Here is a 52218-nt window from a genome sequence, read left to right on the forward strand (position 1 = left end):
TTTATTTAGATAAAGAATGATTGACTTTGGGTACTAATCTTTTATATCCTTCCAAATATGACAGGCCACAGAATGTCCAGGGTTAACCTCTAATAATTCTGGTCTCTTAGTTTTGCAGATTTCTTCTGCATAACTGCATCTATCTACAAATTTACAACCGTCTGGTGGGTTAATGGGACTAGGTACATCTCCCTCTAAGATAATTCTTTGTCTTCCCTTCTGTATATCTGGGTCTGGAATGGGAATTGCTGATAACAATGCCTTAGTATAGGGGTGAAGGGGTTTTTCATATAGGTCATTACTATCTGCCAACTCCATAACAGCCCCCAAATACATAACTGCCACACGATCTGAAATATATCGAACCATCGAAAGATCATGGGCAATAAATAAATAAGTTAATCCATATTGTTTCTGTAGTTCTTGTAATAAGTTGACCACTTGAGCTTGAACAGAAACATCCAGCGCTGAAATAGGCTCATCACAAACAATAAATTCAGGATTAACTGCCAATGCTCTAGCAATTCCAATACGTTGTCTTTGTCCTCCACTAAATTCATGGGGGAATCTATTGGCATGTTCTTTATTTAACCCCACCAGTTCTAAAAGTTCATAAATACGATCTGTCCTTTCTTTACCCTTTAATAACTGGTGAATGTCTATCCCTTCTGCTATAATATTTGACACCAACATTCTGGGATTTAGAGAGGCATAGGGATCTTGAAAAATCATCTGAGCCTTGCGTTTAAATTCTTTAGTGCTACTTGCCTTCATTCCAAAAACCTTTACTCCATTAAATTCCACACTTCCCCCTGTTGCTTCATACATTCCTAATATGGTTCTGCCAATTGTGGACTTACCACAACCAGATTCTCCAACTAATCCTAATGTCTCCCCCTTATAAATTTCTAAGGAAACATCATCTACTGCCTTTAGGTAGGTATTTTTGTTTATTTGAAAGTATTTTTTTAGATTATTGATCCTTACTAGATAATCCTTTTCCTTCACTTTTTCTTTCATCTTTGCTTTCATTTTTTCCTTCATTTTTTCCTTCATGTCTATACCTCCTCTTTAACCTTCGTGGGAGCTTGGGGATGGTTAATCCAACAGGCTGCTCCATGAAGTTGATAAATTTCAAACATAGGAGGCATTTCTATTCGACAGATCTTCATTGCATATTGACATCGATCTGCAAAGGGACAACCAGGTGGTGGAGCCAATAGGTCTGGAGGAGTACCTTCAATCGAACTAAGGCGGCCAGCATTTCTTTTTATATCTAATCGGGGTACAGATTTTAATAGGCCCCACGTATAGGGATGCTTAGAACGATAGAATATATCCTCTGATCGTCCCTTTTCAACTACTTTTCCTCCATACATCACCACTATTCTTTCAGCTATATGGGCTACCACCCCTAAATCATGGGTTATTAGTATGATTGATGTATCTATTTTATTTTGCAACTCCTTCATTAACTCTAATATTTGTGCTTGTATGGTAACATCTAGGGCGGTTGTGGGTTCATCGGCAATTAATATCTTAGGATTACAAACTAATGCCATTGCGATCATTACCCTTTGCCGCATCCCCCCAGAAAATTGATGGGGATATTCTTTAAATCGACTTTCTGCATTGGGGATCTGAACTAACTTTAACATTTGAATAGCCACCTTCTGGGCCTCTACTTCCGTAAGTTTTTGATGTTTCTTTAGTCCTTCAGTTATTTGACGTCCTACTGTCATTGTTGGATTTAATGAAGTCATAGGATCTTGAAAAATCATACTAATTTGACTACCCCTAATCCGTTGCATCTCCTTTTCCTTTAAATTTGTTATATCTCTATTTTCAAAAATAATCTCTCCACCTTTAATTACGGCAGGTGGTTCTGGGTTAAGCCTCATAAGGGATTTTGCTGTAACGGATTTACCACATCCCGATTCCCCTACAATTGCTAATGTTTCTCCTTTATATAAATCAAAGGTCACATCTCTAACGGCCTGCACTTCTCCAGCGTAGGTGTTGAAGGACACTTGGAGCTTATTGACCGCTAATATTCTTTCCCTCATTTTTTATCCCCCCTTTATCTATTTTCTTAGCCTTGGATCTAGCGCATCCCTTAAGCCATCCCCTAATAGGTTAAAGGCCAACATCGTTAAACTTATGGTGATACCTGGAATAAGCAGCTGGTGAGGGAACTGTCTAAAGATTTGTGCCCCTTGATTTGCTAATACTCCCCATGAAGCATAGGGCACTGGTATTCCTAGTCCAATAAAACTTAAAAAGGCTTCCGCAAAAATCATTCTAGGAATCATCATCGTCATGTTTACGATAATTGGTCCCATTGTATTAGGAATTAAATGTTTGAATATGATTCTTTTACTATCTGCCCCTAGTCCCTTAGATGCAAGAACATATTCAGAATGCTTTAACCTCATCACTTCACCTCGAACGATCCTAGCTGTACCCATCCAACTTGTTACTGTTAACACAATAATGATTGGTAAAAAACCAGGTTTCATTACTGTTAATAAAAGGATAATATATAGCATATCTGGTACTGTCATTAATACTTCAACAAACCGCATCAGTAGATCATCTAGCCTTCCTCCGAAGTAACCAGATATCCCTCCATAGATAATTCCAAATATAGAGGTGATAAAAACTGATAAAAAGGCTATTGCGAAGGATACCCTACCACCCTCCCACAGCCGTGTGAATAGGTCTCGACCAAATTCATCAGTCCCAAACCAGTAGGTTTTATTAATCCATCTTTCTCCAGGGGTAGAGACCACTAGTTTTGATCCCTTTATTTCAAAGTTAACTCCTCTAAAACTAGGATCTTCCTTTAGAATAGCATCTGATTCATTATTGAGCTTTTGAAGGATACTACTCCATGTATCTGATTTTACTACCTCAATGGCAATATGGTATTCCTTTCTATCCCCCTGCCAGGCTTCGTCGGTTTGGTTACCCACCTTTAATGCTATTTTCCCTGCAGATTTTAATTGTACATTCGTAAAGATTAATTTTGTTTTTCTAAAATTATAGCGATATTTTTTATAGGAAAAAACATCATTTGCCGTCATCATAATGCTTCTAGCGTTACTCATAATAGGGGTTTGATTTTGCTGACTTAAATCTTGCCGACGATATGTATGTCCATTTATACTTGCAGACAATATTGGTCCTATTATTGACATGATAATTAGAATGCTTAAAATGACTAATGAGAATATGGCTACTTTATTTTTTTTCAGTCGACGGGATGCATCTTGAAAGTAGGTTAGACTTGGTCTTTTAATTGCTTCAGCTGCCTCAAGATTTTTACCTACATGGGCAAATAATTCTTCATTAATTTCTCTGTATTTAACAGTATCCATAATTATCTCCCTCTCCTTCCCGTCACTCGGAGTTTTGGATCAATAAAGCCGTATATAATATCTATCATTAAAATTGAAGCAATAATTAGGGCGGCATAAAATATTGTGATCCCCATAATCATTGGATAATCTTTCAAGAAAATAGTACTTACAAAATACTCTCCTAACCCAGCTACTGCAAAAATCTTCTCTATTACGATAGACCCCGTAATTAACGCTGCAAATAAGGGCCCTAGGACAGTCACTACGGGCATAATGGCATTTCTAATCACATGGCTCCATACAATTTTTCTTTTCGTTATCCCTTTAGATTTTGCTGTTACAATGTAGTCCTGATTTAATACTTCTAGAGTGGTAGTTCTCATTAATCTCGATATGAATGCTACTGAACCTAAAGCCAGAGTAAGGGATGGTAAGAGGTATGAAATTTGTGTACCATCTACCGTTACTGGTAGCCAACCTAGATTGACTCCAAAGGTATACACCAAAATAGGTCCCATTACAATACTGGGAACTGAGATACCAATAATTGCGATAAAAATTGTAAAATAATCAAAAACCTTCTGATGGTTTAAAGCTGCAATGATTCCAAAGGTCAATCCAAAAGCCACAGCTATAACCATAGCCCGCCATCCTAAAGCAAAGGATTTTGGAAAGCTTTCTTGAATCATTTTGGTTACAGATCTCCCTGGAAATTTTAGAGATGTTCCTAGATCTCCCCTCATTAAATTTTTCATGTATAGGGCATATTGTTCTGGTATTGATTTATCTAAACCATATTGTTTGATTAGGGTAGCTTTAACATCGGGCTTTAACTTAGGATCATTAAAGGGATCCCCGGGCAATATTTTCATTAGTCCAAATGTAATTGTTGCAATCACCCAAAGGGTGATTAGTGCATAAAGGCAACGCTTAAGAATGTATCGCAACACATGCAGGCCCTCCTTTTCATTTTCATTTACACCGACTGATTTAAATATAATATATAGGAAAGGCATACTAATATAGTCATATGCCTTTCCATAACTTAAATATATTACTTGGCTAACTTTGCATTCATATCTATATCAGCCCAATAGAAGTCAGTTGTTGCCCCAATACCTTTATTAACAACACCTGTTAGGTATTTTTTAAAGGTCCAGTGGGCGATTCTATAATATTGGGGTGCCAATGCTGCATCTTCAAATAGTAACTTTTCTACTTGATACATATACTCCATACGTTCCTTAGCATTGCTTTCTGTTTTAGCAGCTCTAATTAATCGATCTACTTCTGGATTGCTGTACTTACCGCTATTATTGGGGTTAGTAGATTCAAATAACTCTAAGAAAGTCATTGGATCTGGGTAGTCTGGTCCCCATCCAGATGAAGCAAGGTGGAAATCTCCTTTTTGAAGCCTTGTTAACTGCTCACTCCAAGGTAATGGCATTAGGTTGACTGTTATGCCTATCTCTGCCCAATCTTCTTGGAACTTTTCAGCAATTTTTCTTGCAATGTCACTTTCTCCGATCATCATATCAATTGGCGGTAATTTGTCTAAACCCAGTTCCTTTAATCCCTGTGCTAGGTATTCCTTAGCCTTTTCTTTTTGGTTATCTTCAAAAAGTCTCATTCCAGATTCTTCTCTGAAGGATTTTTGGTAGCCAGGGAACATTGTTGGGACAAAGCCTAAGGCTGGTTCGTCTCCTAAATTGATTTTTGTTACAAAGGATTCTCTGTCCATAGCATACATAATGGCCTTTCTAATATTAGTGTTCTTCATAGGTGTATCCTCTACATGATTAAACTCTATATAGAAGGATGCGAAATCTGGCATATCCACCATTGTTTGAAGTCCATATTCTTCTAGTACTGCTATATCAGTAAATTCAGGTATATCCTTTGCCTGTATGGCAGATCCATCAAGTTGACCTGTCTTCAATAAGTTAGTTCTTGTTTGTACGTCATTTACGATTCTCAAGTTAAGAATGTCTAAATTAATGTTATCTCGATTCCAATAATGAGGATTTTTTTCAAGCTTGAAATTCTCATTATGCCTCCACTCTACTATCTTCCAAGGTCCATTTGAATTTAACCCTGAGGCCTCTAGTGAATAGTCTCCCTTAGCTTTTCTTTCATTGTAGAAGGTTTCTTTAACTGGTGCAAAAACTGGCATTGTTGTTAAGAAAGGAAAATATGGAGTAGCAGAAATAAGTTCTACTGTTATTTCAGAACCACTTGCCGATACCTTCACTTCTTCCCATAACTCATCTCGTTTGGCTTGGTATTGAGTTAATTCCTCTTCTGTCATATTTTCTACTCGTTCATCTTTTTGTTCTTCGCTTAAGTTTTTAAATGTACTGTCTATTTCTGCTAAAAAAGTAGCTTGATCATAATTTTCATATTCACTTGCTCCAATAATATATTCTGATAAAAGAAAACTATAGGGAGTATGTTCTAATGCTAATCTCCAGCCAAAGAAAAAATCTTCTGCTGTTACGGGTGAGCCATCCATCCATTTAGCATCCGACCGCAATTTAAATGTATAAACCCTTCCATCATCGCTAACCTTAAAACTTTCAGCAACACCAGGTACTGTCTCTCCATTGGCTTTACCCGAGCGTAATAAACCTTCACTAAACATGTTAGCCAAGATCATATCTGGCGAGCCATACATCTGTTGAGTATCTAAGGTCTGGGGTTCTGCAGCTGAATAATAGTCTAAAATTTTAGGGCCGTCATAAATGTCTGTCACCCCATCTTTAGGGTCATCACCTATTTTTTGGTCATCTGTATTTCCTCTACATCCTACTAATGCCAAGTTTAATACCATCATTACTGCCAACAATAGAATCCATCTTTTTTTACTTCCCACGATAAATCCCCCTTTTATTTAATTTTGGGTACCCCGAAACTTATAAGCTATTTAAATTATATTTTCTGAAAATTCATTGTAGTACAGGGGTTGTATATATTTTTTGTAACATTTATAAATAAGCTTCAATAGGCACTATTCTAAGCCAAAAAAAAGATACCTCCCTATTGAAGAAAGTATCTTTTGGGTTCATGCTAATTTTAGTTTTAGTCTCATTTGCAAATACAGGATAATCAAGTAATTACATAGTACATAGTACATAGTACATAATTATTAATTTATATAGAATGTATGCAAATATAAAAGGACCTATTATTATAACTTTAAAAGCTTATGCAACTTCTCCGTTAACAAAATTCTAATACTGATATTATTTTATTATTCTATATTTATACTTAGCAAACGATAGTGACATATTTGAGGTTTATTTTCATCCCAGTCCCATAGATGAAGACTAGAGCCTTGGCAATTACTCCAGACATGGCATCCTTTACAATGCTCTTTTTTCATCCAGTCTCTGTTTCTCATATTAGCATATTTAGTCTCCCACACATCTGAAAATAGGCTATCGTTAATGCTTCCTTGTATCCAATTTCTTGATAAAGAGGGACAAGCACTATAGGCCCCATCCCATAGGAGCCCTGCAATGTTGATTCCTGCACCACAATAATAAAAATCATCCCTTACTTCCTTTTCCCAATCACAACCTAAGTATCCTTCTTCGGAATAATTAATGTGGAGTTTTGAATCCTGCTGCCTTTTTTCTTTAATAAAACTAAATAATTCCTTAAACTCATCTGCTTTTAAAGATAAAGCCTTCGATGATACTGCTCTCCCCTTGGGAAAAATGGTTAGTATTCGCCAACTATTAATACCCAAATTTTTTATTTCACGATAAAGTTCATCTAATTGTTTTAGGTTTACAGGGTTAACACAAGTTATTGCTTCTACTGTATCAAATTTATTGGCTTTAGAAAATAATCTAAGGGCCCCTATGGCACGATCGTAGGATGTAGCTTCGTTTCGTAACCAATTATGAGATTCTCTAACTCCATCTAGACTTACTGAAACAGTCTTCATTCCTGTTTCTGCGCACTTTTTTACTACATTTTCATTTACTAACATCCCATTGGTTACCATGCCCCATGAAAAACCTAACTGATTAACCTTATTAAGTACATCAAATAAGTCCCTCCTCATTAGTGGTTCGCCCCCTGTAACTGCAACCATAACATCTTGGGCTGAATAATTTTCTGCTATATTAGAAAATACCTGTAGAACTTTCTCTGCTGGTAATTCTGTACAGTTATTATCTTTACTACAGTCGGACCCACAGTGGAGACAATTAAGATTACATTTTAATGTAGCTTCCCAAAAGAAATAATTTAGGTCATGGATATTGGCTCTTAGTTTCTTTCCCTGATTCCATCCCCATTGTTGGATTCTTTTTTTATAGCTATTCCGCTTATTAAAGTTCATCTTTATTCTCCATCTCAATACTTATTTCTTGGTCTCGAAAGTTATTAAGCTTAATCCTTTGAGATTTGAATTCTCCACCATTCTCTTCACCATCAAGATCCTCTACTTCTAAGGTTATGTTATCTCTACCCATTAGGTCTTTATTTACAATTGAAAAGCTTCCATCTTTCGAAGTATACACACTATCTTTGGTTTCACTAATAGTTACCTTAATATTGGATATACCTTCTCCATTTTCTTGTATCACCCTGCCATTCATTGTATAGTAAGACCGGGGAGGGGGGCCATACATTCCACAACCTGCTAAAGACCCGCCAGCAACAACTGTTGCAAAGAACGACAAAATAAAGCGATATGTTTTTTTAATCTTTCTTGCCATTTGATCTCCCCCAATCCTTAACCTAATATTATTCTCCTTGAAAAGTGCTTCAAAATTATCTTTCTATTATTTTACAACAATTCTCAATAACCTAACCATCTGAATTAGGATTAGAACTTGAATTAGCATTTTAATTAATATTGAAATGTATTAGGGCTTTTAAACCAATCTAAGTACTTTGCCACGTCTTCTTCTATTAATTTTCCTGCTAGTTTATATAGCTCTAAAGCAAATTCTAAGTAGGCTTCTGGTTTTGCAGAAACAATACCTCTATCGCTTTCATAGGTTGCCCCTGTCATGGTTCCCCTTTTGGGTAAAAAATCATAGCTTTCTCCAAGTGCATAATAACTTGTATACCTTCGGTTCTCTAATACACCTGCATAGGCTAAATAATCCACCCCTCCACAAATGCCGCCAATTATTTTTCCTTGTTCTTCACAGTTCCTAATTAATTGAAAGATATCATCCTTTGGAATCGGTTTTCCACCAGGAATAATTAATAGGTCGATTTCTTCCGCCTTTACTTCTTTAACCTGTCGATCCACTAAAAGACGGCGTCCATCCATACAAGTAACAACCTCTTGGTCGCTGGCAATGGTAAACATATTTTCCTTAGAAAATAACATTGCAGGAATACATAATTCTGTTTCATAATAACCGTCGTACAAATAAATTGCTATATTCATTTTCAACACCTCCAAAATGATTATAGCTTACAAACATTGCCATAAGATTGTCAGTGTTCTAAATATTATTTAAAAAGTTGCATAATTAAGATTAAATTTATATTATTTTATATTTTAATGATTAGGTTATTGGTTTTGGATAAATTTTCAACAATATTTTTAGCTATATTTTTTCATTGCTTCGATAAACTTATCTTTTATCAGCTCAACAAAAAATTCTGGACTTTTTATTGTAACTTCAGATACATTTCTAATAGCTAGTGTCTCAAAATAAACCCTCTTATTAGTCTCAATACGAATGTAATAATGTCTATCGTCACTTCCATAAATTATTGCCTCCTTCATTGCTCCATCGTCCTTTATTAGAGAATATAAATCTTTGTCTATTTGAAATTCAAGTAAAAAGGATGGATCATCTAAATCCTTCTCTTTATACTTTTTATGTAGGTCCTTGTCTACCTTTTCACTAGTAAGACTAATTGAGCGAATACGGTCTAGTCTAAAGGTCCTTTTGTGTAATCTTAGGTGACAGAAAGCATCTAAATACCAACAGCCCTCGCTATAAAATAAATGTAGGGGAGAAATTTTTCGATCAACCATCTGATTTTTCAGAGGTACAAAATACTGAATGGCTAACTTCTCGTTATTTTTAAAAGCCATTAATATCTTTTCAAATGTCCCCTCTAAGTAAGATTCGGCATATATGTATTGCATGTCAAAGGTAATTCTATCTAAAACATCTTTATAATCTTCTACTTCACCATAACAAGCATTCCTAAGTTTTATATCTAATGCACTTATATTCTCTGTAAAGTCTGGTAAGCTAAGTTTTTTTGACACTTTTAACAATAGCATTAAGATTAAAATTTCCTTCTCCCATAATCTAATGGTTGGAATAAAATACTTATGGTCAATTTCGTATCCCCCATGTAGTCCTTCATATGCAATTATTGGGACATTCATTTGACTTAAGGCATCAATATCACGATAAATTGTCCTCATACTTACTTCTAGATAATCCGACAAGTCTTTAGCTGTCATACGTTTGTTTTGCTTTATAAGCATGAGGATCATTTGTATTCTTTCTGACTTTTTCATGTGTAATTATCTCCTGTTACATATGCTAACTATGTAATTTATGTAATTTGTGTCATTTAATACTACTGATTATTTCTACAAATAAAACCTAAACCCTCTAAAATGTTAAAATTTTCTATATATTTGTTAAGCCTTTTTTCTTTCTCCTTAAACTTATGTCCAAAATAAAAGCCTGATAGAAGGTGGGGTTTACCTTTTCAGACTTTTATCGATCACTAAACTAGTATCTTAACACTACACTAGATTTTTTTCCTATAGTTGTTGTAGCTGATTAATGTGAAAAGTTTTCATTATCCACATAGATAAAATTAAAGTTTATTGCTAATGATGCATGCAACATCTCTCATTTAAGTTACATCTTTTCTATATTGTAGAGGTGTTTTACTTGTAAGTTTTTTAAATGACATACTAAAATAATTAGCATTATTAAAACCCACTTGCAGGGCAATATCTAAAATAGATTGTTTCGTTTCAATTAGCAGTTTCTTACTCTTTTCAATTCTTATTTCGTTAAGAAATTGTGTAAAAGTCTTGTTGGTCTCTTTTTTAAATATGGTGCAAAAATAACAACGATTAATATTTAAGTACTCTGTAATTTCATCCAAAGTTATTGGATTATGATAATTTTCTTCAATGTAATCGATTGTTCTTCTAACATATGGACTAAAATAAAGGCCGTCATAACCAGCTTTTTTAAATTTCAAACAAACTTGATCTTTCCTGAAATTGTGCAATAGGGTAACTAAATGGGGAATACAGTTAGAGGGTTTATATAATATTTCTTTAGTACTTCTGCAACGGCAAGAAGTATAGGGACCCATAATAAAAATTCCTCCATTGATGTCCTTACAACAGATAGGTGTAATGGTAAAAGATAATTTTCCTCTTGTCTGTAGGGTTGTAAAAGTACTATTTAAATTACTTAGCAATTGTTTTTTACCTTCCTCATAGACATGATTTATTTCAAAAATTTTTTCTAACTGGTCTTCATATCCTATGGAACCTAAACACCCTCCATTAAGATCAAAGGCTTTAATAGGAATATGGGTGCTTAAGAAAAAGTTGTCCATTGTTTCAAGTGTAGAATTATATACAGGATAAATTTTATTCACTCCCTTTTAAAGAAATCTAAATATGCTTAATAAAACTAAATATAGTTAAGAATCAATTTAAATTAAATGTTAATATGTTTCAAGTGAGAAAGATAATCATACTCAAAATCCCCTTTGATTATATCAAGTCATTAAAGGAAGTGTCAAATTAACTAGACTAACTACAGTAAGGAGAAATTATGAAAAATAAATATTTACTTTTATTCTTAGTGATTTTATCTATTATTTCTATATTCATCGGAGTAAAGGAAGTTACTTTTGCCGACATATTATCTTTGCAGGATCAAGCAGTACTAATTATCTTACAAAGCCGTATTCCCCGTCTAATTAGTATTATTGTAGCAGGAATGAGCATGAGTATTTGTGGCTTAATTATGCAACAAATTACTAGAAATAAATTTGTATCACCCACAACAGCAGCCACAATTGACTCTGCCCGACTGGGGATGGTTGTATCTCTAATTTTTTTCTCATCAGCTAGTACATTTCATAAGATGGCTTTCTCCTTCTCATTCGCATTGGCAGGAACCTTCTTATTTATGACTATTTTAAAAAGAATTAAGCAGAAGGGTACTATTTTGATTCCTCTTTTAGGTATTATGTTGGGTAATGTCATTGACTCAACCGCTACATTTTTTGCCTATCGATATGACTTGATTCAAAGCGCTAATTCATGGTTGCAGGGTAACTTCGCTATGATTATTAAGGGGAGATATGAATTATTATATCTTAGCATTCCACTAGTAATTTTAGCTTTTCTCTACAGTAATAAATTTACTGTAGCAGGCATGGGAGAAGATTTTTCAATTAATTTGGGGCTAAATTATAAACAGGTGGTCAACATCGGTATTATTATCGTCTCTATTATTTCCTCTGTGGTGGTTATTACCGTTGGAAGAATACCATTTTTAGGTCTGATTGTACCAAATATCGTAAGTATATATCAGGGAGATCATTTAAAAAAGAGTATTTGGGCTACAGCCCTGTTAGGTGCAAATTTTCTTTTAGCCTGTGATATTTTATCCCGCATTATTATCTTTCCCTACGAAATACCCATTGGCTTAGTGGTGGGTGTTATTGGAAGTTTTATATTCCTTTATTTATTAATAAGGAGGAGAACAGCATGACAAATAAACGAAAACTAATCCTTCTTACTATTATTTTAGCCATTGTAACGGTGTTATTCTTAACATTGGGATTAAACAGCAGGAACTGGAACTATGGTCTAAGCAGACGCCTACCTATGGTGGCAGCTATCCTATTAACAGGTAGTTCCATTGCTTTTTCATCAATTATCTTTCAAACGATTACTAATAACCGTATCTTAACCCCTAGTGTATTGGGTTTAGATTCACTATATATGTTTATTCAGACCTTTGTCATCTTTGTATTTGGTTCTTTATCTATTGCCGCATCGAATCGTCATATAAACTTTGTTTTATCTGTTGGATTAATGATCTGTTTTTCAATTTTACTTTTTAATTTTCTTTTTAAGCGGGAAGGAAATAGTGTTTTCTTTTTACTATTAGTTGGGATGGTCTTTGGTACCTTTTTTCAAAGCTTATCCTCCTTCATGCAAATGGTTATCGATCCCAATGAATTTTTAATCGTACAAAATAGATCTTTTGCTAGTTTTAGCAGTATTAATACCAACCTATTAACGATTTCTTTTATTAGTATTATTGGCGTATTCCTTCTTACTTTTAAGGATTTAAAAATGTTAGACGTTATCTCCTTAGGAAAAGACGAAGCCATCAGTTTAGGAGTCAATTATGATCGGGTTGTAAAAAAAATGCTAATTGCTGTTGCAGTTCTTATTTCTGTTTCGACAGCCCTAGTAGGACCGATTACTTTTCTAGGGATACTTGTAGCAAACCTTGCTAGGCAGTTTATTCATTCCTACAAGCATAAATTTTTAATTACTGGGGCTATCTTAATTAGTGGGGTTGCCCTTGTAGGTGGGCAATTAATAGCCGAACGGGTAATGAATTTTAGTACCCCCATTAGTGTCATTATTAATTTTGTCGGGGGCATGTACTTTATATACTTACTATTAAGGGAGAGTAGAATATGATTGAAGTAAAAAACCTTACTAAAATCTATGGCGATAAAAGGGTTGTAGATAATGTATCTCTTGAAATAAAAAAAGGAAAAATTACATCTTTTATAGGTCCCAATGGGGCAGGGAAAAGTACATTACTCTGTATGATGAGCCGTCTTCTAAAGAAAAATGAAGGGGATGTCTATATAGAGGGAAAGGAACTTTCCCAGTGGAAGGACAAGGATTTAGCTAAAAAACTGGCAATTCTTCGACAGTTTAACAACATTAATATCCGTTTAACAATTCGAGAATTAGTCAGTTTTGGAAGATTCCCCTATTCAGAAGGTAACCTTACTGATGAGGACTGGAAATATGTAGATGAGGCCTTATCTTACATGAAGCTTAAGGATATTGAAGACAAATATCTTGACCAACTTAGTGGTGGTCAAAAACAAAGAGCTTATGTTGCTATGGTTATAGCCCAAAATACAGACTATATCTTCTTAGATGAACCTCTAAATAACTTAGATATGAAACATGCTGTAGAGATTATGAAAATTTTAAGATCTTTAGTTAATGATTTAGGTAAAACGGTTGTCATTGTAATACATGATATTAACTTTGCTTCCTGTTACTCCGATTATGTTATCGCTTTAAAGGATGGAAGGATTGCCCATGAGGGTTCCATTGATCATATTATTGAAAGCTCTGTTTTAGGTGAAATCTATGATATGGATATAAAAATAGAGAATATAGAAAACAACAGAATCTGTATTTATTATTAGCTTTTTAATCATGTATTTAGATTAAGAGATTTGCTATTGGGTGTCGTTTTCCATTGTTATTTAAAGGGGGTTAAATTAGCTTCTTGATATTTAATCAAATTTACATCGCTTAATATGTAAGTCTCTTAATTACAAATAAAAAAATATATTTAAATAATAAAAAAATTATAAGAGGTGAAAGAAATGAAAAAAAATAATCGTTTTACTTTAGCAATTTTATTAGTACTTATTTCAGTTTTAGCTTTTACAGGCTGCAGTAGCACGCCTAGCCAATCTAATGAAACTAGCACACCTGCAGCAGGAGAGGTTGAAGAAATCGTTACTGTTACTGTTAATCATGAACTAGGGCAAGCAGTTGTTAATAAAAATCCTCAAAGGGTTATTGTATTTGACTATGCCACTTTAGATTCTTTAGATGCTTTAGGTATTGAAGTAATTGGTTTACCTAAGTCAAATGTCCCTGCATACCTGTCTAAATTTAATGATGACAAATATGAAGACGTAGGAACATTATTCGAGCCTGATTTTGAAAAAATATTTAGTATGGAACCAGACTTAATTTTAATTTCTGGAAGACAAAGAGATGTATATCCAGAACTTGAAAAAATAGCACCCACTGTATTTTTAACAGTTGATACAAGTGACTATGTTGGATCTCTTACTGATAATGTAACATTATTAGGTGAGATATTCGGTAAAGAAACTGAAGCGGTAGCAGAGCTTAAAAAGGTTACTGACTCTTTAGAAGCTGTAGGACAAAAAGTTGCAGATTTAGGTAAAAATGCCCTTATTATCATGGCTAATGAAGGAAACTTAAATGCCTATGGACCAGGTTCAAGATTTAGTATCATTCATAATGAATTTGCTTTCATAGCTGCTGATGAGGAAATTGAAGTAGCTAACCATGGTATGAATGTATCTTATGAATACATTGTTGAAAAAGATCCAGATTATATCTTAGTTATTGACAGAGGAGCCGTTACTGCTGGAAATGCTAGTTCTTCTCAGTTATTTGACAATGATTTAATGAAACAAACTCAAGCGATCCAAAATGATAATATGATTTACCTTAATTCCCATGTTTGGTATGTAGCTAGTGGCGGATTGATAGGTACTAGCATTATGATTCAAGAGATTGAAGATGGAATTAAATAAGGGTTAGTGACTTATTTGTCTAGCTTAAATCTAAAAATTAAAATGAAAATCTAAATTTTAAAATACTAAAATTTAAAATACTAAACAACTATCCTCTCCCCCTTGAGGATAGTTGTTTATTTTAACTTCAATAATTACTTTTATTAATTATAATTTGATAAAGGGTTTTAGCACCTTACTAATAATCTCTAACAAGTTTATATTCGTCATACCTAGTAGTCTGTCACCAAGCTCATTATTCAAACCTTTTACCATTAGATCAAATTTTTTATTATCTAATTTCTCCATTCCCTTTCTTAATACTAATGAGTTTTCATAGCTTTTTTTAAGATTAACTATGCTGTCCTCATATTTTCCTTTACCGGCAAGGTCATAGGCTGCATATATTCCTGTCATTATTGCTGAAAATTGACCAAAGCCTAAAAATGGCATGATGGCACCAAAGCAATTACCCACAAAAAAAGTGTTTCCAATTCTCGGTTTCAAGCAATGGCCGATCATATACTTAGTAACTTGAAAACCATCTACTTCTTTTAACTTCTGATTTAAATCTAATTGAACTTTTTCTATAAAATCCCTCATTAATTGATTACTATCTACATCATCATTTTCTGGATAATCGGGATATGCTAAGACTACATTGGCCTCTGTATTTGAAAGTGGAATTAAATAACCGTATCCCTTCGGAGCAAAGCGGTTATCTAGCCAAGCAATGGAAGTGTACCTATCAAACTCCCCTTCTACAATTAACCCTTTAAGGGTAACCGTTAGATTTGTTTTGTAGTTACCTAATGCCTCACTATATGCACCATCACCTGTTGCAATAACCACATGGGTATATTCCTTTAGTAATGCTTCATAGGTATATTTCGAATGATAATGAATAGGTGTTTTAATTTGGTTCTTAAGTTGATTTACAATTGAATCTTCACTTCTGCCTCTTGCTACATTAAAGCCCAGACTACCTTTTATTATTGCCTTTTCCTTCTCTGAATAGATATGTAATTCTTTAATATGACCAACTGGCTGTAGGTATATTCCAAATTCCTCTGAAAAATATGAAATACAATCATCTATCGGGGTGTTTAATATGCTTAAAAATATTTCACCATTTCTAAATCTATCATCAACCCCTTCTCTTGCCTCAAATAGATCATATTTTATGCCTTCTTTTTCAAGCATAAATCCACAGGCTAAACCCGATAAACCGCCACCCATAATTGCAATTTTCATTACAATATCACCTCGACTTATTAATACAAAACGATTTTAATTTATCCAAGTATTTTAACTCATAAATATATCTACTATTATTCGCCTTAGTATATGTAGGTATTAAAGTCTTTAACCATAATTAAGATGCTCTAAAATTATTCATTTCATAATGGTGACTCAGCGTTCTTATTTTTTCATATAGCCTTGATAAATTCATAGTTATGTTATGATAGAATTTCCTCAAATAACCTATAATCAATATACTTATATGTGTTTTTTAATGGAAAAAAGAAGTATTATGTGCTAATATTTAGAAGTATCCCCTTAGATTTTTGGTAAATTTGATTTGTACGATTTATCAAGTTAACCTTGAACTACGTTATCCCAAAAGAATTACAAAGACAATAAGAGGTGATTAAGTCATGAAAAAAGTCATTGCTCGATATTTTTATTCTCCCATCTGTACAGAATCCTTTGCTTCTTTAGATCGTCTGAGAAGACTCTTTAATACAATGAAAGAACATGTCCACTTTGAAGCCTTTAATACAATAAAGGATCATTTTGATTCTGCATTTCCTTGGTTTACGAATGAAAAAGAACTTTTGGCTACCCTAGAAGGTACAGGTAATAAACCTTTAACCTACAGTAAGTTATTTATTGAAGGGAATGAAATTAAAGGCTTTCCCCCATCTAAGAAAATGATAGGGCAAATACTCCAAGCCTATGACATAAACTTTCAGCAGGAAGCCTACCAAACTTATTACAAACAAACGAATCATGATTCATGGGATATTTCTGTAGATAAGCTTAAAGTTAGGAAGTATGAGAAGAAACTTCTCAAAGATGTATGCCTTGTTTGTACAAAGTATAATCCCTTCTTAGAAATAGGGGATTATATGAAGGAAAACTGGAATGAATATGAAGCTTTAAAGGAAAGCTATTTAGAAGAAAAATTGCAAGAAGAAAAAATGATAGGCTTTATTGCCTACTACGAAGAACAACCAGTGGGGTTTATAGAAGCTTTTCCACTGAAACTGGCAGCCAAGCTAGGCTTTCCTATCTCAGATGTGAATCTCAATGGAATTATGATTACCTGTCTAAATATTCGTAAAGAGGTCTCGGGTAATGGAATTGCATCAAAATTAGTCAAAGAAATCAGTAATGAAGCAGGAAATAGAAACTACCAATCTATAGAGGTATTGGCTTTTCCAGATAAAAGCAATTGGCAACCTATCTCCTTATATCAAGCCCAGGGCTATACTTCAGTAAAGACCCTCGAAGATTTATCCTTGATGAGAAAGGATTTTTAGTTCTTAATTAAATTCCCCTTAATAACCGTAAAAATAAAACGCAATTGTAGCATGTCCTCAAACTAAACAGAGCCGACCTCGCTTTTCATGGGAAGTCAGCTTTGTTTATTCTATCAAATAATTCTTTTATTTTACCTATTTTTTTCCTCCTATCATCGCTAATACGTTATTAGCTTGCATGGCAGCACCTATAACCAAACAGTCTTCGTCTATATCAAAGAGACAATAATGGGCATCGTGTATAATACCTTTTTCTTCGTTTCTACATCCTAAACGATAAAATGCTCCTGGCGCTTCTTGGGCAAAATAGGCAAAATCCTCCACCCCTAGACTAGGCTCTTCAATTGATATAACATTTTCTTTCCCAAGGAGTTCTTCCCCAGTTTCCTTTACGATATCAACAATATCATGATCATTTATGAGGGCAGCATAGCCTTCTTCTCTAATTAATTGTCCCTGCCCCCCTAGGCCAGCTGCCACTTGAACCACAATATTTTCTATTCTATTTATCACTTCTTCCCTTGTGGAGGGATTTAATGTTCTAACGGTACCCACAAGTTCCACCCTATCAGCAATGATATTCCCTTGAGTTCCACCTTGTATCGTCCCCAAAGTAACAACAGCTGAATTTCTAGGATCAATATTTCTACTAACGATGGACTGTAGGGCTGTGATCACTTGCCCAGCTAAAACAATAGCATCTACTCCTGCATGGGGATAAGCTCCATGGCTACTCTTTCCATGTAGGATAATTTTAATGGTGTCGGAGGAGGCATTCATCTGCCCATACTTAATCCCAATTTCCCCTACAGGCATTTCTGCTGATACATGCAGTCCAAAAACTGCATCTACTTTAGGGTTCTCCATGACGCCTTCTTGGATCATTGGCTTTGCTCCCCCTACTGTCTCTTCTGCCGGTTGGAATAACAATTTTACATTTCCTTTTAATTGGGTCTTCATCTGATTTAATATTCTAGCTGCCCCTAAAAGAATGGTCATATGGGCATCATGTCCACAAGCATGCATTTTACCAGCTACAGTTGATCGATAAGAAACATCTTTTTCATCTTGAATAGGAAGGGCATCCATATCGCCCCTTAAGGCAATGGTTTTCCCTGATGTAGCCCCTCTAATGATACCTACAACACCAGTATTAGCTACGCCAGAGGTATATTCTATCCCCATTTCCTCTAGATACCCCACAATCTTATCCATTGTTCGGAATTCCTCCATTCCAAATTCAGGATGCCTATGAAAGTCCCGCCTTATTTCCACCAACCAATCTTTTATTTTTTCTGCTTCAACTAATAAAGGATGATTTTTTCTCATTATATTGTAGCACTCTCCTTAATTTCTAAGCTTCCTATTGTAGCATCTAATACCCCTCTAACGCCAAAGGGAATCGTTACTTTAGGGTGGCAATGGCCAGCCTTAAGATTAAAGATTGTTGGCTTACCGTAGGGTAAGATAATCTCTTGAAATACTTCCATTAATGACAGACTTTCATCATGTTTTTTGGGCTGACAGTCATTCCAGTCTCCCAATATAATGCCTGCAGCATCATCAAATTTTCCTGCTAAAGCCATTTGAGTTAGCATTCGATCTACACTATAGGGTTCTTCACCAATCTCTTCTAAAAGGATAATCTTTCCCTTTGTATTTATTTCATAAGGGGTTCCCATTGTAGCTGAAATTAAAGCAAGATTACCTCCGATGATCACTCCCTCTGCCCTACCTTCTACAAGGGTTTCAACCTTAATATTTTCAGGATTAGGGATCAAGCCCATTGGCTGAGGCTCTGTTATTGCTTTTAAGAATTCATACCTCGAAAAGTCATCTAACCCACCTGCTATATCTGATGCTGCCATTGGCCCATGGAAGGTGACTAAACCACTAATTTGATTCATAGCCATATGTAGTGCAGTAATATCACTATAGCCCATAAAAATTTTAGGATTTGCCTTAATTAATTGAAAGTCAACTTTATCAAGGATTTTAGGCGCACCATAGCCACCCCTAAGACATATTATTCCATCAATCCCTTGATCGGCAAACATCTCATTTAAGTTATCAGCCCTTAATTGATCATTTCCTGCTAAGTAACCATGTTTAGAAAAGCAACTTTCTGCTACTTTCACCCGAAATCCCATTTCTTCTAACCTTGTCTTAGCCGCTCTAACCTTTTCCTCTGTTGTCGGACTAGAAGTTGCTGTGATTCCTATTGTATCTCCCTTTTTCAATGCTTTAGGTTTTAGCATATCTTTGTCCTCCTTTTTATGTTTTGGTTTTGACCCTTAAAAAATTAAGGGCTAACCGATAGCCCTTAATTTCATTTATTTAACCAAACATTAACCTTGCAACTAATACTGCTGTAACTAAACCAACAGCATCGGCAATTAAGCCTACTGGCAATGCATGTCTTGTCTTCTTAATGGCTACTGACCCAAAGTATACTGCCAATACATAGAAGGTTGTTTCAGTAGAACCTTGCATAATTGATACCATTCTACCATAAAGAGAATCTGCTCCGTGGGTGTTAATAATTTCTGTCATAACACCATTAGCGCCACCACCAGATAAAGGACGCATAATAGCCATTGGTAAAACTTCTCCTGGCATACCAATTAATCTAGTAATCGGACTAGCTAAATCAACTAAATAATCCATTGCACCTGATGCTCTAAATACACCAATTGCAACTAACATAGCCACTAAGAAAGGAATAATTCTAATGGCTGTTTGAAAACCTTCTTTTGCTCCATCTGTAAAGGATTCATAGACCTTTACCTTTTTAATCACTCCAAATAACGGTATACTTAATAATATAAATGGTATTGCATATTTAGAGACACCTGTCATAAAATCAATAAAAGTATCAAACATTTTATTCCCCCCTATTCATTTACGATTTCTTCTACTTTTTCAGGTTTAATTTGAAACACAGGTAGTTTTTGTAGCAGTTTAACTGCAATAATCGCTGCTATTGTTGATGCAATTGTTGCAACAATTGTTGGCCCTATAATTTCCGTAGGATTAGCAGAACCTGCCGCAACTCTTATAGCTATTACTGATGCAGGAATTAAGGTTACTGAAGAGGTGTTAATGGCTAGGAAGGTGACCATTGCATTACTTGCAGTATCCTTATGGGGATTTAAGTCTTGCAACTCTTGCATTGCTTTTAATCCAAGAGGGGTTGCAGCATTTCCTAATCCAAGAACATTTGCTGCCATATTCATAATCATTGCTCCCATAGCTGGGTGGTCTGCTGGTACATCTGGGAAAAGAGGGATCATAATAAACCGTAATGCCCTAGCAATAAATTTAATTAATCCTGAATCTTCGGCAATTTTCATGATCCCCAACCATAGAGCCATAACTCCTATTAGTCCTAAGGAGATATCTACTGCTGTTCGTGCATTATTGATGGCTGCATCGGTGACAGCATCAATATTACCAGTTACTGCTCCTACTATAATTCCAACTGCTAAAAGTAAAAACCAAACTAAGTTAATCATTCAACTTTGCCCTCCCTTTATTTATTTTTTCTTTCCTAATATTTATTCTATGCTTCCTCCCCCGTACCTCCTTTCGATAGATTGTAATTTTATTTCCTCTGAATTAAATGACTTGGTATGATTTCTCTCTCTATCAAGTCTTGGTAAGTTTCTCTTTCAACCATTAGATGGGGTTCCCCATTACTAATCAATACCACTGCTGGTCTCGGTAAACGATTATAATTGCTTGCCATAGAATAATTATAGGCACCCGTATTTAGTACGGCTAAAATATCCCCCGGAGCAACTTTAGGCACCATTAGATCCCAAATTAAGATATCTCCTGTCTCACAACACTTACCAGCTATTGTAACTAATTGATCATTTTCTTCATTAATTTTATTAGCTACCAAAGCTCGGTATTTTGCATTATATAAGGCCGGTCTTGGGTTATCTGGTAGCCCTCCATCTACACTAATATAGGTTCTAACATCTGGGATTTCCTTAATGGCCCCCAATGTATAGAGGGTAATACCAGCTTCACCTACAATCCATCTTCCTGGTTCAATAATAATTGTCGGCATCTCAATATTAACGTTTTTGCAATGATCCTTAATCGTTTCCATAATTGGGTCTATAAAATAATGAAGTGGTCTTGTCACTTCCTCAGTATAATTAATTCCAAAACCCCCACCTATATTTAGTTCTTTAGTAACGAAGCCTAGCTTGATGTTTAAGTCCTTCATTAACTTAATCGCAGTTTCCGCCCCTCTAATATAGGACTCTCTCTCGAACAGTTGGGAACCAACGTGAAAATGAAAACCTATTAAGTTAATATATGAGGACCCCATTGCTTGTATTACTGCTTCTTCAATAATCTCCTCTTGTAGTGGGATTCCAAACTTTGAGTCTTTTTGCCCTGTTGTAATATATTGATGGGTTTTCCCCTCTACTTCTGGCGTTATTCTAAAAAGAATATCCACCTTTTTATTTTGGGTCTTTGCTATTGCTCCTAATAATTCAAGTTCATAAAAATTATCTACAATGATTCTTCCGACATTATTTGTCACTGCCAGCTCTAATTCTTCATAGGACTTATTATTTCCATGAAACATAACTTTTTCCATAGGAAATTGAGCCTGTAGCGCAGTAAATAGTTCACCACCAGATACTACGTCTAGACCCAAGCCCTCTTTCTCAATTATTTTGCACATAGCCATCGTTAAAAAGGCTTTACTGGCATAGGCAGCTCTAGTATTAGGATATTTTAATAGAAACTCGTCTCTAATAGCCTTACATCTACTTTGAATTTGTCCTTCTGAAAGGACATATAGGGGTGTTCCAAATCTATTTGCTAATTCAACGGTATCGCAACGATCAAATATAAAATGATTGTGATTAAACTCTGTTGTTTCTATAGACATATTGACATCTCCTTACAATATATAATGTTTTCAAAATATATACCTGCAAAATTTATGCCAATTGATACAGGCCCACTTTCCTTAGATTTCATAATGAAAAAATGGCTAGCACGAATATATATTCCGTATTTTCGAACTCTTCTTATATATTATACTATAAAACCTGCATTTTTTAACTAACAGTATTAACCACAATGTTTCCGTAAAAACGAACAGTTTCCGATATTACGAACTGCCAATATGATATTTTTTATACTTTTCATAAAAGGATGTTTTCCCAATTTTTAAAGCCTTCATTGCCTTTACTTTATCACCAGAGAAAAGAACTAAGGCCTCCTCTAGGGCACGTTTTTCTGCTGCCATCACCACTTCCTTTAGAGGCATTACAGTTTCTACTTCATTTTTATTTGTAATCGTCCCTTGACTAATGGTTAGATGCCTCGAACAGATTAGGTTGCCCTCTGCAAGGTTAATAGCTCGTTCAATTATGTTTTCAAGTTCCCGTACATTTCCTGGCCAGTCATACTGATACAAGAGATTTCTGGCTTCTATAGATATTCTTTTTTCCTCCCATCCTATTCTTCTTAAAACTTTAGATAGGGTCTGATCTGTTATGATATTAATATCCTGTTTTCGTTGTCTTAAGGGAGGAATAATAATTGGAAAAACATTAATTCGATAGTATAAATCTTCCCTAAAGTTTCCTTTTGCAACTTCATCTTCTAGGTTTTTATTAGTGGCAACAATAATTCTAACATCTACTGTTATGCTTTTACTTCCCCCAATTCTATAGAAGCTTTTACTCTGTAATGCTTGAAGTAGTTTTACTTGAATAAGAGGAGTTAGTTCACCAATTTCATCTAAAAATAAGGTTCCTCCTTGGGCGAGCTCAAACATACCTGGCTTGCCTTCCCTTTTGGCACCAGTAAAAGCCCCACCCTCATAACCAAATAATTCGCTTTCTAATAGATTTTCTGGAATAGAACCACAGTTCACATGAACAAATGGAGTATTTTTTGTTTTTCCTACTTCATGGATTGCCTTCGCCAGAAGGCTTTTCCCTGTACCACTTTCCCCTAGTAAGACAACTGTAGAATTAGTTTTGGAAGCCCTGTAAGCCAGCTTTTTGACTCTATTTATTTCGGGACTATCTCCTAATATATCGGGAAACTTAGCATAGATGGTTTCCTCTTCCCTAAGTTGATGTTCTAGCCTTTCTAAGTGGAGCAACGCCTCATCTCTTTCTTTGATCACCTTACGTATTTCTGAAATATCTTCTACCTTTAATACTGCTCCACTAGGTTTGTTATTGATTATTATAGGGTTTAAAGTACAAATGGTGGCTCTACCATTAATTTCTCGATATTCGTTTTTATAGCTAATGTTTCCATCACGGGCAGCTTCGAAAAACTCTACTGTATTGGAGCTGTTACTATGAATATCAAAAATTGATCTTCCAATAACATTAAAATCCTCTACGCCCTTCCCCTTTCCTCTATAGACTTTACCCCTTAATAGCTCTTTTAAACCTTCACCACGGGCTGTGTATCCTTTGGCTTGATAGAACTTTATTTGATGGGTATATTGATCTAGTACCACCATATGACCGATTGCTTTTCTATACTTCATTTTGACTTCTTTCCCATTAACAACAATGTTAATAAACTTTTTATGATAATTAAGCACAATTGAAATATTTTCATTACAATATACCGTTTCTAGTTTTAGTAATTCATCTTCTACTTCTTTAGGATTTCTGTATATATACAGTGGCGGCATTTCCTTTTTTCCTATAACACCTATGGCTAGGATACTATCTCCCAATTGGATATTTTCATCGTTAATGCCCATAACTTTTAAGTCAGCAGGAGTCAGTCCACCATCATCCATACCGATGGAATTATCCCCAATAATAATGATATCCCCTGGGGTAATTTGCCCTGTTTCATGCCCCACACCTTGATTATAGGTGATTCCAAATATTTCTTTCGCCCTATTGTTATAGATTTGAATTTTCCCCTCTGCATCAATAAAAATAAATCCTTCAGTCATCATATCGGTAAATTGTCTAGTTGTTTCTTCATTATAGATCATATTAACCTTCCTTCTTTATAATATCCCTTTATTAACTGCTCCATAATATTACTACACAACAATTTCATTACAATTCTGACTTAAGTTTATAGGATTTTTATTTTCTTTTCAAGAATTTTAAACCTTAGCAATTTTTGTTACTCAAAATTTGAAATATAGCCTAACCTAAAAGTTAAAGCTAGTGTAGATACCACTAGCCTTGTTATTTATAGGATATTGAATTAATATTTTTAATGATAATGGTGATGGTTCCATCATAGTTGTTAACTAGTTCTAAATTGTCATTTTCTTGCTCCAAAGATAGGTTGATCTCGATACCATTATCGGTTTTTATTTTTCTTTTATTAAAAACTTTCCTAACCACTTCTTCTTTAAGCTCTACATGTTCTTCTACGAAACCGGCTTTTTCTATATGTTCCATGTAAATATCCTTCATTTCTTGATTATCTTGAAATACTTTTTCTGTGATCTTAGGAATATCAATATTACCTGATTCATCTATACTTTTAAGGATCTCCTTCCCAAATTCATCGGATATTTGAATATCTTGATTACAAAACTTTTTATTAAAAATTTCTGTAGCTTTTTTAAAGGATTTTGCTTTTTGTAAGTCCGACTGTCGGTTATTACACTTTAAAAATAGTTTTGAAAAATAAAACTGCTTTTCTCCGTTAATTTCATACTCTTTCTCAATAAGTTGTATGTGGAATGTTTCTAAATTTATAATTGCCCCTTCATCAACCTTCTGACTATCATTAGGTAGTGCCGTTTTTTGCTTGATGATGCTATTCATTCTGCCTTCTTCACTATCTTCTGTATAATGAATATAGGAGTAACGATAATTAAACTTTAGGATTGCTAAATAAGGCTGTTGTTCCCATTCAAAAATTGTGAAGACTAAATCTGCTGAAGGGATGTCTACATTTTTTATCATGATATTATAAATTTGTTTAGCCATTTCACCAGTATAGTGTATGAAGGTATGCTCCTCTGCTGCAAGCTCTTCAATATAGCCCACCACTGGATTTTCTTCTCTATTAAAGGTAGCTGGCTTTAAGTTTTGATCCTTTAACATTTTCGTAATATGGTTTTCTAGAAATTCGTGAATATCCTCTGTTGATGGATGTACTACATTGGAAAGAATCGGCATCCCTACATTTGCATCTAATATATGCATAATTGCTTTTTTAATTTTAATTTCCTGCTCCATTTCAAAACACTCCTTACTGTGCTTTTAAAAATCATCCTTCAATTATATCAATAAAAAGTATTTTTTTCAATCTCAGTAACGATAGAGGAAATTGCTAGTTTCCCACTGGGGAGAAGCGTACTGGTATTATGGAATTTCATTAAGTGGTTCTAGAAAATTTTGTCAGATTAAATCGAAATATTTTAGTTTTAAAATTGTTATTTTTTTGGTATACTATTATTACTTATTATTAGTACCTAGTACTATATTTTAAGATTATGTTATGAGGAGGTATTTAGATGGAACTTCATCAACTATTTAAGATTCAAAACATTATTGAAGGAAATATAAGAAGCTATACTGACATAAAAGAAGATCATTTAGGTGAAGAAAATATTTTTGACCTCAGATTTTTGGCATTACAAGTAAAAACTGCAGAAATTGCTAACTTAACTAAATGCTATAAGTACTCTAAAGTAAAACCTCATATTCCTCAAGATAAATTATTTGCAAGGTTTCTTGATTCCATGGGATTTTTGCTTTCAATTGGCAATGTTCACGAATTTAACATTATCGATTTAGAGGCTATTAATGGAATGGAAAAGGAAGATAGTATCATAAGAATATTCTCATTTATATTCGACGATCTAACTGCCTTAAGACACTCTCTACAACACCAAAAAGATTATTATACCTCTTTGTCAATCTATATTCGTATTTTCGCTAGATACCTTAATCTAGCCGAACAATTGAATATTACTTTTGAAGAAATCTTTGACTATTATCTAAGAAAACATCATATTGAAGAAGCCTTATCTTCATAAAAAACCAAACCCCTTCTTTGGGGTTTGATTTTGATTATCTTATCTTAATAAGCTTTCTACTCTTTCAGCTAGATTAATAAATAATTGACTTTCATGCTGATGAATTTTTCCTACATCTGCTAGTTCCACCATTTCTTTTTCAATAGGTAATCCCCCTAGAAATTCTAGTCCTAATTTGGAAACAACTTCCTTGGTTCTCCCTTTTCCAAATAGGTAATAGGGTTCTGGATAGCCAGGTGGTTGAACATAGCTCATATTCTCAAGTACTCCCAATATTGGCTTGTCCATCTTTTGCACCATTTTAACACCCTTCTCTACAATCATTTGTACTAGACTTTGGGGGGCTGTTACCATAATAATCCCATCAACTGGTAAAGATTGCATTGCTGTTAGGGCTACATCACCCGTTCCTGGTGGAAAATCAATTAATAAATAATCTAGTTCCCCCCAAAATACATCCTTCCAAAACTGTTTTATGACGTTTCCTACTACTGGCCCTCGCCAAATTACAGGATCAGTTTCATTTGGGAGAAGTAGATTCATAGACATAATTTTAATCTTATTTTTAGATACTACCGGTAATAAGCCCTTTTCTGTATTATGGGTTGGACCCTTTACACCAAATAACTTTGCTATACTGGGGCCAATGATGTCTCCATCCAGAATTCCTACTTTATTTCCTTTTGCAGCTAAGGCATTAGCCAGCATTGCTGTTACTGTTGATTTGCCGACACCACCTTTACCACTCATTATTCCAATTACCTTATTTATTTTATTAAAAGGATTTATTTCCTCTTCTACTGTACATGTAGATGTACCACATTTACCATCTTTAAAGTGATTACATCCTTGACATTTTTCCATGGTGTTTTCCTCCGCTTAAATAAGACTTTAATATGATTATATCCAAATTAATTTGCGTTAATCAATTATCTATTCCAGTCAAAACAGGAGATAAACCATCAGAATAGTTGGGATATCTTCACAAACTGAACACCCATTTTCTCAAGTTCTTGAATCATTTCATTAATTGCTTCAACTGTTACTAACCCACCTTCTGGACCTACATGACCAATTGCAACCGCTTGATTATTTTTTATTGCCAGATTTCCTAGTTCTTTAATCTGCCTTTTAATTTGTCCTTTATGCTTTTCATTATCTAAAAATATTGTTCTTTCGATTGAGGGGGTACCAAATTTATCAGCGACTTCTTTTACTACAGACTTCATACTTGTTTTACTATCTACTATATACATATTATTTTCTTTTAGCACACTTATGATTGCTTCCATAACCCTCGGATCTTCTGTAGCCTTTGATCCCATGTGGTTATTTAAGCCTACAGCATAAGGTACATCTTCTATTGCTTCCCTAACGATATTTTTTATTTCTTCTGTCGAAAGCCCACTCGTTATTCCCTTTTCGCCAAGCCAGTTTGGATCACCTTTATGGGGTTCCATCGGTAGATGAATGATGACTTCATGTCCATTAAGATGGGCTAATTCTGCATGTTCTTTTGTTTTTGGTTGAAATGGCATAATGGCACAGGTTATTGGAATTTCTAAATTTAACATTTCTAGGGATCCACCACTTTCATTTCCAAAATCGTCTATTATAATTCCAGCTTTCCCTGAAGCAAGTTGAGATTGACTCCTGCTGATATTCGAAAAATTCCATGCAGGAACTTCTCCTCTAAACCGATTAAATAATACTAGTATTAATATAAGTGCAAACCCTATCACTAAATATAGCATTATTTTTTTAGGAATTACCAATAGATGTACCTTTTTATTCATAATAGCTCCCTCCTACATGTTTTTTTAGTAATTTTTTACATATTGTATTTAGAATAAAATTTTGCCTACAAACAAAAGATAGTACAGAAGAAAAATTTTAAAAAATTAATGAAAGGAGTGGTAAAGGTGTCTGAACGTGAAAATAATCGTACCTCTACATCACAAAGTTGGGTCGGGTTTATTATTAGATTTATCGTATCAGCTATTGTTATTGCCATTGCTGCATTTTTAACTCCTGGATTTAGTATTGATGGCGTATGGAGTGTTTTAATTGCCGCAGCCGTCATTTCAATACTTGATTGGTTAATTAATCGTGTGGCTAAATTAGATGCCTCTCCATTTGGAAGAGGAATAACTGGTTTTATCGTGGCAGCAGTCGTCATTTACGCCACACAGTTTTTCGTTGCTACTATGCAGGTTTCTATTTTAGGTGCAATTTTAGGTGCAATTGTAATTGGTTTAATTGACATGGTAATACCCGGTAAGACTTTATAGTAGGATTTGATCCTACTTTTTTTTATGCTGATATATGTCCTATATCTCTTACTTAATTTTCATTTGCATTTTATGAAGTAAAAACCCCTCTACTTAATCTTCAGCAACAATATTATTCATAAACAAATCAAAATGCATTTATTATTATTTATCAATTAATCTATTGTAAAAATAGATTAATAGTCTAAAGATCTCAACACAATTAAGTAACAGTAAATATTATGACTGTATCAAAATTTTGAGATTCCATAATTAGGTTACATTTCAATTGTCAATTATTTAAGTTATCAACAATAATTATAGTTATCAACATTATATTGTGGATAATTGAACATCAACCAAGTTTATAAAATATTGATTTTTTAAGTATTCTATTTAAGTTATTTTTTATGCACATTATCCACATTTTTTATCCACAACTTGCCCCTATTTATGAAGATTCTTTTAAATATCTCTGTATTCCAACATATAAAGCCCATGCCATTTTTTGTTGGTAGTTTGAATCCTTAAGTTTTGCTAATTCTTGTTGATTAGATAAGAATCCGCCTTCTACTAACACAGTGGGAATATGATTGAGGTCTGCTATTAAGTAGATCCCCTCCTTTGATAAAGCCATTCTTTTATTCTCTTTATCTAAAACTTCTATTAGCTCTTCTTGAATGATTTTAGCCAATTTTTCTCCCTCGATGTGTCCTTTTGGAAAAAAAGCTTGGGCTCCATAGTATTGTTGTTGTGGAAAACTATTAAGATGAATAGTGATAAATACATTGGGACTATATTTTTGCACAATTTCTCTACGTCTTCTCAAGTCCTGATTTTTCTTAGCTCTTATTGTACCAGTATTATCATATAGCCCTTTGTCAGTCTCTCTAGTCATGATAACTATTGCACCACTTTGTTCTAGGTATTCTCTCAAATATAACCCTATAGCTAAATTAATATCTTTTTCTAAGGTACCATCCTTTGCAACGGCACCAGGATCTACACCTCCGTGGCCTGGGTCAATTACGATGACCTTTGCTGTACTGGGGATATTTAATGTTTCTAATGAATGATATTTTAAGCGTATTACGGTGACAAAAGCCCCTAATACTAAACTAGAAATTAATAGAGCCACTAACCACTTTTTTTTCAAGACTATTACAATCAATTCTACCCCCTCCTTAACTTCTCTATTTATATGTATATGGTAATAGTCCTTAACCTATACAATGAGCAAGATAATTTTTCAAAAACAAATTATTAATTAAAGATGTATTATTCTAGAGTTTAGATTAATATCGAGTTATGTAAAAATACCTTCTATTTCTCTTGTATTAATTTATCGGGGGAGGACAAAATATTTCTAAGATGGATTTTCTACTGTTTTGAAATAATTAAGGAGGGAAAGGATATGGAGAACTTTAAAGATGCTAAAAAGTTACAAGAACAGTTTTTACAGCTTAAAAGACACAATGAGGAAGCTAAAGACTACTTAGCAGCAATTGAGTTATTATTAGTTGATGATAATAACGGGAAATCTAAAGATAGGAATTTATCAATGGAAATTGAGAATATTAGCCAAAGAATTTCTGAAATAAATAACCAAATTAATAATATCTTTCATAGTCTTTAATAAATGAACACAGATTAAATTAAAGTAAATCACTACTTATCTGAGGAAATTGCATAATTGATATTATATTTATATTAATACAAAATAAAAACTTCGCTGCTTAGTGTTCAACGAATAATTTGTTGGAATATAAATGAAATTACTCGTTTCCCAATGGGCGACTTAGTTTTTATTTTTGCATAATCGAATATAAATTCATTGTTATGGTATTATGCAATTTCCTCATGTATTAATGTAGGCTCTAATGAAATAAAGCAGAATTACAAAAATTGCACCCCAACTATTTGTCTAAGAGAATTTGTCTAAGAGAAAGAATTAATGTATTCTGTTATAAAAAAAAGCCGAAAAAAAAAGACTGTCGGATAGACAGTCTTTTTGAATAAATAATATATTATCTTTTTGAGAACTGAGGTGCTCTTCTTGCAGCTTTTAAACCATACTTCTTTCTTTCCTTAGCTCTAGCATCTCTAGTTAAGAAACCAGCTTTTTTAAGTGGTGCTCTTAATTCTTCATCAGCTTTAGTTAAAGCTCTAGCAATACCGTGTCTTAAAGCTCCAGCTTGTCCTGTAAAGCCTCCACCATTAACTGTAGCAAGTACATCGTATTTGCTTAATGTTTCAGTTAAGATCAGTGGTAATTTAACTTCTCTTCTTAATGTTTCATAGTTGAAGTATTCTTCGATATCTCTATTATTTACTTTAACGTTCCCTTCACCTGGAACTAATCTTACTCTAGCGATAGATTTTTTTCTTCTTCCTGTTCCGTAAAAAGCTAACTTTGCCATAATCAATAACTCCTCCTTCCGAATCGACTATATATCAAGTACTACTGGCTTTTGAGCTTCGTGGTTGTGTTGTGTACCAGCATATACTTTTAATTTTTTGATCATTTGTCTTCCAAGTCTAGTTTTTGGAAGCATTCCTTTTACTGCATTGTAAATTACTTTTTCTGGTTTTTCTGCCATCATTCTTCTGAATGGAATTTGTCTTAATCCACCTGGATGTCCTGTATGGTAAGTAAACATCTTTTGGTCTAACTTCTTACCAGTTAATTCGATTTTTTCTGCATTAATAACAATTACAAAGTCTCCTGTATCTACGTGAGGTGTAAATTCAGGCTTGTTTTTACCTCTTAAGATAGTTGCTATTTCTGTAGATAAACGACCTAATGTTTTTCCTTCAGCATCAACAACATACCATTTTCTTTCAACTTCATTGGCTTTAGCCATGTATGACTTCATTGTTTTCCCTCCTTGATAACTTTGGGTATCATCTTTAAATTTTCTCTCGTACGCTATCTATGTCTAACGACCCGGGGCTAGTGGATCATTTATACACACTGTATTATTGTAATACAACCACCCTAGTGTGTCAAGGGGTAAATTACATTATCTAAATATAATCCTTGGGGTGGTGCTGTATGACCTGCATATTTCCGGTCTCCAGTTTCTAATGCCTTAAGGAGATCATCCTTCTGCTTCTTTGATGCTCCTAAATCTACTAAAGTTCCTACCAAAATTCTAACCATATTATACAAGAAACCATTACCTTCAAAGGTAAACCATAAACTGTCATTCACTTCATTAATGTCAATTGAATAGATGGATCTTACTGTGTTTTCAACACTACTTCCGCTGGCCATAAACCCTTTAAAGTCATGGGTACCAATTAATCTATTTGTTCCCCATCGTATTATATCCATATCGAGGTCATAATTAAGGTGGTAAGCATAGTTTCTTACTAAAGGACTTCTATGTCTCCCTCTATAAATTTGATAAGCATAACGCTTTCCTATTGCACTATATCGAGCATGGAAGTCTTCAGGCATTTCATGGGCCTCTTTAATGCTAATATCAAAAGGGAGCAGACTATTCATTGCCAAGGAAATACGTTGGGTGGGTATATTAGATTCTATTCTAAAGTTAGCAACCTGTCCCCTTGCGTGGACCTTTGCATCGGTTCTACCCGATCCATTCACTTCAACTCTATTACCTGTTAATTTGGCTAATACCTTCATGATTTCTTCTTGAACAGTTCTACCATTGGGTTGAATTTGCCATCCATTAAAATTGGTCCCATCGTATTCGATTTTGATCATAATGTTTCGCATAAGATCATTCCTATTCTAGTGCCTAAGTGCTACTTTCATAGTCTTACCAAAGTAGTAAAATTTAAGCCAACATTCTCAATAAAACTAAAACTGCTAATAATAATGCTATTGCCAATAGACTTAGATAGTCTATTTTTAACATTCTTGCTTGCTTCATTCGGGTACGATTGTCTCCACCACGATAGCATCTAGCCTCCATTGCCATTGCCAACTCATCTGCCCGACGAAAAGCGCTTATAAAGAGGGGTACCATTAAGGGTACTAAACCCTTTGCACGACTTATTATGTTACCACTTTCAAAGTCAGCGCCCCTTGCCATTTGTGCCTTCATAATTTTATCGGTCTCTTCTAATAGAGTTGGTATAAAACGTAGGGCAATCGTCATCATCATAGCTAATTCATGGGCTGGAACCCCAATCTTTTTAAATGGTTTTAGTAAATTCTCAATTCCATCAGTTAAAGCAATAGGAGATGTGGTTAAAGTCAATAGGGATGTCCCCATAACTAATAGGGCTAACCTAATTGCCATAAATACCCCTTGACGAACCCCTTCCCTAGTAATTACCAATGGCCCTAGATTGTACAACACTTCACCTTGGGTCATAAAAATATTAATTAAAAAAGTTAATATGATAATAATTCTTAGGGGTTTAATTCCCTTTACAATAAACTTTTTAGGTATTTTAGAGATATGAACACATAAGAAGATAAATAGAGCTACTAAGCCGTAAGAGGGGGCATTAACCCCTATAAATAAAGAAACAATAATAGCAAAGGTACCAATAATTTTTGTTCTGGCATCAAGTTTATGAATTAGAGATCCTGTTGGATAATGTTGTCCAATTGTTATATCCTTAAGCATTTTTCCTTCTCCTTATCCACTTAATGATTTCTTCCTTTGCTTCTTCTACTGTGAATATCTCGTCTTTAAAATCTGGGTCTACTTCTTTTAAACGCTTCATTAAATAGGAAATTTGAGGTATTCCAAGGCCAATAGACTCCAGCTTCTCAACATGTTTAAATACTTCAGCAGCCGTACCAGAAAGGGCAACTGAGCCTTTATCCATTACAATAATTCGGTCAACAAGCTTAGCTATATCCTCCATACTATGGGATACTAGAATAACTGTATTCCCCATTTGATTATGAAGGTGTTTAATTTGTTCTAATATATCATCTCTACCCTTAGGGTCCAAACCAGCAGTGGGTTCATCAAGAATCAGTACTTCTGGATTCATTGCTAGTACACCTGCAATGGCTACTCTTCTTCTTTGACCGCCACTTAACTCAAAGGGTGAGCGGTCTTTTAAGTCATCAAATGAAAGTTTAACTAGTTTCATTGATTCTTTAACTCGAGCTAAAACTTCTTCCTCGCTTAAGCCTAAGTTTGTTGGTCCATAGGAAATATCTTTAAATACGGTTTCTTCAAAAAGTTGATGTTCTGGATACTGAAAAACAAGTCCAACTTTTTTACGTATTTCAGACATTTTTACAGTTTTATCGGTTATGTCCATATCATTAATGAAGATTTTACCTGAAGTTGGCTTTAGTAAACCATTTAAGTGCTGAGTCAATGTAGATTTTCCCGAGCCAGTGTGACCTATTAAACCAATAAACTCACCTGCTTCAATATGCAGGTTTACATTATCCAATGCCTTTGATTCAAATGGACTTTTTGGATTATAGATATGGGTTAAGTTTTCTATTTTAATTGACATAGTTTCATCACCATCTCATCTACAGTTAATATATCACTTGGAATATCTATTCCTTCTTTAATTAGTAGATTTGCTAGGTCTGTAACCTGAGGAACATCTAAGCCTAAAGATTTTAACTTATCAACCTGTGAGAATACTTCACCAGGTGTTCCTTCTAATATGACCTCTCCATCTTCCATAACAATAACTCGGTCAGCATCTACTGCTTCCTCCATAAAATGAGTGATATGAATAACAGTAATATTCTCTTCTTTATTTAGACGTTTAATTGTATTAATTACTTCTCTTCTTCCTGACGGGTCTAACATTGCCGTAGGTTCATCTAGAATTAAGCAGTCGGGTCTCATGGCAATAACCCCTGCTATAGCGATCCGTTGTTTTTGTCCACCTGATAGTAAATGGGGAGCTTTATGCCGAAAATCAAGCATATCTACACTTTTTAATGCTTCTTCTACTCTCCTAACAATTTCTTCTGATGGAATACCAAGGTTCTCTGGTCCAAAGGCAACGTCTTCTTCTACAATTGTTGCAACAATTTGGTTATCAGGGTTTTGAAAAACCATACCTGCAATCTGCCTAACTTCCCAAACTTTGTTTTCATCCTTTGTATTTAGACCTTTTACTATAACATCACCAGATGAAGGCATTAGAAGTGCATTCAAGTGCTTAGCAAAGGTTGACTTCCCCGAACCATTGTGGCCAATAATTACTACAAATTCCCCTTCTTTAACATGAAGAGAGACATCCTTTAGAGCCAACACTTCTTTTTCATTATTTTTATAATGGTACATCAAGTTATTGGTTGTTATCATTTGTCCCATTTTTAATCCCTTCTTTACACTTATGAAAATGGTAGTGAATATAAATACTATTGTTTACTATTATTTACTATTATTTAATATTATTTACTATTTCTACATTAGATAGTTCTTGTTAAATCTTCAGCAATCATTTTAACATAACCATTATATCTTATTTTTGAATCTATGACTATAGTTTTCCCCTATAGAAAGACTGCAAATTATAATTTTTATTAGATAATAATTCTATTGAAAATTCTATTGTAAAGGATGTTTTTATAATTATAAAGAGATGTTTTTATAATTATAAAGAGGATACCCTAATATACAATTTTTTATCATAAATTTCTATATAGTAGAACCAAGTCTTATCTTGAAAGATTTAAAGGATGGCTTCCCTGAAACTCATAGTAAAGTTCTTTTATATTAAATTATTATTTAAAGTAAAACTTCACTATTCGTTAAAACCTAGTCTTCTTTCAAATGATTATAAGTAGACTTGCTTGAAATACATGTCAGAAATTATGTCTGATATAAACTATTATTCAGTTCATAATTTCCTATGCATTACAAAAAACAGGGACTAAGCTATTCACTTAATCCCTCCCATCTATCTTAAACTAATTCAAGTATTACTGCTTCTGCTGCGTCGCCTCTTCTTGGTCCAAGCTTCATGATTCTTGTATATCCACCATTCTTATCTTGGTATTTAGGCGCTATTTCTTCAAATAAGTTTTTAACTACAGTTTCTTCTGTAACAAAAGATAAAACTTGTCTTCTAGCGTGTAGATCTCCTCTTTTACCGAGGGTAATCATCTTTTCAGCTAGTCTTCTTGTTTCTTTTGCTCTTGCCTCTGTTGTTTGGATTCTACCATTTTTTAGTAAACTTGTTACTAGGTTTCTTAGCATCAAATTTCTATGGGCAGATTCACGTCCTAGTTTACGATACTGAGCCACGTTGATCCCTCCTTACTTCTTACTTGTTAATCATCGCTTGGTCTTAAGCCTAAGCCTAATTCCTCTAGCTTCTTCTGAACTTCCTCTAGCGATTTTTTCCCTAGATTTCTTACCTTCATCATGTCATCTTCTGACTTTAAAGTAAGTTCTTCTACAGTATTAATACCTGCACGCTTTAGACAGTTGTAAGAACGAACAGAAAGGTCAAGCTCTTCGATGGTCATCTCTAAAACTTTTTCCTTCTTATCTTCTTCTTTTTGAACCATGATTTCTACATCATTTACATGTTCAGTTAATGTAATGAACAGGTTTAGATGCTCATTCATGATTTTTGCTGCCAAAGAAACTGATTCATCAGGCTTAATACTACCGTCGGTGTAAACTTCTATAACTAATTTGTCATAATCGGTTACCTGACCTACCCTTGTATTTTCTACAGAGTAGCTTACTTTTCTAACTGGTGTGAATATGGAATCTACTGGGATTACACCAATTGGCATACCAGCATGTTTGTTATTTTCTGCAGAAATATAACCTCTTCCATTAGCTATGTTGATTTCCATGTTTAGCTTAGCGCCAGAGTCCAAAGTAGCAATGTGCATATCTGGACTTAGTATTTCTACATCTGCATCAGCTATAATATCTCCTGCTGTAACAGGACCTTCTCCCTCTGCTTCAATGCGTATGGTCTTAGGCTCATTTCCATGAAGTTTAACTGACAATCCCTTCATGTTGAGAATAATCTCTGTAACATCTTCTTTTACACCTGGGATTGTGGAAAACTCATGCATTACTCCATCAACTTTAATGGAAGTAACAGCAGCCCCTGGTAAGGAAGATAACATAATTCTTCTTAATGAATTACCAAGTGTTGTTCCATATCCTCTTTCAAGGGGCTCAACAACAAATTTTCCATAGGTATTATCTTCGCTGACCTCAACTATTTCCACTTTAGGTTTTTCCATTTCAATCATGATTTTAAACCCTCCTTTAAGTCTATTTACTATTATCTTGAGGGTAACTGATTCTAATTAATATTATCTAGAATATAACTCTACGATTAGATTCTCAGCAATTGGTAGGTCTATATCTTCTCTTGAAGGTAATGAAACAATTTTTCCCTCTAACTTTTCCATATCAACTGTTAACCAAGTTGGTACTGATCCATTGAAGCCTTCAGCAATTGCCTTAAACTTCTCAGAACTCTTAGACTTATCTCTAACTGTAATAACATCTCCCGCTTTACATAAATATGAAGGGATATCAACCTTTTGTCCATTTACTGTAAAGTGTCCGTGTACAACTAATTGTCTAGCTTCTGCTCTAGAAGTACCTAATCCTAATCTGTAAACTACATTGTCTAAACGAGACTCACAAATTCTTAATAGGTTATCCCCTGTGATTCCCGCTTGCTTATCAGCCATTTCAAAGTATTTTCTGAATTGACCTTCTAAAACTCCGTAGAATCTTTTAGCTTTTTGCTTTTCTCTTAATTGGATTCCGTAGTTTGAAAGTTTCTTTCTGCTTTGTCCGTGCTGTCCTGGTGGTACATTTCTCTTATTGATTGCACATTTATCTGTATAACAACGCTCGCCCTTAAGGTATAACTTCATTCCCTCACGGCGACATAATCTACATACTGCATCTGTATATCTAGCCATTTATTACACCTCCTAATCTTAACTATACTCTTCTGCGTTTTGGTGGTCTACAACCGTTATGAGGAATTGGAGTAACGTCCTTGATTAAATTTACTTCAAGACCCGCTGCCTGTAATGCACGAATTGCAGCCTCTCTTCCTGCTCCTGGACCCTTAACATAACATTCAACAGTTCTTAATCCGTGCTCCATAGCAACTTTAGCAGCAGCTTCAGCAGCCATTTGAGCGGCGAAAGGAGTGGATTTTCTTGAACCTTTAAATCCTAGCTGACCTGCACTAGACCAAGCAAGGGTATTTCCTTGCATATCTGTTAATGTAATAATTGAGTTATTGAAAGTTGATTGAATATGAGCTTGCCCACGTTCAACGTTTTTACGTTCTTTTCTTCTACGAACGGTTTTCTTCTTTGCAACTTTTGCCATGCCGCTAATCCCTCCTTATCTATTATTTCTTCTTCTTACGAGATACTGTTTTTCTTGGACCCTTACGAGTACGAGCATTAGTCTTAGTCTTTTGTCCTCTTACAGGCAACCCTTTACTATGTCTAATACCTCTATAACATCTGATTTCTCTTAGTCTCTTAATATTAAGAGCGATCTCTCTTCTTAGATCCCCCTCAACTGGATATGTGTCGATTTCTTTTCTTAAAGAATTAATTTCTTCTTCTGTTAAGTCTTTAATTCTTGTATTTGGATTAATACCAGCATTAGCTAATATATCATTAGAAGTCTTTCTACCTATACCATAGATATAAGTTAAACCGATTTCTGCTCTTTTGTCTCTTGGTAAGTCTACCCCAGCTATTCTAGCCATTACAGATTACACCTCCTAAATCATTATCTACATAACAATATCATACACTTTACTAGTCATCTAATTTAAAAACAATTTATATATATTTAGCCCTTGGGGGTCAGTACAATACTGACGCAGCCGCTCCCAATAAACTAATTACCACAATATTGTATTATATCACTAAATCAAAGAAAATTCTAGATTAAATTCATAATTTAACCTTGTTTTTGCTTGTGTTTAGGATTCTCACAAATCACCATTACTCTACCATCTCTTTTGATGATTTTGCATTTTTCACAAATAGGTTTTACTGATGGTCTTACTTTCATTAAAATCCCTCCTCAGCTACTTCTTTCTCCAAGTAATTCTTCCACGAGTCAAATCATAAGGGGATAGTTCCACCGTTACTGTGTCTCCTGGTAAAATTCTAATAAAATTCATCCTCAATTTGCCTGATATGTGTGCTAAGATCTCATGCCCATTTTCAAGCTGTACAATAAACATTGCATTGGGTAGTGCTTCTTTGATCGTACCTTCTACCTCAATAACATCCTGCTTTGACATTTGGCAATCAAACCTCCTATCTTAATCCAGGGACTTAACTCCCAATCTTTCAAGCTCTCTTCTGATAAAAGCATTATTCATTTTCTTCTGGTTTATTATACGGTCTTTTACGTCATGGGAAATAATATTAAACTTTGCCAGGTGTTTTGTCTTCTTTTTCTTAGGTTTCTCAATTCTTCTTAAGTCACCATCAGAGATCAGAACATATTCATCGTCAATTTTCCCTACAACAATAAATACTCTATCTTGATCTCTACCCTTAGTAGCCTTTACCACCTGTCCAATACTTAAATGATTACCTTCCATGTTGTCACCTCTTTTTCTTTAACCCTTTGTTAAAATCATCGGTTCATCCATTGTAATTGCCACCGTATGTTCATAATGTGCGGAATATTTACCGTCAAGAGTCACAACTGTCCATCCGTCAGCTAATACTTTCACCTCAAAAGTCCCTACATTGATCATTGGTTCAATTGCTAAAACCATACCAGCTTTTAATCTAGGACCTTTCCCTGGAGGGCCATAGTTTGGAATTTGTGGATCTTCATGCATTTTTGTTCCAATGCCATGACCTACAAAGTTCCTTACTACTGAAAAACCACGATCTTCAACATAACTTTGAATAGCATGGGATATATCAGAAAGTCGATTATTTTCTTTTGCATATTTTATGCCTTCATAAAAGCTTTCTCTCGTCACATCTATCAAACGTTGAGCTTCTTGGTCAATTTTACCCACTCCATGGGTTTTTGCTGCATCTCCATAATATCCTTGATGTAGGGCTCCGATGTCAATACTTATAATATCGCCATCTTCTAAGACTTTTAATCCAGGTATACCATGGACAACTTCGTGATTAATTGAGGTGCAAATACTGGCGGGGAAACCTCCATAACCTTTGAAGGCGGGTAAGGCGCCTCTCTTACGAATATGTGCCTCAGCCATTTCATCCAACTGCTTTGTTGTAATCCCCGGTCTAATTGCTTCCATTAAAATTTCATGTGTCTCAGCAACTATTTTTCCAGCTTCTTGCATGATTTTTATTTCCTGTGGAGACTTGAGATAGATCATTACTTGCCGCTCCTTAACATACTGATAATATCTTCTGCAACCTTATCGATATGTTGTTGACCATCTATGGCAGTTAACTTTCCTCTTTTTTCATAGTATTCTATCAACGGCATCGTTTCGTTAAGATATACATCTATTCTTCTAGTCACCGTTGCTTCATTATCGTCATCTCTTTGATACAAGCTTCCTCCACACTTATCACACTGATCAATAGTTGATGAAGGATTAAACTTTATATGGTAGGTAGCTCCGCACCCTTTGCAAATTCTTCTACCTACTGCTCTTTCTACAAGTATTTCCTTATCCACTTGGATATTGATTACTTTGTTAAGAGCAACATTCATTTTATCCATTACTTCATCAAGGGCTTCAGCTTGAGGTACTGTTCTAGGAAACCCATCTAGCAGGAACCCATTTTCGCAGTCCTCTTTTTTCAACCGATCCTCTACTATTTCCACTACTAACTCATCCGGAACCAATAGTCCTTGATCCATGAAAGATTTTGCTTTTTTACCAAGTTCAGTACCTTCTTTTATATTGTAACGGAAAATGTCTCCCGTTGAAATATGAGGAATATTGAACTCTGTAGCAATTGTTGTTGCCTGTGTTCCTTTACCTGCCCCAGGAGGGCCAAGTAGTATTAGTCTCATCGTACCATCTCCCGGCATAAAAGTTTAGGTTCATGGGGTTTAACCCCATGAGTCCTTTCTACTTTAAGAAACCTTGATAGTGTCTCATTAACATTTGTGCTTCTACTTGCTTCATTGTCTCTAAAGCAACCCCAACTACGATCAATAATGCTGTTCCACCAAAGGCGATTTGCATTCCAGTAATTCTCATTAAGATTGTCGGTAATAGAGCAATTGTTGCTAAGAATACAGCACCTGCTAAAGTAATTCTATTTAAAACTTTATTAAGGTAATCTGTTGTTGGTTTACCTGGTCTAATTCCAGGAATGAATCCACCATGCTTCTTCATGTTTGTAGAAATTTCTACTGGATTGAAAGTAATCGCAGTATAGAAATATGTGAAGAAAATAATTAGTACTGCACTTAACAGTGAGTAGATTACTACTCCCCAGATATTGATACTATTTGGATTCAACCAAGTTGCAACCCAGTTTGCAAATCCGCTATCTTGACCAAAGAAAAGTGAAATCGTCTGTGGGAAAGATAGTAAAGACATAGCAAAGATTACAGGAATTACACCTGATTGATTCACCTTTAATGGAATATGGGAACTTTGTCCACCATACATTTTTCTTCCTACTACTCTTTTCGCATACTGTACAGGTATCTTACGAGTACCTTCTTGAATGGCAACAACTGCTGCAATAATTACTACAGATAATGCTAAAAATACAATTAGGGATATTGGTGATAAAGTTCCTTGCTGTAATTGGAACCAAATTTCTTTAATACTAAAGGGTACTCTAGAAACAATTCCAGCAAAGATTAATAGCGAAATGCCGTTACCTATTCCTTTTTCAGTTATTTGCTCTCCTAACCACATTAAGAAGGCTGTACCAGCCGTTAATGTAAGAACCACAACAGTTACACTGAAGGGATCTCTACTGATTAAGGCACTACCAAATAAACCGATACTGATACCTGCAGCTTGAATTAATGCCAGTACAACCGTAGCATATCTAGTATACTGGGCAATTTTCTTTCTTCCTTCTTCGCCTTCCTTAGCCATTTCTTCAAGACTTGGAATAGCGATAGTAAGAAGTTGCATAATAATGGATGCAGTAATATATGGTGTGATACTTAGGGCAAAGATCGTCATATTTCCAAAGGCTCCACCTGAGAACAGGTCAAAGAATCCAAGTAAACCAGCTTGAGATACGATAGCTCTAACGTAATCAATATTAATTCCTGGTACTGGGATTACAGATCCTAAACGAAATATAACTAACATCATAAAAGTATAGACGATTTTGCTTCTTAAGTCCGGAATTTTCCAAGCATTTCTTAAGGTTGATATCACCTTATATCACCTCTACCTTTCCTCCAGCAGCTTCAATTTTCTCTACAGCTGCTTTGGTAAATTTGTGAGCTTTAATTGTTAAGCTCTTTTCTAAGTTACCATCACCCAAAATTTTGATACCGTGTTTTTCAATTTTCTTAATGAAGCCTTCAGCTTTTAAGAATTCAGCTGTAATTTCAGTACCATTTTCGAATCTATTTAAATCTTCAACATTAATTACATTGTATTGCTTCTTAAATACGTTAGTGAAACCTCTTTTAGGGATTCTTCTAACAAGAGGCATTTGTCCCCCTTCGAATCCTACTCTAACGCCACCGCCGCTACGAGCATTTTGACCGTTATGACCTCTACCAGCAGTTTTACCAAGTCCACTACCAGTACCTCTACCTTTTCTTTTAGTGCCTCTTACGGCACCTTTGGCAGGTCTAAGTTCATGTAACTTCATGTCTACACCTCCTTTGTTTCCATTAGATTTCAGTCACTTCAACCATATGTTTTACTACATCAATCATACCTCTAGTTTGAGGATTGTCTGGTTTCTCAACCATTTGACCGATCTTCTTTAAACCTAAAGCTTCGATTGTTTTTCTTTGCTTTGGTAAAGAACCGATAACACTTCTAGTTAATTTTATATTAATCGCTTTTGCCATGGAATTTCCCTCCTAACCTAAGAGTTCTTCTACGGACTTACCTCTTAGTTTCGCAACTTCTTCAGCTCGCTTCAATTGCTTTAATCCATCCATAGTTGCATTTACCATATTTCTTGAGTTGTTTGTACCTAAAGATTTAGCTCTTACGTCCTTAAGACCAGCTAATTCTAAAACGGCACGAACAGGACCACCAGCGATGATACCAGTACCCTCTCTAGCAGGCATGATTAATACGTTACCTGCTCCGAAATGACCAAGTGCTTCATGAGGAATTGTTGTTCCAACAATTGGTACATGAATAAGGTTTTTCTTAGCATCTTGGATTCCTTTTCTGATTGCATCTGGAATTTCCATTGCTTTTCCTGTTCCAACTCCAACATGGCCGTTCTCGTCACCAACAACAACCAATGCTGCAAATCTAAAGTTTCTACCACCTTTAACAACTTTAGTAACACGTCTTATATCTATAACTTGTTCTTTAATATCAAGTTGGCTCGCATCTATCAACTTATTACGTTGCATCTATTTCCCTCCTTCTTATTAAAACTTAAGTCCAGCTTCTCTTGCACCTTCAGCTAAAGCTTTAACTCTTCCGTGATAGATGTATCCACCACGGTCAAAGGTAACTGTTTCAATTCCTTTTTCTAAAGCTCTCTTAGCAACTAATTCTCCAACTAATTTTGCTGCTTCTTGGTTACCAGTAGCTTCTATCTTAGACTTGATTTCTTGGTCTAAGCTTGAAGCAGCTACTAGAGTATTACCAGCAACATCATCTATGATTTGTGCGTAGATATTAGTTAAACTACGATACACGTTTAATCTTGGACGTGCAGGAGTACCAAAGACTTTACCACGGACTCTTGTGTGTCTTTTTTTCCTTGTAAGGTTTTTGTTTACCTTTTTAAACACCTAGTATCACTCCTTTCAGATTACTTACCTGTCTTACCTTCTTTACGTCTGATGTACTCACCAGCATATTTAACCCCTTTACCCTTGTATGGCTCAGGCTTTCTCTTCTCTCTGATTTTAGCAGCGTAGTTTCCTACTTGTTGCTTGTTGATTCCCTTTACAAGAATCTCAGTTTGAGAAGGAACTTCGATTGTAAGGCCTTCTGGATCTATCATTTCAACAGGATGTGAATACCCTAAGCTTAATACAAGCTTGTTACCTTGCTTGTTTGCACGGTATCCAACACCTACTAATTCTAATTTCTTTTCATATCCTTTAGTAACTCCATGAACCATGTTAGCTACAAGTGTTCTTGATAAGCCGTGTAGGGACTTATGCTTCTTGTTGTCAGTAGGTCTGATAACGTTTAATACGTTACCTTCTTGCTGAATCTGAATATCTCTGCTAATTTGTTCACTTAATGTTCCTAATGGTCCTTTAACAGTAACTAAGTTATTACTGTCTACATTTATTTCAACACCTTGTGGTAATTCAATTGGCTTATTACCGATTCTTGACATACTTGCACCTCCTTATAAGTTAATTGCTACTACCAGATGTATGCAATTACTTCTCCACCAACGCCTTCTTTTCTTGCAACTTTATCAGTTACAATACCTTTTGAAGTAGAGATAATTGCAATTCCTAAACCACCTAATACTCTTGGAATCTCATCCTTCTTCGCATATACTCTAAGTCCTGGTTTAGAAATTCTCTTAATACCAGTTAAAACCTTCTCTTTATTTTTTCCGTACTTTAATTGTACTCTTAAGATACCTTGTTTACCATCTTCAATGACATCAAACCCTTTGATAAATCCTTCATTTAAAAGGATGTTAGCAATTTCTCTCTTAAGGTTTGAAGCAGGAACATCAACAGTTTCATGTTTCACTGCATTAGCATTTCGAACACGGGTCAGCATATCTGCAATTGGATCTGTCATTGTCATATTCTTTACCTCCTCCCCAATTTACCAGCTGGCTTTTTTAACCCCAGGTATTTGGCCTTTATAAGCTAATTCTCTAAAACAAATACGGCATATACCGAACTTTCTTAAAACCGAATGTGGTCTTCCACAGATGTTACATCTTGTGTATTCTCTAGTTTTATACTTTTGCTTTCTCGCTTGTTTAACAATCAGAGATTTTTTCGCCACTATTTTCCCTCCTTACCTTACTTTACAAAAGGCATTCCCATTAATCTCAATAGTTCTCGGCACTCTTCGTCTGTTTTTGCTGTTGTTACAAAAACAATATCCATTCCACGAACTTTATCAACTTTATCGTACTCTATTTCAGGGAAAATTAATTGTTCCTTTAGACCTAAAGCATAGTTTCCTCTTCCATCAAAAGAGTTAACGCTTACTCCTCTAAAGTCTCTTACCCTTGGAAGTGCAATGTTCATAAGCTTATCAGCAAAATAGAACATTTTTTCTCCTCTTAGTGTAACTTTAGCACCAATTGGCATACCTTCACGGATTTTAAAGTTAGAAACAGATTTCTTAGCTCTAGTAGTAACTGGTTTTTGTCCAGTAATCATTTCTAATTCCTTAACAGCTACTTCTAAAGTTTTAGAATTATCCTTAGCTTCACCAACACCTACGTTGATTACAATCTTTTCTAACCTAGGAATTTCCATAATATTAGAGTATCCGAACTTTTCCATCATAGCTTTTGCAACTTCGTTGTTATACTTTTCTTTCAATCTAGTCATGCTGAAATGTACCTCCCTTCATACAGGCTTTATCTATATCTCTTCTCCAGTCTTTCTACTGATTCTTACTTTTTCACCGTTGTTTAAAACCTTAAATCCAACACGAACGCCTTGACCAGCCTTCTTGTCAAATAACATAACATTTGATACATGGATCGGTGCTTCTCTATTTATAATTCCGCCCTGTTGCATTTGTTGGTTAGGTTTTTGGTGTTTAGTGATTAAGTTAACGCCTTCTACGATCACTCGGCTATCTTTAGGCATAGCTTGAAGAACTTTACCTTTTTTTCCTTTGTCTTTTCCGGAAATAACTACTACTGTATCACCTTTCTTAACATGCATTTCATGACACCTCCTTGATTATAATACTTCTGGAGCTAATGAAACGATTTTCATAAAATCTCTATCTCTTAGTTCTCTTGTAACCGGACCAAATATACGAGTTCCTACCGGTTGCTTGTCGTCTTTTATGATTACCGCAGCATTTTCATCAAACTTGATATATGAACCGTCTTTACGTCTAATATCTGAAGCTGTTCTTACTACAACAGCCTTAACTACTTGACCTTTCTTTACAACTCCGCCTGGTGTTGCGCTCTTAACAGAACAAACGATGATATCTCCTACTCTTGCGTATCTTCTCTTTGTACCACCAAGTACACGGATACATAATAATTCCTTTGCTCCAGAGTTGTCAGCAACTTTAAGACGTGACTCTTGTTGAATCATAGTGAAACCTCCCTTCGCTTTTAAGCCTATTTTGCCTTTTCAACGATTTTAACAAGTCTCCATCTCTTATCTTTAGATAATGGTCTTGTTTCCATAATCTTAACACGATCTCCGATTTGACACTCATTCATTTCATCATGAGCCTTAAATTTAATTGTTCTTTTAACGGCTTTTCCGTATAATGGATGACGTACAAAGTCTTCTACAAGAACAACAATTGTCTTATCCATCTTGTCACTTACTACACGACCGATTCTGGTCTTTCTAAGCCCTCTTTCCATGAAAATTGGCCTCCTTTCTTACCCAACAATTTGATTTATGCCTTAACCTGCTTAATCTCTCTCTCACGAACGATTGTTTTGATCTTAGCAATGTCTCTACGGACACTACGAATTCTTAAAGGGTTTTCAAGCTGGCCTGTTGCTAACTGGAAGCGCAAATTAAATAATTCGCCTTTTAAATCGATTAATTTTTGATCTAATTCAACATCTGTCATGTCTCTTAAAGAATTAGCTTTCATCAGCTTCACCACCCTTTGCTTCTAATTCTTGTCGTGTAACAAACTTACACTTGATTGGTAATTTATGAATAGCAAGTCTCATTGCTTCTCTTGCCTTCTCTTCTGATACTCCTGCTAGTTCGAACATAACTCTTCCTGGTTTTACAACCGCAACCCAGAATTCTGGTGAACCTTTACCGGCACCCATACGAGTTTCAGCAGGTTTCTTAGTTACTGGCTTATGAGGGAAAATTTTAATCCAAACTTTACCCCCTCTTTTGATTGATCTAGTCATGGCGATACGGGCAGCTTCTATTTGGTTTGATGTAATCCAAGCTGGCTCTAAAGCCATGATTCCATATTCACCGTAAGAAACTTTGTTTCCTTTTAGGGCTTGACCCGCCATTTTGCCTCTATGAACTCTACGACGTTTTACTCTTTTAGGCATTAACATGCACTATTCCTCCTTCCTATAAGGCTGAAAGCTATTTCGCTTCTCTTTTTCTTCCCCTTTTAGCGTCTGCTTTAGGAGCTTCTACCGTTTCTTCAACTTTTGCTCTACCTTTAGTAGGTAAAACTTCTCCTTTATAGATCCAAACTTTAACTCCAAGTTTTCCGTAAGTTGTATCTGCTTCATGGAATCCGTAATCTATATCTGCTCTTAATGTGTGTAGCGGTACATTTCCTTCGTTGTATCCTTCAGTACGAGCCATCTCTGCTCCACCAAGTCTACCAGAAGTTGAAACCTTAATACCTTTAGCACCTGCTCTGATTGCTCTTTGCATCGCTTGCTTCATTGCTCTTCTGAAGGAAACCCTTCTTTCTAATGAAAATGCAATGTTTTCAGCAACTAATTGAGCATCTAAGTCTGGTCTTTTAACTTCTACAACATTTACTAGTACTTGCTTACCTTTTGCAATTTTTTCAAGGTCTTTTCTTAAATCTTCTACACCTTGACCACCCTTACCAATAACCATTCCTGGTTTAGCAGTGTGTACATTTACTTTTACTCTATTGTTAGCAGCTCTCTCAATCTCAGTTTTTGATACTCCGGATAAGAAAAGCTTCTTTTTTACGTATTGACGGATCTTATGATCTTCCAATAAGAAACCTGAAAAGTCTTTCTTGTTGGCGAACCATTTTGTATCCCAGTCCTTGATTACTCCGACTCTCAATCCATGAGGATTAACCTTTTGACCCATTCTTTTCCCTCCTTGATCCTATTTTTCTTTTAAAACTACTCCGATGTGACTTGTTCTCTTTCTGATAGTCGTTGCTCTACCCATTGCTCTTGGTCTAAAACGCTTCATTGTTGGCCCTTGGTTAGCAAAGATTTCAGAAACGAAAAGTCTTTCACGATCCATGTTGTGGTTGTTCTCAGCGTTTGCTACTGCTGATTGGATAACTTTATATACGATCGGTGCTGAAGCCTTTGGCGTAAACTTTAAGATAGCTAAAGCTTCATCTACCTGCTTACCTCTTACAATATCAACTACTTGTTGCGCCTTTCTAGGTGCAATTCGTACATACCTAGCGATTGCTCTTGCTTCCACAATGACAACCTCCTTTCATAATGAAAACTATATTATCTTCTTTTAGTCGTTTTATCATTATCATCATGGCCTCTATAAGTTCTTGTTGGAGCGAACTCCCCTAACTTATGTCCAACCATGTCTTCTGTTACATACACAGGTACATGCTTTCTTCCGTCATGTACAGCAACTGTGTGACCGATCATATTTGGGAAAATAGTGGAGGCTCTTGACCAAGTCTTGATTACCTTTTTCTCACCATTTTTATTCATTTCTTCGATTTTTTTGTATAATCCAGCATGAATAAAAGGCCCCTTCTTCACTGATCTACTCATTATATTTCCTCCCTTCAGAATATTATACGATTCCTCTATCTACTCTGAAATTATTTCTTTCTTCTAGAAACGATTTGCTTGTTGGAAGCCTTTTTCTTGTTACGAGTTTTGTAACCAAGAGCAGGTTTACCCCAAGGAGTAACTGGAGACGGTCTACCGATTGACGTTCTACCTTCCCCTCCACCGTGTGGATGGTCGTTAGGATTCATTGCAGAACCTCTTACTGTAGGTCTAATACCCATATTTCTTTTTCTACCAGCTTTACCGATTGTAATGTTTTCGTGCTCTAAGTTTCCAACTTGACCAATCGTTGCTTTACATTCGATACTAATGTATCTAATTTCGCCAGAAGGTAATCTTAATAATGCATTTTTTCCTTCTTTAGCCATCAATTGTGCTGCATTACCAGCCGCTCTTGCAATTTGTCCACCTTTACCAGGCTTCATTTCGATATTGTGTACTACTGTACCAACAGGAATATCTTTTAATTGTAAAGCGTTTCCTGGTTTAATATCTGCTTCAGGACCAGATTGAACTTTATCTCCAACCTTTAATCCATTTGGAGCGATGATATATCTTTTCTCACCATCTACATAGTGTAATAATGCAATATTAGCAGTACGGTTTGGATCGTACTCGATTGAAGCTACCTTTGCATCAATACCATCTTTATTTCTTTTGAAGTCGATAATTCTATATTTTCTTTTATTTCCGCCACCACGATGACGAACGGTAATTTTTCCATGCGCATTTCTACCACCAGATTTTGTTAGAGTTTCTAACAAGGATCTTTCTGGTTCTACCTTAGTGATTTCATCAAATGTAGAAACAGTCATTGATCTTATCCCTGGTGAAGTAGGATTAAACTTTTTAATACCCATTTAAATTCCCTCCTTCTTATTTCCAGGCTATGGGCTACATGCCATCAAAGAATTCTATTTCTTTGCTGTCTGGTGTTAATTTTACGATAGCTTTCTTCCAGTCCGCTCTCTTACCAACATTAGCACCCATTCGCTTATATTTACCAATCATATTGATTGTATTCACTTTGTCAACTTTAACTCCGAATACTTTCTCAACGGCCTTTTTGATTTCAGTTTTGTTGGCTCTTTTGCTTACAACAAAAGTGTACTTCTTTTCAGCCATTTGAGTCATACTTTGCTCACTTACAACAGGTTTAATAATGATATCATGTGGATTCATTATGCGTACACCTCCTCCACTTTTTCAACAGCATCCTTCGTAATGATGAACTTGTCAAACTTTAAGATGTCATACACATTTAAAGTATTTACAAGGGCAGTCTCTACTCCAGGAATGTTATTTGCTGATTTGATTACTGCTTCATTCTTTTCTGCCATAACGATTAAGGCTTTTTTCTCAACGTTAAGGTTTTTAAGAATATTTACCATATCTTTTGTTTTAGGAGCGTTTAATTGTAACTCATCTAAAACGATTAATTCATTAGCGTTTACTTTAGATGTTAAAGCAGATTTCATCGCTAATCTTCTTACCTTCTTAGGTAATGTATATCTGTAGTCTCTTGGCTTCGGTGCGAAGATTACTCCCCCGCCTGACCATAGTGGAGAACGGATCGTACCAGCTCTTGCTCTACCAGTTCCTTTTTGTCTCCAAGGCTTTCTTCCTCCACCTCTTACTTCTGAACGAGTTAAAGCAGATTGAGTACCTTGTCTTTTATTTGCTAATTGGTTTTTTACAACCTCATAAAGTACGTGTTGGTTTACTTCTACTCCGAAAACATTATCACTTAATTCCATTTCACTGACTTGTTGTCCTGAAACGTTTAAAACAGCTACCTTAGGCATGCTATATCCTCCTTTCTCTAGTTAGATTATTTTCCAGTTTTAATTGTTTCTTTAATAGTTAATAATCCACGCTTTGGTCCAGGTACTGCCCCTTTAACTAATAGAGCATTTCTTTCAACGTCTACCTTAACAACTTCAAGATTTTGAATTGTTATTTGAACGTTTCCAGTTTGTCCTGGTAACTTCTTACCTTTAAATACTCTACCTGGTGATGTAGCAGCTCCCATTGAACCTGGTCTTCTGTGGTATCTAGAACCATGGGCAGAAGGACCACTTCTTTGTCCGTGTCTTTTAATAACCCCTTGGAATCCTTTACCTTTTGAAGTACCGGTAACATCTACCTTGTCTCCAACTTGGAAAAGATCTGCCTTAACTTCTTGACCTACTGTAAATTCTGAAGCGTTTTCTAATCTAAACTCTTGTAAGTTTCTCTTAATAACTACTCCAGCCTTTGCAAAATGTCCTTTTAAAGGCTTAGTTACGTTCTTTTCTTTAATTGAACCATAACCAATTTGTATTGCATTGTATCCATCAGTTTCAGTCGTTTTAACCTGTGTTACAATGTTAGGTTCAACTTCTATTACTGTTACTGGAACAACAATCCCGTTTTCATCAAAGATTTGAGTCATTCCAATTTTTCTTCCGACAAAACCTTTCATATTTACACCTCCTATAATCTTACAGCGGATTACACGATCCGTATAATCATACTAAGACAGGATGAATCGAAACCATCACTTTATCTTAGCGTTAGGCCCTATGCCTATAACTTAATTTCAATATCAACACCTGCTGGTAAGTCTAGTCTCATTAATGAGTCTACAGTTTTTGGTGTTGGGTTTAAGATGTCGATCAATCTCTTGTGAGTTCTCATTTCGAACTGCTCTCTAGAGTCTTTGTACTTGTGAACCGCTCTTAAAATTGTAATGATTTGTTTTTCAGTAGGTAGTGGTACTGGACCAGAAACCTCTGCACCGCTTCTTTTAGCAGTCTCAACAATTTTCTCAGCTGATTGATCAAGTACTTTGTGATCATACGCCTTTAACCTAATTCTGATTTTTTGCTTACTCTTGGCTGTTGCCATAGTATTCCCCTCCTTTGCATCGCACGTGATTTCTTTTACGTACGACCTAGACCAATATACACTTTTCCGGGTGTGTCGATATTTTTTTAAAATATTTTCTGCCCGATGTATAAGTAGTCTTGTCGCCCGATTCATTGATCAAGACATTTCTCAGCGAAAATTTCCTAAAGAGCAACCTTCCGCTTCATCGCAGTCCTTTCATACACTAACTAGTATATTTTATAACATATACAGCAAAATATCAAGCCTATTTTCAAGTTTTGACAGGCTTTTTTTTATTTTTTTATGACTTTACTTATTCTGGAAGTTTTTTTTATCATTTCTTCTCAATAAGTAGTGTCCCTCCCCTAAGGATTCACAATTTTCTTGAAAGTTAATCATAAATTTTAAGGTTTATATGGCAAAATTAGAAGAAGAGTAAACTCTTCTTCTAATTAATTGCCTTGTAGGTTACATCTATTAGATTACTCGATGATAGAAGCTACTACTCCTGCTCCTACTGTTCTTCCACCTTCACGGATAGCGAATCTTAATCCCTCTTCTGTTGCGATTGGAGCGATTAATTCGATTTCCATTGTAATGTTGTCTCCTGGCATTACCATTTCTACTCCGTCTGGTAACTTGATGCTTCCTGTTACGTCTGTTGTTCTGAAGTAGAACTGTGGTCTATATCCATCAAAGAAAGGAGTATGTCTTCCACCTTCTTCTTTCTTTAATACGTATACCTCTGCCTTAAACTTTGTATGAGGATTGATTGTACCTGGCTTAGCTAATACTTGTCCTCTTTCGATTTCTTGTCTTTGGATTCCTCTTA

The 52218-nt window shown here is 35.1% G+C and carries 68 protein-coding genes; 8 read left to right on the forward strand and 60 right to left on the reverse strand.

Features of this window, described 5'->3' with window-relative positions; all coding sequences use genetic code 11:
• Nucleotides 1–33: 33 nt before the first annotated feature.
• The 10 genes from T335_RS0110985 to T335_RS22685 all read right to left on the reverse strand — a co-directional run bounded on the left by T335_RS0110985 (nt 34) and on the right by T335_RS22685 (nt 10988).
• A complete protein-coding gene (locus T335_RS0110985) occupies nt 34–1020 on the reverse strand; it encodes an ABC transporter ATP-binding protein (protein ID WP_026477591.1) in 987 nt (328 codons plus the stop codon).
• 38 nt (nt 1021–1058) lie between these two features.
• On the reverse strand, nt 1059–2066 hold the full coding sequence (locus tag T335_RS0110990) for an ABC transporter ATP-binding protein (RefSeq protein ID WP_026477592.1): 1008 nt from the start codon (nt 2064–2066) through the stop codon (nt 1059–1061).
• 18 nt (nt 2067–2084) lie between these two features.
• Nucleotides 2085–3380 carry an ABC transporter permease gene (locus tag T335_RS21665; protein WP_051569273.1) on the reverse strand — a complete coding sequence of 432 codons (1296 nt, stop codon included), beginning with the start codon at nt 3378–3380 and terminating at the stop codon, nt 2085–2087.
• Nucleotides 3381–3382: 2 nt separating this feature from the next.
• Complete coding sequence (locus tag T335_RS0111000) at nt 3383–4312, reverse strand: ABC transporter permease (protein ID WP_026477593.1); 930 nt, start codon at nt 4310–4312, stop codon at nt 3383–3385.
• Nucleotides 4313–4416: 104 nt separating this feature from the next.
• Nucleotides 4417–6234 (reverse strand): peptide ABC transporter substrate-binding protein, encoded by a 1818-nt coding sequence (locus T335_RS0111005; RefSeq protein WP_026477594.1) that lies wholly within the window; start codon nt 6232–6234, stop codon nt 4417–4419.
• Between the two features lie 378 nt (nt 6235–6612).
• Nucleotides 6613–7713, reverse strand: a complete 1101-nt coding sequence (locus T335_RS0111010) for a radical SAM/SPASM domain-containing protein (RefSeq protein WP_051569274.1) — start codon at nt 7711–7713, stop codon at nt 6613–6615.
• Nucleotides 7703–8092: a radical SAM-associated putative lipoprotein gene (locus T335_RS0111015; RefSeq protein WP_026477596.1), complete on the reverse strand. Its 390-nt coding sequence runs from the start codon at nt 8090–8092 to the stop codon at nt 7703–7705. Before T335_RS0111015 ends, T335_RS0111010 begins: the two co-directional genes overlap by 11 nt.
• A 134-nt stretch (nt 8093–8226) precedes the next feature.
• Nucleotides 8227–8778 carry a DJ-1/PfpI family protein gene (locus T335_RS0111020; protein WP_026477597.1) on the reverse strand — a complete coding sequence of 184 codons (552 nt, stop codon included), beginning with the start codon at nt 8776–8778 and terminating at the stop codon, nt 8227–8229.
• 159 nt (nt 8779–8937) lie between these two features.
• A complete protein-coding gene (locus tag T335_RS0111025) occupies nt 8938–9876 on the reverse strand; it encodes a helix-turn-helix transcriptional regulator (RefSeq protein ID WP_026477598.1) in 939 nt (312 codons plus the stop codon).
• Nucleotides 9877–10223: 347 nt separating this feature from the next.
• Nucleotides 10224–10988 carry a helix-turn-helix domain-containing protein gene (locus tag T335_RS22685; protein WP_084281226.1) on the reverse strand — a complete coding sequence of 255 codons (765 nt, stop codon included), beginning with the start codon at nt 10986–10988 and terminating at the stop codon, nt 10224–10226.
• 179 nt (nt 10989–11167) lie between these two features.
• Between T335_RS22685 and T335_RS0111035 the strand changes: the two genes are divergently transcribed.
• The 4 genes from T335_RS0111035 (at nt 11168) to T335_RS0111050 (ending at nt 14969) form a co-directional block, all read left to right on the forward strand.
• Nucleotides 11168–12115, forward strand: coding sequence for an ABC transporter permease (locus T335_RS0111035; protein WP_026477600.1), 948 nt, complete (start codon nt 11168–11170; stop codon nt 12113–12115).
• Entirely contained in the window at nt 12112–13062 is a 951-nt protein-coding gene (locus T335_RS0111040; RefSeq protein ID WP_026477601.1) for an iron chelate uptake ABC transporter family permease subunit, read from the forward strand. The genes T335_RS0111035 and T335_RS0111040 overlap by 4 nt, the downstream gene beginning before the upstream one ends.
• Nucleotides 13059–13814, forward strand: a complete 756-nt coding sequence (locus T335_RS0111045; RefSeq protein WP_026477602.1) for an iron ABC transporter ATP-binding protein — start codon at nt 13059–13061, stop codon at nt 13812–13814. The genes T335_RS0111040 and T335_RS0111045 overlap by 4 nt, the downstream gene beginning before the upstream one ends.
• 183 nt (nt 13815–13997) lie before the next feature.
• Nucleotides 13998–14969 (forward strand): siderophore ABC transporter substrate-binding protein, encoded by a 972-nt coding sequence (locus tag T335_RS0111050; RefSeq protein ID WP_026477603.1) that lies wholly within the window; start codon nt 13998–14000, stop codon nt 14967–14969.
• A 147-nt stretch (nt 14970–15116) separates the two neighbouring features.
• On the opposite strand, the gene T335_RS0111055 is transcribed toward T335_RS0111050, so the two are convergent.
• Nucleotides 15117–16202: an NAD(P)/FAD-dependent oxidoreductase gene (locus T335_RS0111055; protein WP_026477604.1), complete on the reverse strand. Its 1086-nt coding sequence runs from the start codon at nt 16200–16202 to the stop codon at nt 15117–15119.
• Between the two features lie 404 nt (nt 16203–16606).
• On the opposite strand from T335_RS0111055, the gene T335_RS0111060 reads away from it, so the two are divergent.
• Nucleotides 16607–17494, forward strand: coding sequence for a GNAT family N-acetyltransferase (locus T335_RS0111060; protein ID WP_026477605.1), 888 nt, complete (start codon nt 16607–16609; stop codon nt 17492–17494).
• A 135-nt stretch (nt 17495–17629) separates the two neighbouring features.
• On the opposite strand, the gene T335_RS0111065 is transcribed toward T335_RS0111060, so the two are convergent.
• The 7 genes from T335_RS0111065 to T335_RS0111095 form a co-directional block, all read right to left on the reverse strand.
• Nucleotides 17630–18823 carry a M20 metallopeptidase family protein gene (locus T335_RS0111065; protein WP_026477606.1) on the reverse strand — a complete coding sequence of 398 codons (1194 nt, stop codon included), beginning with the start codon at nt 18821–18823 and terminating at the stop codon, nt 17630–17632.
• The gene (locus tag T335_RS0111070) at nt 18823–19752 is read right to left on the reverse strand and encodes a S66 peptidase family protein (protein WP_026477607.1); all 930 of its coding nucleotides are present in this window, start codon (nt 19750–19752) and stop codon (nt 18823–18825) included. The genes T335_RS0111065 and T335_RS0111070 overlap by 1 nt, the downstream gene beginning before the upstream one ends.
• A 79-nt stretch (nt 19753–19831) precedes the next feature.
• On the reverse strand, nt 19832–20377 hold the full coding sequence (locus T335_RS0111075; RefSeq protein ID WP_026477608.1) for a spore maturation protein: 546 nt from the start codon (nt 20375–20377) through the stop codon (nt 19832–19834).
• Between the two features lie 11 nt (nt 20378–20388).
• Nucleotides 20389–21009, reverse strand: a complete 621-nt coding sequence (locus T335_RS0111080) for a nucleoside recognition domain-containing protein (protein WP_026477609.1) — start codon at nt 21007–21009, stop codon at nt 20389–20391.
• A gap of 89 nt (nt 21010–21098) precedes the next feature.
• Entirely contained in the window at nt 21099–22412 is a 1314-nt protein-coding gene (lysA, locus tag T335_RS0111085) for a diaminopimelate decarboxylase (RefSeq protein WP_034328302.1), read from the reverse strand.
• Nucleotides 22413–22637: 225 nt separating this feature from the next.
• Nucleotides 22638–24506: a sigma-54 interaction domain-containing protein gene (locus T335_RS0111090; protein ID WP_026477611.1), complete on the reverse strand. Its 1869-nt coding sequence runs from the start codon at nt 24504–24506 to the stop codon at nt 22638–22640.
• Between the two features lie 202 nt (nt 24507–24708).
• Complete coding sequence (locus T335_RS0111095; RefSeq protein WP_026477612.1) at nt 24709–25716, reverse strand: nucleoid-associated protein; 1008 nt, start codon at nt 25714–25716, stop codon at nt 24709–24711.
• A gap of 278 nt (nt 25717–25994) precedes the next feature.
• On the opposite strand from T335_RS0111095, the gene T335_RS0111100 reads away from it, so the two are divergent.
• Nucleotides 25995–26519: a dUTP diphosphatase gene (locus T335_RS0111100; RefSeq protein ID WP_026477613.1), complete on the forward strand. Its 525-nt coding sequence runs from the start codon at nt 25995–25997 to the stop codon at nt 26517–26519.
• Nucleotides 26520–26558: 39 nt separating this feature from the next.
• Here T335_RS0111100 and T335_RS0111105 read toward each other — a convergent pair whose 3' ends face one another.
• Entirely contained in the window at nt 26559–27383 is an 825-nt protein-coding gene (locus T335_RS0111105) for an Mrp/NBP35 family ATP-binding protein (RefSeq protein WP_026477614.1), read from the reverse strand.
• A 98-nt stretch (nt 27384–27481) separates the two neighbouring features.
• Nucleotides 27482–28315 (reverse strand): divergent polysaccharide deacetylase family protein, encoded by an 834-nt coding sequence (locus T335_RS0111110; RefSeq protein WP_026477615.1) that lies wholly within the window; start codon nt 28313–28315, stop codon nt 27482–27484.
• Between the two features lie 126 nt (nt 28316–28441).
• Here T335_RS0111110 and T335_RS0111115 point away from each other — a divergent pair, with 126 nt between their 5' ends.
• Complete coding sequence (locus T335_RS0111115) at nt 28442–28810, forward strand: phage holin family protein (RefSeq protein ID WP_026477616.1); 369 nt, start codon at nt 28442–28444, stop codon at nt 28808–28810.
• A 430-nt stretch (nt 28811–29240) separates the two neighbouring features.
• On the opposite strand, the gene cwlD is transcribed toward T335_RS0111115, so the two are convergent.
• Nucleotides 29241–29960, reverse strand: a complete 720-nt coding sequence (gene cwlD / locus T335_RS0111120) for an N-acetylmuramoyl-L-alanine amidase CwlD (RefSeq protein ID WP_026477617.1) — start codon at nt 29958–29960, stop codon at nt 29241–29243.
• Between the two features lie 243 nt (nt 29961–30203).
• Between cwlD and T335_RS0111125 the strand changes: the two genes are divergently transcribed.
• Nucleotides 30204–30425, forward strand: a complete 222-nt coding sequence (locus T335_RS0111125; protein ID WP_026477618.1) for a hypothetical protein — start codon at nt 30204–30206, stop codon at nt 30423–30425.
• 391 nt (nt 30426–30816) lie between these two features.
• On the opposite strand, the gene rpsI is transcribed toward T335_RS0111125, so the two are convergent.
• The 39 genes from rpsI to T335_RS0111320 all read right to left on the reverse strand — a co-directional run.
• Nucleotides 30817–31209, reverse strand: coding sequence for a 30S ribosomal protein S9 (gene rpsI / locus T335_RS0111130; protein ID WP_026477619.1), 393 nt, complete (start codon nt 31207–31209; stop codon nt 30817–30819).
• A 27-nt stretch (nt 31210–31236) separates the two neighbouring features.
• Entirely contained in the window at nt 31237–31665 is a 429-nt protein-coding gene (gene rplM, locus T335_RS0111135; protein WP_026477620.1) for a 50S ribosomal protein L13, read from the reverse strand.
• Nucleotides 31666–31787: 122 nt separating this feature from the next.
• Nucleotides 31788–32534, reverse strand: coding sequence for a tRNA pseudouridine(38-40) synthase TruA (gene truA, locus T335_RS0111140; RefSeq protein ID WP_026477621.1), 747 nt, complete (start codon nt 32532–32534; stop codon nt 31788–31790).
• Nucleotides 32535–32595: 61 nt separating this feature from the next.
• Nucleotides 32596–33396 (reverse strand): energy-coupling factor transporter transmembrane component T family protein, encoded by an 801-nt coding sequence (locus tag T335_RS0111145; protein WP_026477622.1) that lies wholly within the window; start codon nt 33394–33396, stop codon nt 32596–32598.
• Nucleotides 33389–34252, reverse strand: a complete 864-nt coding sequence (locus tag T335_RS0111150; RefSeq protein ID WP_026477623.1) for an energy-coupling factor transporter ATPase — start codon at nt 34250–34252, stop codon at nt 33389–33391. The genes T335_RS0111145 and T335_RS0111150 overlap by 8 nt, the downstream gene beginning before the upstream one ends.
• Nucleotides 34237–35073, reverse strand: a complete 837-nt coding sequence (locus T335_RS0111155; RefSeq protein WP_026477624.1) for an energy-coupling factor transporter ATPase — start codon at nt 35071–35073, stop codon at nt 34237–34239. Before T335_RS0111155 ends, T335_RS0111150 begins: the two co-directional genes overlap by 16 nt.
• Before the next feature lie 594 nt (nt 35074–35667).
• Nucleotides 35668–36009 carry a 50S ribosomal protein L17 gene (gene rplQ, locus T335_RS0111160; protein WP_026477625.1) on the reverse strand — a complete coding sequence of 114 codons (342 nt, stop codon included), beginning with the start codon at nt 36007–36009 and terminating at the stop codon, nt 35668–35670.
• Between the two features lie 26 nt (nt 36010–36035).
• A complete protein-coding gene (locus T335_RS0111165; protein WP_026477626.1) occupies nt 36036–36983 on the reverse strand; it encodes a DNA-directed RNA polymerase subunit alpha in 948 nt (315 codons plus the stop codon).
• A gap of 63 nt (nt 36984–37046) precedes the next feature.
• On the reverse strand, nt 37047–37670 hold the full coding sequence (rpsD, locus tag T335_RS0111170) for a 30S ribosomal protein S4 (protein ID WP_026477627.1): 624 nt from the start codon (nt 37668–37670) through the stop codon (nt 37047–37049).
• 22 nt (nt 37671–37692) lie between these two features.
• Nucleotides 37693–38091: a 30S ribosomal protein S11 gene (gene rpsK / locus T335_RS0111175; RefSeq protein ID WP_026477628.1), complete on the reverse strand. Its 399-nt coding sequence runs from the start codon at nt 38089–38091 to the stop codon at nt 37693–37695.
• A 22-nt stretch (nt 38092–38113) separates the two neighbouring features.
• Nucleotides 38114–38482, reverse strand: a complete 369-nt coding sequence (gene rpsM / locus T335_RS0111180; RefSeq protein WP_026477629.1) for a 30S ribosomal protein S13 — start codon at nt 38480–38482, stop codon at nt 38114–38116.
• Between the two features lie 197 nt (nt 38483–38679).
• Complete coding sequence (gene rpmJ / locus T335_RS0111185; RefSeq protein ID WP_026477630.1) at nt 38680–38793, reverse strand: 50S ribosomal protein L36; 114 nt, start codon at nt 38791–38793, stop codon at nt 38680–38682.
• Between the two features lie 16 nt (nt 38794–38809).
• On the reverse strand, nt 38810–39028 hold the full coding sequence (infA, locus tag T335_RS0111190) for a translation initiation factor IF-1 (protein ID WP_026477631.1): 219 nt from the start codon (nt 39026–39028) through the stop codon (nt 38810–38812).
• Nucleotides 39029–39049: 21 nt separating this feature from the next.
• Nucleotides 39050–39334, reverse strand: coding sequence for a KOW domain-containing RNA-binding protein (locus tag T335_RS0111195; protein WP_026477632.1), 285 nt, complete (start codon nt 39332–39334; stop codon nt 39050–39052).
• Nucleotides 39335–39352: 18 nt separating this feature from the next.
• Nucleotides 39353–40099, reverse strand: a complete 747-nt coding sequence (map, locus tag T335_RS0111200) for a type I methionyl aminopeptidase (RefSeq protein ID WP_026477633.1) — start codon at nt 40097–40099, stop codon at nt 39353–39355.
• Nucleotides 40099–40749, reverse strand: coding sequence for an adenylate kinase (locus T335_RS0111205; protein ID WP_026477634.1), 651 nt, complete (start codon nt 40747–40749; stop codon nt 40099–40101). Before T335_RS0111205 ends, map begins: the two co-directional genes overlap by 1 nt.
• A gap of 58 nt (nt 40750–40807) precedes the next feature.
• Nucleotides 40808–42088: a preprotein translocase subunit SecY gene (gene secY / locus T335_RS0111210; RefSeq protein WP_026477635.1), complete on the reverse strand. Its 1281-nt coding sequence runs from the start codon at nt 42086–42088 to the stop codon at nt 40808–40810.
• A gap of 1 nt (nt 42089) precedes the next feature.
• Nucleotides 42090–42533: a 50S ribosomal protein L15 gene (rplO, locus tag T335_RS0111215; RefSeq protein ID WP_026477636.1), complete on the reverse strand. Its 444-nt coding sequence runs from the start codon at nt 42531–42533 to the stop codon at nt 42090–42092.
• A 22-nt stretch (nt 42534–42555) separates the two neighbouring features.
• A complete protein-coding gene (rpmD, locus tag T335_RS0111220) occupies nt 42556–42738 on the reverse strand; it encodes a 50S ribosomal protein L30 (RefSeq protein ID WP_026477637.1) in 183 nt (60 codons plus the stop codon).
• A 12-nt stretch (nt 42739–42750) separates the two neighbouring features.
• Nucleotides 42751–43260, reverse strand: coding sequence for a 30S ribosomal protein S5 (rpsE, locus tag T335_RS0111225; RefSeq protein WP_034328309.1), 510 nt, complete (start codon nt 43258–43260; stop codon nt 42751–42753).
• A gap of 18 nt (nt 43261–43278) precedes the next feature.
• Nucleotides 43279–43647, reverse strand: coding sequence for a 50S ribosomal protein L18 (gene rplR / locus T335_RS0111230; RefSeq protein ID WP_026477639.1), 369 nt, complete (start codon nt 43645–43647; stop codon nt 43279–43281).
• Between the two features lie 20 nt (nt 43648–43667).
• The gene (gene rplF / locus T335_RS0111235) at nt 43668–44207 is read right to left on the reverse strand and encodes a 50S ribosomal protein L6 (RefSeq protein ID WP_026477640.1); all 540 of its coding nucleotides are present in this window, start codon (nt 44205–44207) and stop codon (nt 43668–43670) included.
• A 29-nt stretch (nt 44208–44236) separates the two neighbouring features.
• Nucleotides 44237–44635 (reverse strand): 30S ribosomal protein S8, encoded by a 399-nt coding sequence (gene rpsH, locus T335_RS0111240; protein ID WP_026477641.1) that lies wholly within the window; start codon nt 44633–44635, stop codon nt 44237–44239.
• 21 nt (nt 44636–44656) lie between these two features.
• A complete protein-coding gene (locus T335_RS0111245; protein WP_026477642.1) occupies nt 44657–44842 on the reverse strand; it encodes a type Z 30S ribosomal protein S14 in 186 nt (61 codons plus the stop codon).
• Between the two features lie 17 nt (nt 44843–44859).
• Entirely contained in the window at nt 44860–45399 is a 540-nt protein-coding gene (gene rplE, locus T335_RS0111250) for a 50S ribosomal protein L5 (protein ID WP_026477643.1), read from the reverse strand.
• Nucleotides 45400–45432: 33 nt separating this feature from the next.
• A complete protein-coding gene (gene rplX / locus T335_RS0111255) occupies nt 45433–45741 on the reverse strand; it encodes a 50S ribosomal protein L24 (protein WP_026477644.1) in 309 nt (102 codons plus the stop codon).
• A gap of 18 nt (nt 45742–45759) precedes the next feature.
• A complete protein-coding gene (gene rplN / locus T335_RS0111260) occupies nt 45760–46128 on the reverse strand; it encodes a 50S ribosomal protein L14 (protein WP_026477645.1) in 369 nt (122 codons plus the stop codon).
• A 26-nt stretch (nt 46129–46154) separates the two neighbouring features.
• A complete protein-coding gene (rpsQ, locus tag T335_RS0111265; protein ID WP_026477646.1) occupies nt 46155–46409 on the reverse strand; it encodes a 30S ribosomal protein S17 in 255 nt (84 codons plus the stop codon).
• Between the two features lie 35 nt (nt 46410–46444).
• A complete protein-coding gene (gene rpmC / locus T335_RS0111270) occupies nt 46445–46648 on the reverse strand; it encodes a 50S ribosomal protein L29 (protein WP_026477647.1) in 204 nt (67 codons plus the stop codon).
• Complete coding sequence (rplP, locus tag T335_RS0111275; protein ID WP_026477648.1) at nt 46638–47081, reverse strand: 50S ribosomal protein L16; 444 nt, start codon at nt 47079–47081, stop codon at nt 46638–46640. Before rplP ends, rpmC begins: the two co-directional genes overlap by 11 nt.
• A gap of 31 nt (nt 47082–47112) precedes the next feature.
• On the reverse strand, nt 47113–47829 hold the full coding sequence (gene rpsC, locus T335_RS0111280; protein ID WP_026477649.1) for a 30S ribosomal protein S3: 717 nt from the start codon (nt 47827–47829) through the stop codon (nt 47113–47115).
• 18 nt (nt 47830–47847) lie between these two features.
• A complete protein-coding gene (gene rplV / locus T335_RS0111285) occupies nt 47848–48180 on the reverse strand; it encodes a 50S ribosomal protein L22 (RefSeq protein ID WP_026477650.1) in 333 nt (110 codons plus the stop codon).
• Between the two features lie 32 nt (nt 48181–48212).
• Nucleotides 48213–48494 carry a 30S ribosomal protein S19 gene (gene rpsS / locus T335_RS0111290; RefSeq protein ID WP_026477651.1) on the reverse strand — a complete coding sequence of 94 codons (282 nt, stop codon included), beginning with the start codon at nt 48492–48494 and terminating at the stop codon, nt 48213–48215.
• A 50-nt stretch (nt 48495–48544) separates the two neighbouring features.
• Nucleotides 48545–49375, reverse strand: coding sequence for a 50S ribosomal protein L2 (gene rplB / locus T335_RS0111295; RefSeq protein WP_026477652.1), 831 nt, complete (start codon nt 49373–49375; stop codon nt 48545–48547).
• 34 nt (nt 49376–49409) lie between these two features.
• Nucleotides 49410–49700 carry a 50S ribosomal protein L23 gene (rplW, locus tag T335_RS0111300; protein WP_026477653.1) on the reverse strand — a complete coding sequence of 97 codons (291 nt, stop codon included), beginning with the start codon at nt 49698–49700 and terminating at the stop codon, nt 49410–49412.
• Entirely contained in the window at nt 49697–50320 is a 624-nt protein-coding gene (rplD, locus tag T335_RS0111305; RefSeq protein WP_026477654.1) for a 50S ribosomal protein L4, read from the reverse strand. Before rplD ends, rplW begins: the two co-directional genes overlap by 4 nt.
• A gap of 26 nt (nt 50321–50346) precedes the next feature.
• On the reverse strand, nt 50347–50979 hold the full coding sequence (rplC, locus tag T335_RS0111310) for a 50S ribosomal protein L3 (protein ID WP_026477655.1): 633 nt from the start codon (nt 50977–50979) through the stop codon (nt 50347–50349).
• A 104-nt stretch (nt 50980–51083) separates the two neighbouring features.
• Nucleotides 51084–51404: a 30S ribosomal protein S10 gene (rpsJ, locus tag T335_RS0111315; protein ID WP_026477656.1), complete on the reverse strand. Its 321-nt coding sequence runs from the start codon at nt 51402–51404 to the stop codon at nt 51084–51086.
• Nucleotides 51405–51868: 464 nt separating this feature from the next.
• On the reverse strand, nt 51869–52218 hold a 350-nt coding region (locus tag T335_RS0111320; RefSeq protein ID WP_026477657.1), incomplete at its 5' end, for an EF-Tu C-terminal domain-related protein.

It is taken from the genome of Alkaliphilus transvaalensis ATCC 700919, from assembly GCF_000621485.1.
Lineage (GTDB): Bacteria > Bacillota > Clostridia > Peptostreptococcales > Natronincolaceae > Alkaliphilus > Alkaliphilus transvaalensis.

Coding starts and splice junctions, on each gene's coding strand:
- T335_RS0111060 (WP_026477605.1), top strand. CDS start 16,607: ATGAAAAAAGTCATTGCTCGATATTTTTATTCTCCCATCTGTACAGAA.
- rpsI (WP_026477619.1), bottom strand. CDS start 31,209: ATGGCAAAGTTAGCTTTTTACGGAACAGGAAGAAGAAAAAAATCTATC.
- rpsS (WP_026477651.1), bottom strand. CDS start 48,494: ATGAGTAGATCAGTGAAGAAGGGGCCTTTTATTCATGCTGGATTATAC.
- lysA (WP_034328302.1), bottom strand. CDS start 22,412: ATGTCTATAGAAACAACAGAGTTTAATCACAATCATTTTATATTTGAT.
- rpmC (WP_026477647.1), bottom strand. CDS start 46,648: ATGAAAGCTAATTCTTTAAGAGACATGACAGATGTTGAATTAGATCAA.
- T335_RS21665 (WP_051569273.1), bottom strand. CDS start 3,380: ATGGATACTGTTAAATACAGAGAAATTAATGAAGAATTATTTGCCCAT.
- T335_RS0111020 (WP_026477597.1), bottom strand. CDS start 8,778: ATGAATATAGCAATTTATTTGTACGACGGTTATTATGAAACAGAATTA.
- rpsD (WP_026477627.1), bottom strand. CDS start 37,670: ATGGCTAGATATACAGATGCAGTATGTAGATTATGTCGCCGTGAGGGA.
- T335_RS0111065 (WP_026477606.1), bottom strand. CDS start 18,823: ATGAGAAAAAATCATCCTTTATTAGTTGAAGCAGAAAAAATAAAAGAT.
- rpsQ (WP_026477646.1), bottom strand. CDS start 46,409: ATGGAAAGAGGGCTTAGAAAGACCAGAATCGGTCGTGTAGTAAGTGAC.
- rplO (WP_026477636.1), bottom strand. CDS start 42,533: ATGAAGTTACATGAACTTAGACCTGCCAAAGGTGCCGTAAGAGGCACT.
- T335_RS0111050 (WP_026477603.1), top strand. CDS start 13,998: ATGAAAAAAAATAATCGTTTTACTTTAGCAATTTTATTAGTACTTATT.
- T335_RS0111075 (WP_026477608.1), bottom strand. CDS start 20,377: ATGTTTGATACTTTTATTGATTTTATGACAGGTGTCTCTAAATATGCA.
- rplB (WP_026477652.1), bottom strand. CDS start 49,375: ATGGGTATTAAAAAGTTTAATCCTACTTCACCAGGGATAAGATCAATG.
- rplE (WP_026477643.1), bottom strand. CDS start 45,399: ATGACTAGATTGAAAGAAAAGTATAACAACGAAGTTGCAAAAGCTATG.
- T335_RS0111145 (WP_026477622.1), bottom strand. CDS start 33,396: ATGCTTAAGGATATAACAATTGGACAACATTATCCAACAGGATCTCTA.
- T335_RS0111045 (WP_026477602.1), top strand. CDS start 13,059: ATGATTGAAGTAAAAAACCTTACTAAAATCTATGGCGATAAAAGGGTT.
- rplN (WP_026477645.1), bottom strand. CDS start 46,128: ATGATTCAACAAGAGTCACGTCTTAAAGTTGCTGACAACTCTGGAGCA.
- T335_RS0111110 (WP_026477615.1), bottom strand. CDS start 28,315: ATGAATAAAAAGGTACATCTATTGGTAATTCCTAAAAAAATAATGCTA.
- T335_RS0111040 (WP_026477601.1), top strand. CDS start 12,112: ATGACAAATAAACGAAAACTAATCCTTCTTACTATTATTTTAGCCATT.
- T335_RS0111035 (WP_026477600.1), top strand. CDS start 11,168: ATGAAAAATAAATATTTACTTTTATTCTTAGTGATTTTATCTATTATT.
- rpmJ (WP_026477630.1), bottom strand. CDS start 38,793: ATGAAAGTAAGACCATCAGTAAAACCTATTTGTGAAAAATGCAAAATC.
- rpsE (WP_034328309.1), bottom strand. CDS start 43,260: ATGCAACGTAATAAGTTGATAGATGCGAGCCAACTTGATATTAAAGAA.
- T335_RS0110990 (WP_026477592.1), bottom strand. CDS start 2,066: ATGAGGGAAAGAATATTAGCGGTCAATAAGCTCCAAGTGTCCTTCAAC.
- rplX (WP_026477644.1), bottom strand. CDS start 45,741: ATGCATGTTAAGAAAGGTGATACAGTAGTAGTTATTTCCGGAAAAGAC.
- infA (WP_026477631.1), bottom strand. CDS start 39,028: ATGTCAAAGCAGGATGTTATTGAGGTAGAAGGTACGATCAAAGAAGCA.
- rpsJ (WP_026477656.1), bottom strand. CDS start 51,404: ATGGCAACAGCCAAGAGTAAGCAAAAAATCAGAATTAGGTTAAAGGCG.
- rplD (WP_026477654.1), bottom strand. CDS start 50,320: ATGCCTAAGGTAGCTGTTTTAAACGTTTCAGGACAACAAGTCAGTGAA.
- rpsH (WP_026477641.1), bottom strand. CDS start 44,635: ATGACAATGACAGATCCAATTGCAGATATGCTGACCCGTGTTCGAAAT.
- T335_RS0111025 (WP_026477598.1), bottom strand. CDS start 9,876: ATGAAAAAGTCAGAAAGAATACAAATGATCCTCATGCTTATAAAGCAA.
- T335_RS0111125 (WP_026477618.1), top strand. CDS start 30,204: ATGGAGAACTTTAAAGATGCTAAAAAGTTACAAGAACAGTTTTTACAG.
- T335_RS0111055 (WP_026477604.1), bottom strand. CDS start 16,202: ATGAAAATTGCAATTATGGGTGGCGGTTTATCGGGTTTAGCCTGTGGA.
- T335_RS0111165 (WP_026477626.1), bottom strand. CDS start 36,983: ATGATTGAAATGGAAAAACCTAAAGTGGAAATAGTTGAGGTCAGCGAA.
- map (WP_026477633.1), bottom strand. CDS start 40,099: ATGATCTATCTCAAGTCTCCACAGGAAATAAAAATCATGCAAGAAGCT.
- rpsK (WP_026477628.1), bottom strand. CDS start 38,091: ATGGCAAAAGTTGCAAAGAAGAAAACCGTTCGTAGAAGAAAAGAACGT.
- T335_RS0111195 (WP_026477632.1), bottom strand. CDS start 39,334: ATGGAAGGTAATCATTTAAGTATTGGACAGGTGGTAAAGGCTACTAAG.
- T335_RS0111155 (WP_026477624.1), bottom strand. CDS start 35,073: ATGGGACAAATGATAACAACCAATAACTTGATGTACCATTATAAAAAT.
- T335_RS0111090 (WP_026477611.1), bottom strand. CDS start 24,506: ATGATCTATAATGAAGAAACAACTAGACAATTTACCGATATGATGACT.
- T335_RS0111080 (WP_026477609.1), bottom strand. CDS start 21,009: ATGATTAACTTAGTTTGGTTTTTACTTTTAGCAGTTGGAATTATAGTA.
- rplF (WP_026477640.1), bottom strand. CDS start 44,207: ATGTCAAGAATCGGTAATAAGCCAATTGAATTACCACAAGGTGTTGAA.
- rpsC (WP_026477649.1), bottom strand. CDS start 47,829: ATGGGTCAAAAGGTTAATCCTCATGGATTGAGAGTCGGAGTAATCAAG.
- T335_RS0111205 (WP_026477634.1), bottom strand. CDS start 40,749: ATGAGACTAATACTACTTGGCCCTCCTGGGGCAGGTAAAGGAACACAG.
- rplC (WP_026477655.1), bottom strand. CDS start 50,979: ATGAAAGGTTTTGTCGGAAGAAAAATTGGAATGACTCAAATCTTTGAT.
- rplP (WP_026477648.1), bottom strand. CDS start 47,081: ATGTTAATGCCTAAAAGAGTAAAACGTCGTAGAGTTCATAGAGGCAAA.
- T335_RS0111010 (WP_051569274.1), bottom strand. CDS start 7,713: ATGAACTTTAATAAGCGGAATAGCTATAAAAAAAGAATCCAACAATGG.
- T335_RS0110985 (WP_026477591.1), bottom strand. CDS start 1,020: ATGAAAGAAAAAGTGAAGGAAAAGGATTATCTAGTAAGGATCAATAAT.
- T335_RS0111100 (WP_026477613.1), top strand. CDS start 25,995: ATGGAACTTCATCAACTATTTAAGATTCAAAACATTATTGAAGGAAAT.
- T335_RS0111015 (WP_026477596.1), bottom strand. CDS start 8,092: ATGGCAAGAAAGATTAAAAAAACATATCGCTTTATTTTGTCGTTCTTT.
- truA (WP_026477621.1), bottom strand. CDS start 32,534: ATGCGAAACATTATGATCAAAATCGAATACGATGGGACCAATTTTAAT.
- rpmD (WP_026477637.1), bottom strand. CDS start 42,738: ATGGCAAAAGCGATTAATATAAAATTAACTAGAAGTGTTATCGGTTCT.
- T335_RS0111070 (WP_026477607.1), bottom strand. CDS start 19,752: ATGCTAAAACCTAAAGCATTGAAAAAGGGAGATACAATAGGAATCACA.
- T335_RS0111095 (WP_026477612.1), bottom strand. CDS start 25,716: ATGGAGCAGGAAATTAAAATTAAAAAAGCAATTATGCATATATTAGAT.
- rpsM (WP_026477629.1), bottom strand. CDS start 38,482: ATGGCTAGAATAGCTGGGGTAGACTTACCAAGAGACAAAAGAGCAGAA.
- rplM (WP_026477620.1), bottom strand. CDS start 31,665: ATGAAGTCATACATGGCTAAAGCCAATGAAGTTGAAAGAAAATGGTAT.
- T335_RS0111105 (WP_026477614.1), bottom strand. CDS start 27,383: ATGGAAAAATGTCAAGGATGTAATCACTTTAAAGATGGTAAATGTGGT.
- T335_RS0111150 (WP_026477623.1), bottom strand. CDS start 34,252: ATGTCAATTAAAATAGAAAACTTAACCCATATCTATAATCCAAAAAGT.